The sequence below is a fragment of the Rhodanobacter thiooxydans genome (assembly GCF_021545845.1).
Lineage (GTDB): Bacteria > Pseudomonadota > Gammaproteobacteria > Xanthomonadales > Rhodanobacteraceae > Rhodanobacter.
Genome location: NZ_CP088924.1, coordinates 115344 through 172395 on the forward strand (window position 1 = coordinate 115344; position 57052 = coordinate 172395).

General features: G+C 65.1%; 52 protein-coding genes (2 of these 52 only partly in view). 19 read left to right on the top strand and 33 right to left on the bottom strand.

From position 1 onward, the window contains the following. The 3 genes from LRK53_RS18640 to LRK53_RS18650 all read left to right on the top strand — a co-directional run. Positions 1 to 896, top strand: the 3' portion of a protein-coding gene (locus tag LRK53_RS18640) for a Tn3 family transposase (RefSeq protein WP_015447883.1). It extends 2209 nt beyond the left edge of the window; the window shows 896 of its 3105 coding nt (coding positions 2210-3105); the start codon falls outside the window, past its left edge; it ends in the stop codon at positions 894 to 896. A 42-nt stretch (positions 897 to 938) separates the two neighbouring features. Then, positions 939 to 2063 carry an RHS repeat-associated core domain-containing protein gene (locus tag LRK53_RS18645; RefSeq protein WP_235642672.1) on the top strand — a complete coding sequence of 375 codons (1125 nt, stop codon included), beginning with the start codon at positions 939 to 941 and terminating at the stop codon, positions 2061 to 2063. A 746-nt stretch (positions 2064 to 2809) separates the two neighbouring features. Beyond that, on the top strand, positions 2810 to 3151 hold the full coding sequence (locus tag LRK53_RS18650) for a transposase (protein ID WP_425504557.1): 342 nt from the start codon (positions 2810 to 2812) through the stop codon (positions 3149 to 3151). 11 nt (positions 3152 to 3162) lie between these two features. Here LRK53_RS18650 and LRK53_RS18655 read toward each other — a convergent pair whose 3' ends face one another. Continuing rightward, positions 3163 to 3564 carry a type II toxin-antitoxin system MqsA family antitoxin gene (locus LRK53_RS18655; protein ID WP_235642674.1) on the bottom strand — a complete coding sequence of 134 codons (402 nt, stop codon included), beginning with the start codon at positions 3562 to 3564 and terminating at the stop codon, positions 3163 to 3165. Positions 3565 to 3566: 2 nt separating this feature from the next. Next, positions 3567 to 3863 (bottom strand): type II toxin-antitoxin system MqsR family toxin, encoded by a 297-nt coding sequence (locus LRK53_RS18660; RefSeq protein WP_235642675.1) that lies wholly within the window; start codon positions 3861 to 3863, stop codon positions 3567 to 3569. 268 nt (positions 3864 to 4131) lie between these two features. On the opposite strand from LRK53_RS18660, the gene LRK53_RS18665 reads away from it, so the two are divergent. The 3 genes from LRK53_RS18665 to LRK53_RS18675 are packed head-to-tail and all read left to right on the top strand — an operon-like array spanning position 4132 to position 6820. Then, positions 4132 to 4803, top strand: coding sequence for a LexA family protein (locus LRK53_RS18665; RefSeq protein WP_235642676.1), 672 nt, complete (start codon positions 4132 to 4134; stop codon positions 4801 to 4803). Positions 4804 to 4812: 9 nt separating this feature from the next. Then, positions 4813 to 5475 (top strand): translesion DNA synthesis-associated protein ImuA, encoded by a 663-nt coding sequence (gene imuA, locus LRK53_RS18670; RefSeq protein WP_235642677.1) that lies wholly within the window; start codon positions 4813 to 4815, stop codon positions 5473 to 5475. Then, positions 5435 to 6820, top strand: coding sequence for a Y-family DNA polymerase (locus LRK53_RS18675; protein ID WP_235642678.1), 1386 nt, complete (start codon positions 5435 to 5437; stop codon positions 6818 to 6820). Before imuA ends, LRK53_RS18675 begins: the two co-directional genes overlap by 41 nt. Before the next feature lie 16 nt (positions 6821 to 6836). Here LRK53_RS18675 and LRK53_RS18680 read toward each other — a convergent pair whose 3' ends face one another. Then, a complete protein-coding gene (locus LRK53_RS18680) occupies positions 6837 to 7568 on the bottom strand; it encodes a hypothetical protein (protein ID WP_235642679.1) in 732 nt (243 codons plus the stop codon). A gap of 188 nt (positions 7569 to 7756) precedes the next feature. On the opposite strand from LRK53_RS18680, the gene LRK53_RS18685 reads away from it, so the two are divergent. Next, entirely contained in the window at positions 7757 to 10822 is a 3066-nt protein-coding gene (locus tag LRK53_RS18685) for an error-prone DNA polymerase (protein WP_235642680.1), read from the top strand. A 54-nt stretch (positions 10823 to 10876) separates the two neighbouring features. On the opposite strand, the gene LRK53_RS18690 is transcribed toward LRK53_RS18685, so the two are convergent. Continuing rightward, a complete protein-coding gene (locus LRK53_RS18690; RefSeq protein WP_235642681.1) occupies positions 10877 to 11596 on the bottom strand; it encodes a competence protein CoiA in 720 nt (239 codons plus the stop codon). A gap of 84 nt (positions 11597 to 11680) precedes the next feature. Then, positions 11681 to 12445, bottom strand: a complete 765-nt coding sequence (locus LRK53_RS18695) for a hypothetical protein (RefSeq protein WP_235642682.1) — start codon at positions 12443 to 12445, stop codon at positions 11681 to 11683. 97 nt (positions 12446 to 12542) lie between these two features. Between LRK53_RS18695 and LRK53_RS18700 the strand changes: the two genes are divergently transcribed. Continuing rightward, the gene (locus tag LRK53_RS18700) at positions 12543 to 12977 is read left to right on the top strand and encodes an H-NS histone family protein (protein ID WP_235642683.1); all 435 of its coding nucleotides are present in this window, start codon (positions 12543 to 12545) and stop codon (positions 12975 to 12977) included. 147 nt (positions 12978 to 13124) lie between these two features. On the opposite strand, the gene LRK53_RS18705 is transcribed toward LRK53_RS18700, so the two are convergent. Then, on the bottom strand, positions 13125 to 14036 hold the full coding sequence (locus tag LRK53_RS18705; RefSeq protein WP_235642684.1) for a hypothetical protein: 912 nt from the start codon (positions 14034 to 14036) through the stop codon (positions 13125 to 13127). A 90-nt stretch (positions 14037 to 14126) separates the two neighbouring features. Beyond that, positions 14127 to 15845, bottom strand: a complete 1719-nt coding sequence (locus LRK53_RS18710) for a coiled-coil domain-containing protein (RefSeq protein ID WP_235642685.1) — start codon at positions 15843 to 15845, stop codon at positions 14127 to 14129. A gap of 247 nt (positions 15846 to 16092) precedes the next feature. Between LRK53_RS18710 and LRK53_RS18715 the strand changes: the two genes are divergently transcribed. The 5 genes from LRK53_RS18715 (at position 16093) to LRK53_RS18735 (ending at position 23882) form a co-directional block, all read left to right on the top strand. Beyond that, on the top strand, positions 16093 to 17097 hold the full coding sequence (locus LRK53_RS18715; protein ID WP_235642686.1) for a hypothetical protein: 1005 nt from the start codon (positions 16093 to 16095) through the stop codon (positions 17095 to 17097). Beyond that, positions 17084 to 17803 (top strand): RES domain-containing protein, encoded by a 720-nt coding sequence (locus LRK53_RS18720; protein ID WP_235642687.1) that lies wholly within the window; start codon positions 17084 to 17086, stop codon positions 17801 to 17803. Before LRK53_RS18715 ends, LRK53_RS18720 begins: the two co-directional genes overlap by 14 nt. Further along, a complete protein-coding gene (locus LRK53_RS18725) occupies positions 17800 to 18927 on the top strand; it encodes a tyrosine-type recombinase/integrase (protein ID WP_235642688.1) in 1128 nt (375 codons plus the stop codon). The genes LRK53_RS18720 and LRK53_RS18725 overlap by 4 nt, the downstream gene beginning before the upstream one ends. A 238-nt stretch (positions 18928 to 19165) precedes the next feature. Next, positions 19166 to 22723, top strand: a complete 3558-nt coding sequence (locus LRK53_RS18730; RefSeq protein ID WP_235642689.1) for a class I SAM-dependent DNA methyltransferase — start codon at positions 19166 to 19168, stop codon at positions 22721 to 22723. Positions 22724 to 22790: 67 nt separating this feature from the next. After that, positions 22791 to 23882, top strand: a complete 1092-nt coding sequence (locus LRK53_RS18735) for a hypothetical protein (protein ID WP_235642690.1) — start codon at positions 22791 to 22793, stop codon at positions 23880 to 23882. Positions 23883 to 23967: 85 nt separating this feature from the next. Here the strand turns inward: LRK53_RS18735 and LRK53_RS18740 are convergent, their stop codons facing one another. Continuing rightward, positions 23968 to 25470 carry a hypothetical protein gene (locus tag LRK53_RS18740; protein WP_235642691.1) on the bottom strand — a complete coding sequence of 501 codons (1503 nt, stop codon included), beginning with the start codon at positions 25468 to 25470 and terminating at the stop codon, positions 23968 to 23970. Between the two features lie 393 nt (positions 25471 to 25863). Between LRK53_RS18740 and LRK53_RS18745 the strand changes: the two genes are divergently transcribed. The 5 genes from LRK53_RS18745 to LRK53_RS18765 all read left to right on the top strand — a co-directional run bounded on the left by LRK53_RS18745 (position 25864) and on the right by LRK53_RS18765 (position 28519). After that, complete coding sequence (locus tag LRK53_RS18745; RefSeq protein WP_235642692.1) at positions 25864 to 26115, top strand: hypothetical protein; 252 nt, start codon at positions 25864 to 25866, stop codon at positions 26113 to 26115. Continuing rightward, positions 26096 to 26521, top strand: coding sequence for a hypothetical protein (locus tag LRK53_RS18750; protein ID WP_235642693.1), 426 nt, complete (start codon positions 26096 to 26098; stop codon positions 26519 to 26521). Before LRK53_RS18745 ends, LRK53_RS18750 begins: the two co-directional genes overlap by 20 nt. Positions 26522 to 26805: 284 nt before the next feature. Then, positions 26806 to 26991 carry a hypothetical protein gene (locus LRK53_RS18755; protein ID WP_235642694.1) on the top strand — a complete coding sequence of 62 codons (186 nt, stop codon included), beginning with the start codon at positions 26806 to 26808 and terminating at the stop codon, positions 26989 to 26991. Positions 26992 to 27050: 59 nt separating this feature from the next. Further along, positions 27051 to 27425: a protein-disulfide reductase DsbD N-terminal domain-containing protein gene (locus LRK53_RS18760; RefSeq protein ID WP_235642695.1), complete on the top strand. Its 375-nt coding sequence runs from the start codon at positions 27051 to 27053 to the stop codon at positions 27423 to 27425. Positions 27426 to 27496: 71 nt separating this feature from the next. After that, positions 27497 to 28519 carry a RelA/SpoT domain-containing protein gene (locus LRK53_RS18765; RefSeq protein ID WP_235642696.1) on the top strand — a complete coding sequence of 341 codons (1023 nt, stop codon included), beginning with the start codon at positions 27497 to 27499 and terminating at the stop codon, positions 28517 to 28519. Positions 28520 to 28566: 47 nt separating this feature from the next. Here LRK53_RS18765 and LRK53_RS18770 read toward each other — a convergent pair whose 3' ends face one another. From LRK53_RS18770 to LRK53_RS18855, 18 genes are all read right to left on the bottom strand, one after another. Further along, positions 28567 to 29124: a hypothetical protein gene (locus LRK53_RS18770; protein WP_235642697.1), complete on the bottom strand. Its 558-nt coding sequence runs from the start codon at positions 29122 to 29124 to the stop codon at positions 28567 to 28569. A gap of 92 nt (positions 29125 to 29216) precedes the next feature. Next, positions 29217 to 29675, bottom strand: coding sequence for a hypothetical protein (locus LRK53_RS18775; RefSeq protein WP_235642698.1), 459 nt, complete (start codon positions 29673 to 29675; stop codon positions 29217 to 29219). Further along, on the bottom strand, positions 29672 to 30466 hold the full coding sequence (locus LRK53_RS18780; protein WP_235642699.1) for a hypothetical protein: 795 nt from the start codon (positions 30464 to 30466) through the stop codon (positions 29672 to 29674). The genes LRK53_RS18775 and LRK53_RS18780 overlap by 4 nt, the downstream gene beginning before the upstream one ends. A 2-nt stretch (positions 30467 to 30468) precedes the next feature. Then, positions 30469 to 31866: a conjugal transfer protein TraN gene (gene traN / locus LRK53_RS18785; protein ID WP_235642700.1), complete on the bottom strand. Its 1398-nt coding sequence runs from the start codon at positions 31864 to 31866 to the stop codon at positions 30469 to 30471. A 15-nt stretch (positions 31867 to 31881) separates the two neighbouring features. Beyond that, positions 31882 to 35271 (bottom strand): hypothetical protein, encoded by a 3390-nt coding sequence (locus LRK53_RS18790; protein WP_235642701.1) that lies wholly within the window; start codon positions 35269 to 35271, stop codon positions 31882 to 31884. 66 nt (positions 35272 to 35337) lie between these two features. Further along, the gene (locus LRK53_RS18795) at positions 35338 to 36420 is read right to left on the bottom strand and encodes a TraU family protein (protein WP_235642702.1); all 1083 of its coding nucleotides are present in this window, start codon (positions 36418 to 36420) and stop codon (positions 35338 to 35340) included. Further along, entirely contained in the window at positions 36413 to 36616 is a 204-nt protein-coding gene (locus LRK53_RS18800) for a carbon storage regulator (protein ID WP_235642703.1), read from the bottom strand. The genes LRK53_RS18795 and LRK53_RS18800 overlap by 8 nt, the downstream gene beginning before the upstream one ends. Position 36617: 1 nt before the next feature. Next, positions 36618 to 37895 carry a TrbC family F-type conjugative pilus assembly protein gene (locus LRK53_RS18805; RefSeq protein ID WP_235642704.1) on the bottom strand — a complete coding sequence of 426 codons (1278 nt, stop codon included), beginning with the start codon at positions 37893 to 37895 and terminating at the stop codon, positions 36618 to 36620. Then, positions 37889 to 38413 (bottom strand): S26 family signal peptidase, encoded by a 525-nt coding sequence (locus LRK53_RS18810; RefSeq protein ID WP_235642705.1) that lies wholly within the window; start codon positions 38411 to 38413, stop codon positions 37889 to 37891. The genes LRK53_RS18805 and LRK53_RS18810 overlap by 7 nt, the downstream gene beginning before the upstream one ends. Beyond that, positions 38397 to 38780 (bottom strand): hypothetical protein, encoded by a 384-nt coding sequence (locus LRK53_RS18815; RefSeq protein ID WP_235642706.1) that lies wholly within the window; start codon positions 38778 to 38780, stop codon positions 38397 to 38399. Before LRK53_RS18815 ends, LRK53_RS18810 begins: the two co-directional genes overlap by 17 nt. Beyond that, on the bottom strand, positions 38777 to 41206 hold the full coding sequence (traC, locus tag LRK53_RS18820; protein ID WP_235642707.1) for a type IV secretion system protein TraC: 2430 nt from the start codon (positions 41204 to 41206) through the stop codon (positions 38777 to 38779). The genes LRK53_RS18815 and traC overlap by 4 nt, the downstream gene beginning before the upstream one ends. Before the next feature lie 68 nt (positions 41207 to 41274). After that, a complete protein-coding gene (traA, locus tag LRK53_RS18825; protein WP_235642708.1) occupies positions 41275 to 41652 on the bottom strand; it encodes a TraA family conjugative transfer protein in 378 nt (125 codons plus the stop codon). 15 nt (positions 41653 to 41667) lie between these two features. After that, the gene (locus LRK53_RS18830; RefSeq protein ID WP_235642709.1) at positions 41668 to 42423 is read right to left on the bottom strand and encodes a TraV family lipoprotein; all 756 of its coding nucleotides are present in this window, start codon (positions 42421 to 42423) and stop codon (positions 41668 to 41670) included. 85 nt (positions 42424 to 42508) lie between these two features. Continuing rightward, positions 42509 to 43795, bottom strand: a complete 1287-nt coding sequence (locus LRK53_RS18835) for a TraB/VirB10 family protein (protein WP_235642710.1) — start codon at positions 43793 to 43795, stop codon at positions 42509 to 42511. Between the two features lies 1 nt (position 43796). After that, on the bottom strand, positions 43797 to 44792 hold the full coding sequence (locus tag LRK53_RS18840) for a TraK domain-containing protein (RefSeq protein ID WP_235642711.1): 996 nt from the start codon (positions 44790 to 44792) through the stop codon (positions 43797 to 43799). 17 nt (positions 44793 to 44809) lie between these two features. Continuing rightward, positions 44810 to 45424: a TraE/TraK family type IV conjugative transfer system protein gene (locus tag LRK53_RS18845; RefSeq protein WP_235642712.1), complete on the bottom strand. Its 615-nt coding sequence runs from the start codon at positions 45422 to 45424 to the stop codon at positions 44810 to 44812. Beyond that, entirely contained in the window at positions 45421 to 45711 is a 291-nt protein-coding gene (traL, locus tag LRK53_RS18850) for a type IV conjugative transfer system protein TraL (RefSeq protein ID WP_235642713.1), read from the bottom strand. The genes LRK53_RS18845 and traL overlap by 4 nt, the downstream gene beginning before the upstream one ends. Before the next feature lie 156 nt (positions 45712 to 45867). After that, entirely contained in the window at positions 45868 to 46281 is a 414-nt protein-coding gene (locus LRK53_RS18855; protein WP_235642714.1) for a hypothetical protein, read from the bottom strand. A gap of 272 nt (positions 46282 to 46553) precedes the next feature. Between LRK53_RS18855 and LRK53_RS18860 the strand changes: the two genes are divergently transcribed. Beyond that, positions 46554 to 46820, top strand: coding sequence for a hypothetical protein (locus LRK53_RS18860; protein ID WP_235642715.1), 267 nt, complete (start codon positions 46554 to 46556; stop codon positions 46818 to 46820). Between the two features lie 70 nt (positions 46821 to 46890). Here the strand turns inward: LRK53_RS18860 and LRK53_RS18865 are convergent, their stop codons facing one another. From LRK53_RS18865 to LRK53_RS18895, 7 genes are all read right to left on the bottom strand, one after another. Continuing rightward, positions 46891 to 50397 (bottom strand): conjugal transfer protein TraG N-terminal domain-containing protein, encoded by a 3507-nt coding sequence (locus tag LRK53_RS18865; RefSeq protein ID WP_235642716.1) that lies wholly within the window; start codon positions 50395 to 50397, stop codon positions 46891 to 46893. 8 nt (positions 50398 to 50405) lie between these two features. After that, positions 50406 to 51884 (bottom strand): conjugal transfer protein TraH, encoded by a 1479-nt coding sequence (locus tag LRK53_RS18870; RefSeq protein ID WP_235642717.1) that lies wholly within the window; start codon positions 51882 to 51884, stop codon positions 50406 to 50408. A 3-nt stretch (positions 51885 to 51887) separates the two neighbouring features. After that, complete coding sequence (locus LRK53_RS18875) at positions 51888 to 52913, bottom strand: conjugal transfer protein TraF (RefSeq protein WP_235642718.1); 1026 nt, start codon at positions 52911 to 52913, stop codon at positions 51888 to 51890. Between the two features lie 57 nt (positions 52914 to 52970). Further along, entirely contained in the window at positions 52971 to 53747 is a 777-nt protein-coding gene (locus tag LRK53_RS18880) for a hypothetical protein (RefSeq protein WP_235642719.1), read from the bottom strand. Next, positions 53744 to 54373 (bottom strand): hypothetical protein, encoded by a 630-nt coding sequence (locus tag LRK53_RS18885; RefSeq protein WP_235642720.1) that lies wholly within the window; start codon positions 54371 to 54373, stop codon positions 53744 to 53746. The genes LRK53_RS18880 and LRK53_RS18885 overlap by 4 nt, the downstream gene beginning before the upstream one ends. A gap of 427 nt (positions 54374 to 54800) precedes the next feature. Beyond that, entirely contained in the window at positions 54801 to 56813 is a 2013-nt protein-coding gene (locus tag LRK53_RS18890; protein WP_235642721.1) for a hypothetical protein, read from the bottom strand. Positions 56814 to 56940: 127 nt separating this feature from the next. Then, positions 56941 to 57052, bottom strand: the 3' portion of a protein-coding gene (locus LRK53_RS18895) for a helix-turn-helix domain-containing protein (protein ID WP_235642722.1). It continues 1085 nt past the right edge of the window; only the last 112 of its 1197 coding nucleotides appear in the window; its start codon lies off the right edge, out of view — the gene reads right to left on this strand; the stop codon is at positions 56941 to 56943.

Here is a 57052-nt window from a genome sequence, read left to right on the forward strand (position 1 = left end):
GCGCGTACACGCTGGTGGCCAACCACGTACCGATCAACGCCCGTATCATCGGCACGCACGAGCACGAGAGTCACTACGTTTTCGACCTGCTGTACAACAACACGTCCGATATCAAGCCGGAACGACATTCGACCGATACGCACGGTACCAACCAAGTCAATTTCTGGATCTTGCGCACCTTCGGATATGGCTTCGCGCCGCGGTACCGCGATCTGCACAAGAAGATGCAAACTCTGGTCGCCTTCGAGCATCCCAGTCATTACGCCGACATGTTTATCAAGCCGGCACGCAAGGTCTACGACGAACTCATCGTGAAGGAGTGGCCCAACATCCAGCGCATCATGGCCTCACTGGCGCAGAAGGATGTGACTCAGGCCACCATCGTCCGCAAGTTGAGCAGCTACGCCCGCCAGAACCAGACCAAGAAGGCCCTGTGGGAACTCGACAACATCTGCCGCACGCTGTACATCCTCGACTTCATCGACGACGTGGATTTGCGGCAAAGCGTGCAAAAAGCGCTGAACCGAGGGGAGGCGTATCACCGGTTCCGCAAAGCGGTCGCCTACGTCAACGGCGGCAAGTTCCGAGTTCACACCGAAGCCGAACAGCAAATCTGGAACGAGTGCTCGCGCCTGATTGCCAATGCGATCATCTTCTACAACACGGCACTACTGTCTAAGGTATATGCACAGAAGGTGGCCGCTGGCGACCAGGAGGCTATCGCCATCTTACGAGGAATCTCCCCGGTAGCTTGGCAACATATCAACTTGTTTGGCACGTTCGAATTCAACGAAACTACCACCAAGGTCGACATTGATGCGCTTGCCGCCAGATACGCCGATCCAGACTACTGGAGCAAGGCCTTGAAGGAGATGCAAGAAGTGCCTCTCGGCTGATTTTACATTTTTGGGGGTTGGGCAAAATTAGCCCACCACCTGGTGACCACGGGCGCGTATCCGCGCGCCTACGACGCGGCCGGGAACACCACGGGCAGCGTGGTCGGCGGGGAGACGTTCGGGTTCGCGTACAACAACCGCGGCCGGCTGGGGCTGGCGCAGCGGAATGGTGTCACTGCGGGCACCTACGTCTATAACGTGCTCGGCGAGCGTGTGGCGAAGGATGCGGGGAGCGCGACCACGCAGTTTGCCTACGACGAAGCCAGCCAGCTCGCCAGCGAGGCCACAGACGGCGGCTTCCGCGACTACGTGCGGCTCGGTGATCTGCCAGTGGCGGTCGTGGACACACCGGCTGGCGCGGCACCGGCGGAGGTGCGCTACATCCACGCCGATGGGCTGGGCTCGACGCGCGTGGTCACCGACCAGACGACGGCGCCTGTGTGGCGGTGGGCGTACGCGCGCAATCCGTTCGGCGAGCAACGCCCGGGCGGCACCTTCGATTTCGCGCTCCAGTTCCCGGGCCACTACGCCGACGCCGAGACCGGGCTGAAATACAACGTGCAGCGTTACTACGAGGCAACGCTGGGGCGGTACGGGCGGCCGGATCCGCTGGGGCTGGCCGCGGGGCCGAGCGTGTATGGCTACGTCGGCAGCGACCCACTCGCCCTCATTGACCCGCTTGGCTTGGACTATATGGATACCCTGTGGGCGACGATCTACCGTGCGACGGGTGGTTGGTCTCCGCCGCAGCACACCGTAGATTTCTGGGCCGGACTTGGCGATGGTGCATCGCTGGGGATCACCAGGTTGATCCGAAAAGCCGCAGGCACGGACGAGATGGTAGACCGATGCTCGTCGGCGTACTCCGTCGGCTCGTGGTCGTCGTTCGCGCTTGGTGCGGGCCGTCTAGCTTATGCCGGCCTCGCAAAGGCTGGGTCGCGCTTAGCCTCTTCAGGCCTTCAGGCGAGCGCATTTCGATCCGGCCTTCGCCGAGCATTTGGCGGCGGCCACTCTTTCCGCCCGCCGAACCTCGCCAAATACGGTACAGACGAGGCGCTGAGGGCCGCCGCAGGCAGAACGAACACAATCGGCAACGCATGGGGCGCTGCCGCGAGTATCAGCGGCTACTACGGCGCCACGGCTACTTCCTGCGACTGCACTCCCTAACCTCACCGCGAGAGCACAACAATGCACACCTACCCATTGCGCAACGACTCTGGCCAAGTCGTCGCTTTTGAGATCGACAACATCTACGCCTCGCGGCGGACGATTTGCAAGCTCCTTCAGGCCGTCGACGGGGTAACCGACGTCGCTCTCGCTAGTGCGTTCGGTGGGAGCGATGACGTTCGCGTCCGCTTCGACTTCCATAACCGCCAATACGTTGTCGTCGAACCGTTTGGCGATAACAGCAGGTACTGGGTCGGCCCAGCGAACAACGATTCCCCCTCCGAATCCGTCGCGCCACTGGAACGCGCCTTTAGCGTTTACCGTCCACCAGCCGCCCGGAAGATAATCGGCGACCTCCTGACACTTCGTTTCTTGAGCCGATGGAGATAATCTGCGGATTCCGGTGACCACTGACCAGCATTCCGATGAAGCCTGAACATGCTGCTGCTACTGCCACTTGACGAAATCGACATTCCTAAGCGGCTCCGGGATGCACCGGAGCCTACGGCAGCCCAAGTCAGGCGCTATATCGCAGCACAGGGCGGCAGTGTTGGCAGAAAGCGCAAGTCTCTAATGGTGCCGATCACGGTGCGCCGCGAATCCACAGGCCGATACACTGTCGTGGCGGGCGCCTTCAGGGTAAGGCTCGCTCGTTTGGCTAAGTCGGAAACTATCGCAGCGACACTCTGCGGCCTAGACGAAAGTCCCCAACCCACTTTTCCTTACGAGGATGATGTATGGGGGCCATGACCGAAGCCGAATGGCAGAATCTCTACGAGAACTTCGAGACCACGCGCATTCTTGCTGCGGTGGATTCAGTTGACAGCCTTCGGGACGAGTTGAACGACCGCGATCACGGCGCGCCACCCGTGATCCGCGATGACCTGCTCAAGCTTCATCAGCTCGCGATGGCCGTAGTCAACAACGGCGCACGACGCCAGGCCGGTGAGTTCTTCGACCTTGCCGGCGCATTGGGCGATCAGGTCAACGGCATGATGGAGGCGTTGGAGCAGATTCGCGACACCTTGTCGGATCTCATGGGGCTGTATCCGGAAAGCCTGGATTACGCGGACGGAAGCGACGACTGATTCCGCGCCGGTCAGGCCGCCCTCACTTCATTCAACAGGTCAGGATGACGATCAAGCACCTTGAGCAACTTCACTAGCGCCAGCGGGGGCTTGGTCTTGCCGGTTTCGTACCGCGAGAACGCATTGACGCCACCGCCGAAGATCTCGGCCGCTTCGCGTTGGTCGAGTGCCAGCTTCTTTCGGACGCTGGCGATGAAACTGGGATCGACGATTGAGGCATTCACCTGTTTGTTGAAATCCAGCATCACCGCACTGGTTCGTACCGACTCGGCAACATCTAGGATCATTTCCCCGCAGATCGGGCAGAAGTCACCCGTGACGCTCGGAATGAGGGTCGATTCGCCCTTGTAGGTATAGGGCAGGTCGCGGGTGTCTCGCACCAGTTCCGCGCCTGCACACGATGGACATTTCATGGTCAAAGCTCCTTGAAGGACACGATGAGCACGTCATCGATGACCGTCAGTTTCAGGTAGACCTCGCCAGCGGACGTGCTGGGCCGGTACACGTCTTGCCACACCCGATGATCCGCATGCGTAGTCATGCTCTTGTAGAAATCCTTCGGGGTCAGCGAGGCAACCACGCTGACGATGCCGTCAAAGTCGAAGCCCAAGGCAGCACCGCCAGTCAGGGCCGAGAACGTAGATCGCACCTTGCCGTCGGCAATCAAGGTCTTCACGACGGCCAGCTGGCAATGAGGCGTGCGTTTCTCCATGCGGCAAGACTAACCTAATAGGTTTAATTTGGCAAGTAGGTTAATTGTGCTGGTGCGCGCCGTCGCCATACCGACGCGAACACATCAATCGGCTAGGCCATTACTCTCTGGACGTGGATCGGTACCAGAGTGCCATGGCTAAAGACATCAAATTTGCCTTGTAGCCTCAATGGCTTAGGGTCCGTTTTGCGAAAATTTCCGGAATCCCGGCCGAACCTCTACTGGCAGCACAGCATCCATTTGGCAGTCCTGAGCGGACGGAGTAGGCTTGAACGCAAGTTCAAGATATCCGCCCGCCATGCCCCCCGCGCGCCGCTCCATCCCATTCGCGATGTCCGCCCCGATGGTGGAGGAGGCGCTGCGCTCCTACTACCGCAGGAACGGGATCTTCCCGAGCCTGGGCGAGCTGCTCGAGACGCTGCGCAGCAAGGGAATTACCAGCAAGGGCACGCTGGCCTGGATCATCGACCGGCTCGCGGACGCCGGCGTGGTGACCCGAGGCCATGGTGGGCGCCTCAAGCCGGGCCACAACTTCGCAGGGTTCCCGGTCGGGCGGCCGGTACCCGCCGGCACGCCAGATACCGGCGACGCCGGCCCGCCCGAGCGCCTGTCGATCGACGCGTGGCTGGCCCCCAACCCGCACAAGACCGGCCTCGTGCCGATCAGCGGCCATTCCATGGTCGACGTGGGACTGCTGGACGGCGACACCGCCGTTTATGAGGCGCGAGAGGACGCGAAAGTCGGTGACATCGTGTACGCGCTGATCGATGGGGCAGAGACGCTCAAGCTGCTCGCGCGCGACGCGGCCGGTCGTTACCTCCTGCCGGCCAACAGCGATCCCCGGTACGGCCCCCAACGACCGAAGGAGTCGCTGCAGATCCTCGGCGTGGTGGTCGGCTCGTTCGGGCGCCGTCGAGGGCGCCGATCCGGGCTCGGGTGACGCGAGTCCATGTCAGCGGTCCTCCACATGCCTTCGGAAGGCGACTTCCGCGTCGCCGGCGTCCGCCGCGCCGGCGAGGTTGCCGCGCAGCCTCACGGCACCGTCCCCAGTGGCCACCCTGAGCTGGATGCTGTGCTGCCGGGCGGGGGCTGGCCACGCGGCGCGCTAGTAGAGCTGCAGCTGGCCAACGCCGGCGTCGGCGAGCTTCAGTTGCTCACCGGTGCGCTGGCATGGCGTGGCCACGGGGCGCGAGTCGCCTTCCTCGATCCACCGGCCGAGCCGGGCTTGGCCGCCCTGAGTGCCGCGGGCTTGACCCCGAGCGCGATCACCGTCGCCCGCACACGAGATGACCGTGACCGCCGATGGGCCGCCGAACAGATCCTGCGCAGCGGTGGTTTCACCGCGACGCTGCTGTGGTGGGGCGCGCCACTGGATGATCGCGTGGCGCGCCGACTCAGCCTGGCGATCGCGGCCAGCGGTGACCTGGCGTTTGTCTTTTGCCCGCCTTCGAGGGTGGCCAACGGCGTGCCTCTGCGGCTGTGCCTGCGCGCCGCGAGCACCGGCGCGCTGCAGGTCGACGTATTGAAGCGGCGCGGCCCACCAGTCGCCCCGGTGCGAATGGAGCGATCGAATGCTCTGGCTCGCCTGCCAATTTCCCTCGCTCGCCCTTGAGGTGCCGGCCGGGCCGGCCGACGTTGCCCGCGTTGCTGTCGACGGCACGGTTCGCCAAGCCTGTCCGCTGGCGACCGCCGCCGGCGTTCGACCCGGCATGCGCGTGACCACTGCCCGCGCGCTGGTCACGCCCCTCGACGTGCGCGTGACGGATGCCTCGCTGCGGAGCGGGGCGCTGGCAGACCTTGCGCCCCGGCTGGCCACGATCACGTCGCAGGTCGTCCTGGTGCCGGAAGGCGACACCCTCCTTGGCGAGGTCGGCGCCAGCCAGCGCATGCTCGGAGGCCTGGCCGGGGTGCGCCGCGCGGCGCGGGCGGCGTTTGCCGACACCGGCGTGACCTGGCGCGCGGCGATCGCGCCGACGCCGGCGGCGGCGGCCGTCCTGGCCATGCACCGCCCGGGAACCACCGTCGTCGGCATGCCCGATCTCCGGTCGGCTCTTTCAGACCTGCCTGCCACCGCTCTCCCATTGCCGGCGGCGGCGCACCAGCTGCTGCGCCGTATCGGCGTGCATGACGTGGGCGAGGTGCTGGCGCTGCCCCGCGCCGGCTTGGCGCGCCGCCTGGGAGTGCCGGCGGTGAGCATGCTCGAGCGCCTGCTCGGCGAGCGGCCCGATCCACGGGAGAGCTGGGTGCCACCGGCCCGGTTTGTACGCGAGGCCGAGTGGGATGACCCGCTGGCGAGCGTGGAGGCCCTCCAATTCCCCTTGCGCCGCCTGCTGGGTGACCTGGCGGCGTACGTGGCATGCCGCGGCGAACGTGCCACGGCCTGGTCGCTCGTGCTGCGCACGGACGATCGCCGCGAGGCGGTGCTCACCGTGGCCGCGGCCGCCGGTACCGCCGATCCCCACCAGCTTCAGGTGCTGACCGTCGAGCGCGCGGCCGGGACGCCATGGCCTGGGCCGGTGGTCGGCCTGCAACTGCGTCTGGAGGCGACCCGAGAAGCGCCAGGTCCAGCGATGCTCTTCGCGCAAGATGGCGACGAGCAACTGGTCGCGCTACTCGATCGCCTGCGCGCGCGCCTCGGCCATGACGCGGTCTACGGCCTTGCTCCGGTCGCTGATCCACGACCGGAGCGGACACAGCGCCGTGTCCTGATCGGCGACGATGGCGCTGCTGTCGTCTCGCCGCGGCGCCGGCCTGCCTGGCTGCTACCGTCGCCGCAGCCGTGGCGGTGCGATCCGGCGCGGCTGATCGCCGGGCCAGAGCGCATGGAATCGGGCTGGTGGGACGGCGCCGACAGCCGACGCGACTACTGGGTGGCGCGCGGCGACGCCGGCGCCACCTGGTGGGTTTACCAAGACCTGCGCACGAGCAACTGGTTCGTGCACGGTTGGTTCGGGTAGCCCTGTGGGCGCGGCGTCACTCCGGCTCACGCATTGGCGGGAAGAGCACCGTGTTCCGCACTGGCGAGTACTGCGCGCCCTGGCGCGCTGCCGTGGCGAGCTGCTGGGGCTGCCAGCCTTCGCCTACCAGGCGCCGGATGACGTCCGGCGTGAGGGGCACAGCATCCTCCTGACCGAACACCTGGGCGATGGTCTCCTCGGTTGGCTGCACCGGCAACAGAAACTCCCGCAGTGCATCGACCGGGTAGCCGGCAATCGCGCGGCGGCCGATGAGAGGATGATCAAGATCGACCTCGAAGAAGGCGCCGCGCAGCTCGTAGGTTCCCTCCCAGAGGATCTGCAGCTGGTCGGGAAGGTCGCGGATCAAGGGCGACTGCCGCTGGCCCTGCCACATGAGACAGCACGCCTGGCGCCCGATGGGATCCAGCAGCCAGGCGTCTCCCTGACCGGTCGAGAAAACCAGGAAGGGCTGGGTGGCGGACGTTTCCGGTCCGGTGCCGACGATAGCCGCCTCGCCGCGTGCCTCCAGGGAGAGGACGTGCTCGATGGTGGACTGGAGCGATCGCTCGTTCGCGACGCCTTCGGTCTCGCGCATGCAGAGCGTGACGTGATGCCAATGCTCATATCCCGCGGTGCGCGCAACGCGGTTCAACAGATCCGCATGCTTGCCGCCGCCGTTGCGCTGCAGGCGCTTAGCTTGCTTCTTGAGGGCTTCGACCTTCGCGGTCGTGGTGGGGATAAAACGCATGACGCTGACTCCTCGCTGGAGGCGAACGCCCGGTGCTCACTGCCAAGATTCGCCTGCAGAGGGGAATCAGGAATTAGAGGGTGGAAGCCATCCCGTAAGGGTCTGCCAACGGTGAGCAGCGGGCGCTGGCCGGCGCCAGATCAAATCCTAGCACGCGTCTGGACCGTTCGCGGGCGGCGGGCGTCGTGATGTACGCCGAACTCCACTGCCTCTCGAACCTGTCGTTCCTGCGCGGTGTGGCTAGCGCACGCGCGCTGTTCGAGCGCGCCGCGGCGCTCGGCTATGCGGCATTGGCAATCACCGACGAGTGCAGCCTGGCCGGGATCGTCCGGGGGCTTGAGGCCTCCCGGGCGACCGGCGTGCCGCTGATCGTCGGTACGGAGCTGGTACTGGAGGACGGCGCCCGTTTGGTGCTCCTCGCCGAGGACCGTGCGGGTTACGCAACCCTGTCTCGGCTGATCACCGTGGCACGGGCGCGCGCGGCAAAGGGGGCGTACCAGGCGCGCTGGAAGGATCTGGAGGGGGACCACCAAGGGCTGCTAGCGATCCTGTGCACGATCGACAGGCACGGGACCGTTCCGGCGGATGCCGAGGGCAGGGCGAAGCGGCTGGCCACGGTCCTGCCTCAGCGCGCGTGGATCGGCGTGGAGCTGCACCGCGGTGACCGGGACGCCGAGGCCATCATCGCCTGCGCGGCCGTGGGCGCCGCCGCCGGCCTGCCGTTGGTCGCCGCCGGCGACGTGCACATGGCCACACGCGGCCAGCGCGCTCTGCAGGACACCGTGACGGCGATCCGGCTGGGCATGCCCGTGGCCGCTGCCGCCGGCGAACTATTCCCCAACGGCGAGCGACACCTGCGCACGCCGGCCGAGCTGCAGGAGCTATACGCCCCCGAGCTGCTCGCTGAGACCCTGCGCATCGCGGCGCACTGCCATCTGGATCTGGGCACACTCGGCTACCGCCATCCAGTCGATGTGGTTCCGCTGGCGCAGGCGCCCGCCACGTGGCTGCGCCACCTGGTTGAAGAGGGCGCGGCGACGCGCTGGCCGGCCGGCACGCCACCTGCCCTCGGTGCGCAGATCGAGCGCGAGCTGGCCCTGATCACGGAGCTGGGCTACGAGGCATTCTTCCTCACCGTCCACGACATCGTCCGGTACGCGCGCTCCCGCGGCATTCTCTGCCAAGGACGCGGCTCGGCCGCCAACTCGGTGGTCTGCTACGCCCTGGGCATCACCGAGGTCGACCCCGAGCGCGGGCACTTGCTGTTCGAGCGCTTCCTCTCCCGAGAGCGCGCCGAGCCGCCGGACATCGACGTCGACTTCGAGCACGAGCGGCGCGAGGAGGTCATCCAGTACATCTACGGGCGATACGGTCGCGACCGCGCTGCCCTGGCAGCTGCCATCACCACCTACCGACCGCGCAGTGCCGTGCGCGATGTGGGCCGTGCCCTCGATCTCGATCCTGTCCTGGTCGACCGCGTGGCCCAGCTGCTCGGCCACTGGGGTGGCATGGAGGACGTGACCGCTCGCCTGGCTGAGTCCGGTATCGACACCGACACGCCCAGCATGCAGCGCTGGCTGACCCTCGCTGCCCAGCTGGTCGGCACGCCTCGCCACCTTTCCCAGCACGTGGGCGGCTTCGTCATAAGCGCTGCGCCGCTCACAGAGCTGGTCCCGGTCGAGCCGGCCACGATGCCCGGACGCACGGTGATCCAATGGGACAAGAGCGACCTGGAGACGATGGGGTTGCTCAAGGTGGACATCCTGGCGCTCGGCATGCTGTCGGTCCTTCGTCGCGCCTTCGAACACGTCGAGCGTCACCACGGCACCACCCTGTCGATCGCCACCATCCCAGCCGAAGACCCCGCGACCTACGCCATGCTCCGCCGCGCCGACACCGTTGGGGTGTTCCAGGTGGAAAGCCGGGCACAGATGGCGATGCTGCCGCGACTGCGGCCGACGTGCTTCTACGACCTAGTTGTCCAGACCGCGATCATTCGGCCCGGCCCGATCCAGGGCGGCATGGTTCACCCGTACCTGCGCCGCCGGCAAGGCCGGGAGGTGGCCAGCTACCCATCGGACGAGGTTCGCGGCGTGCTCGAGCGAACACTGGGCGTGCCGATCTTCCAGGAGCAAGTGATGCAGCTGGCCGTGGTCGCCGCGGGCTTTACTGCCGGCGAAGCCGACCAGCTGCGGCGATCGATGGGTGCGTGGGAGCGCCACGGCACCCTTGAACATTTCAGGGCGCGACTTCTGTCGGGCATGACCGGCCGAGGCTACGCCCCAGCCTTCGCAGATCAGGTCTTCGAGATGATTCGTGGCTTTGGTGCCTACGGATTCCCTGAATCGCACGCGGCCAGCTTCGCGCTGCTCGCGTACGCATCGGCCTACCTGAAGGCCCACTACCCAAGCGCCTTCCTCGCCGCGCTCCTCAACTCGCAGCCCATGGGGTTCTACACCACCGACCAGCTCGCACAGGACGCGCGTCGTCACGGGATCGAGATCCGTCCACCAGACGTCCGGGTGAGTGGCTGGGAGTCACACCTAGAGGGGGAAGGCGCGCGGGCACCGATACGCCTGGGTTTGCGCGAGATCTCCGGGCTACGAGCAGAGAGCGCCGCACGGCTGCTGCAGGCGCGCCGTGAGGCGCCCTTCAAGGATTTGTCCGACGTCGCGCGCCGGGCGGCACTGGACCAGCGAGACCTGCCACTGTTGGCCGATGCCGGAGCGCTCCAGAGCCTTGCAGGGCATCGCCACGTTGCCCGCTGGGTGGCAAGCGGCGTCGAAGCGACGCTCCCGCTGTTCGGCGGAACCGCTGAGGCAACCGTGGCGCTGCGCGCGCCGACCGCAGGTGAAGAGATGGCCGCTGACTACGCGTCGATGGGCCTCTCGACCGGGAGCCATCCGATGGCGCTGCTTCGGTCATCGCTGCTCGGCAGCTCGTATGCGACGCTCGCTGAGGCCGCGCGTGCAGGCCACCGCAAGCGGATCCGGGTAGCGGGCCTCATCGGCATGCGCCAGAGCCCGCCAGCAGCCGGCGGCGTCACGTTCCTGACGCTCGAGGACGAGACGGGCTGGCTCAACGTCGTGGTGTGGCGCGACGTCGCCGAGCAATGCCGGCAAGCACTCCGTTCGGCTGGGCCAGTTGTGGTCGACGGGCGCATCGAGCACGCGGACGGCGTCACCCACCTGATCGCGGCGAGGGTGTGGACGGCCGCGTTCGCCGCCGCTGCGTTGGGTGACACCGTGGCGTAGCGCGCCGGCTAGGACGTCGAGCCACGACTGGAGCAGTGGAGCGACTGCCGCCGACTAAGTCCCGCTGCCCACGCACCATCGACCGTTCGACCATCGAAAATCGCCGCATGCGAATGCAGACAGCACGTCTGGGAGAGAGGTCCGCAACTGCGGGCCGACAACCATCGGCGTGCCCTGGAGCTCAAGGCAGGCAACGGGAAGCCCGGCAATCCACACCGCCTGATCCTCCGGCCAGCGCTTCTGCCCGGCAAACTCCTCGCGCATCCGGTGTTTGGCCATGGCCTTGCTGAGGGTCAAATACCGCGGCTTCATCAGTAGCCACAAACAGGGTAGGCCGGCGTCCGCGTACCGCCTCTGCCTCTCTACATAGTCCCTGAGGTGCTGGTAGCTGCGCTGCAGCTCGACGACGAAAGGCCCGCCGCCTGACTCCACCCACAGGTCCGCCCGCCAACGCGGTGCACCGGGTGCGCTGGCCCGCTCAAGGGCGACTTGGTACCCGAGCGCCCGGGCGGCGTCGCGCACCGCCTGTTTGCCTGCCAGATGCCACTGGCTCTCCGGCGAGGTTTGGCACGCGCCGGCCAGGTGAGCGAAGAAGGGGAATCCGTTGGGGCTGGTCTTTGGCACTGCCGGGGCGCGACAGCACGGCATCTCCAGTTCACCCACGCGGTAGGTAACCTGCAATGCGCGCCAGGCGACGGGATCGAGCGCGGACCCATCGAGCACGTCGTCGGTCCCCGCTCGATACGCAATATCCCAGCCATGGGGGTGATTCATCGCTTGCTCCTGAAGCGCTCGCACGGGCGACCGCAGAATTGCGTCAGCCTGGCCCCGGCAGATTCCAGCATTGCGTCCTGCACCTCAACCAGAACTTTCATCTGCCTCGGGTGGCGACCAGCGGCGACCTTTCCGCATGTCATCGAATGACGCGATGGTTTCCGGAGACGGCACTGTCGGGTCAGTTAGTTCTCTGAGCGCATCAGCTAGATCCCTTCTGCTGAGAGTCGCGATAATCGCCGGACCCTGTGTCAGCTCGTAGTTCAGCGATCCCGTCCACCGATCCATCATGGCGTGGGAGCGGACAAAGGACTTCGCGTTTCCGGGCTCCTGATATTTCGCCAATTGCACCCGCACCCACTCCAGCAAATGAAAGGAGACGTGCGTGCGCAAGAGATCGTCTCGGATGCGTTGCGCCATGTCGGGCTCCGCGCGCACTCGTTTCAGCTGCCGGCTCACCATCAAGCTGCCGTGGTCCCACGGTGGCTTCGATTCCAGATGGTTGATCTTGTGCTCAAGGCCGCCGCTGTCGACCAGCTTGATCGCCATTTTGGCCCGCTCTCGCCATGACCGAAGGAGTTCATAGGCGGCGAAGATCCACATCTCCGTTTGCGCCCCCAGAAAGATCGCCTCAAACGGGTCACGCGGAGTGTCCTCATCGAATCGGCTGCGGAGGAATCGGCTCTCCAGCTCCATAAGGAACTTGTCTACGGCAGCAAGATTGAATGCCTGGCTGGACATGGCCAGGTCATCGCTCAGCAAGGCCAGCCCGCGCAGAGCCGCCACCAGCTCGTGAGGCTCAATCTCCGAGTGCGAGCGTGGGATGCCGTCTTCGTCGATATCGGACATAAGGTTCTCAGGCAACGTTCCAGCGAATCGGCTACGTTAATAGCGGCGGCGCTGATGCGCACGGCCATTTCACGATCCAGACCAAAAGGAATAATTGATGGCTATCGATCTTGCCGGACTCTCACCCGCTGAATTGGCGAAGCTGATATCCCAAGCCAACGCCCAAATGGCGACCGCGCGTGCGAACGAGATTGCAAAAGCAAAGGGAAAGATCGAGGCCATCCTTACCGGTGCTGGTTTGAGCATCGACGACGTGTTCCCTCGTCGAGGCAAGGCCGGCGGGAAGCCGGGTAAGAGGGCCGGCTCCGGCGTGCCGAAGTATCGGAACCCGCGGAACAAAGAGCAGACCTGGTCAGGCATGGGCAAGCGGCCCCGTTGGCTGGCCGACGCACTGGCGGATGGCGCGAAGCTGGAGTCGTTTGCGATCGCCGATAAGCCTGTCTCCCCCTTGTCTGGCACGAGGGGTGCGGGCCAAGGCCGGAAGCCAGCGAGCAAGAAGGCGGCGGCTGGCAGGAAGGCGGCGCGGAAGTAGACCACAAGACCCTGAATGCGGTCCGTGCGCACCATCGAGGTCCACGGGCTGGCGGCAAATGGGCGGACGATGAGTCAGAAGTCGAGCAGGAGTAGGCACGGCAGCCGCCGCGCCACTGACGTTGTGAGGCGCAAGCGCGCGGCAGTCTCACCCCAGTCGCTTCAAAGGACTGACCTCTACGAGTGCGTCGGACGCGCCTGGGAAGTGCTCCAGAGGCAATACGGTCGCCCATGCGGGAGTGGGGGCCTGCCCTTTCCGCACCAGCAGCATCGGATTGAACAGTGGCGCGTGGACGCAGACGACATCCATAACTTGGCGAGCCGCGGCATCAAGCGTCCGGTGCCTCTCCTCAGAGAGGCGTTGCTGCTCCAGATGCCAGTATCCATTCTGGCCGAGCTGACTCAAGCTATCTTCGGCCTCCGTGCGAATCTGCTGGTGCGCGAGCTGCAACGGCGTGCAGAGGCGCTCCAAGATCGTCTTGCAGTGGATCGCGTGTGTCTCGGCAGCTTCGCGGCACAGCGTCGCCTTCTCATCGGTGGACAGGACGACTTCGGCCAGCAGCGCGGCGGTGATGGCCTGCAGCGTGCGTAGCAGGCCCGCGTCTTCGATATGTCCCTGCCAATCATCTGGGCGCCGCCAGCCGACCGTCCTGTGGTTCGGCCACAACCTCGCGTCCAAGTCCGTTAGCTGGTCCTGCCACACACGTTCCAGCCGATCCCTTAGGGCGATGACGCGGTCGCGCTGGTGGGCGATCGCCTTGTCACTCGCGCTGCCAGCCACGTGGCGAAAGACCTCCCGCAAAGTGGCCTCGGCTGCTGCCAGCTCGTTGTTGTTTGAGCGGTGCCGGTAGTTATCGAGGGCCTCGGCCATGGTGCGCGCGACCGTCGCGTGGAACAGCGACCAGTCCACCGGTGGAGACACGAATACCGGCGGCAACGGCCAGCCGGCATCCCGGGTGAGCACGTGAGCGCCGGAGCGAAACCGCCCGGTCGCGTCCCTCGCACGTTCGCAGGTGCCGTGGAACGAAGCGGTGACTGTGTTGCCGTTAGGCAGGCGCACGACCTCCGTGATGGTCGCCTGTCGGCGCGGGTATGAGGGGTTGGTGGAGTGGGGCATGGGGTGTGGGCCAATGAGTGGGCGAGTTGCCGGTCAGCGGGGCTTGCGGACGTCGGATGGGGCCAGGCGCGCAAGGAGCTGGTCGAGCCGATCGCGTTCGCGCATGACGGCCTGGTGGTTGGCGGTGGCGGTGAGCAGCTCGGCCTGAAGGGTGGAGGCGCGCGCCTCGCTCGCTTCCAGCTGGGTGCGCAGTTGCGTCACGGCCTGCTGATGCTCGCGGCGCCGCTCGGCCGCGGACGCTTCTGCCGCGGCGAGGCGTTCGGTGAGCTGGACGCTCCGGGCGTTGGCGTCAGCCACGGCCCGCTCGGCGGTGGCCAACGCGGCGCGCAGGTCGCCGTGCGCTTGCTCGGCCGTCCGCAGTTGGCTCTGCAACGCCTCGGCCGTTTGGCGGGCGCTGGCCAACTCGGCCGTCCGTTGCTCCAGCTGGGCTGCGGCCTGCTCCGCGGCGGCCGCGCTCGCGCGCTGTTGCCGCTCGAGCTCCGTCTGCGCGCGATCGCGCGCCTGGCTCGCCTCGGCGAGCTCGGCTTCCGAGGCGTCGCTGCGCTGCCGCGCGTCGGCCAGCCGGATCTGCAGGCCGTCCCGCTCGGCACGCAGGCTGACCAGTTCCTGGGCCTGGCCGCGCTCCACGTCGGTGAGGGACTCGATCCGCGTGCGGGCCGCCGCCAGTTCGGTATCGAGGCGCTCGAGCAGTTGCTGGCGCTCGGCGGCCGCGCGGCTGTCACGCTCGCGTTCGGCGGCGAGCGCGGCCTGCGCCTCGGCCAGCGCCTCGCGCTCGGTGGCCAAGGCGGCCCGTTCCGGGGCGAGGCTCTCCTCAGCGAGCGACTTGGCGGCCGACTTCAGCGTGCTCCACACCTCGCGGAGCACCGGATCGGCCTCGTCGTCGGCCGGGCGGCGGGGGGCGAGCCGGTGCATGGCGTCGGCCAGCTTCGGATACACCGAGTTCGGCGAGCCGCGGTTGTCGGTGGCCGCGTGCACCAGTTCCAGATTCACCAGCAGGCCGTGCGCCAGGGCGGTGCGCACGATGACGTCGATGTCCTCCTGCGTCACGGCGCGAGGCTGGGGGCCGCGGTGGTCCTGGTAGGCCGCCCGCACCGCGGCGATCGCGTCCTCCTTGGCCTGCCGCACGGCCGGATCGACATACCCCTCGCGCGGCCGGCCGCGGACGGCTTCCCCCAGGGCGTCGAGGTCGTCGGGGTCGACCTTGGGGTACAGCAGCCAGCCGATGTCCAGCTCCGCATCGGCCAACAAGAGGTGGCCACCCCGCCCAAAGAACAGCGACGGCGTCGCGAGGGCGGGTTCGTTGAGGAACGCCCCGGGCCGCACCTCGCCCAGGCGAATGTGGAAGACCACCCGTTCGGCCGGCGCGCCGCGGCGGGCCGGCAGATAGGTCAGCGCGGCGATGTTGATCACGAATGCGCCGGCATCGCCCTCGAGGGCGAAGGCGCGCCACTGGGGATCCTTCGCCGGGTCGTCGGGCGCGGTCCGCTTGGCGTAGGTGCGCGGCAAAGGTCCGGGAGCCATGGGCTGCTGATTGGCCGCGCGCAGGTGGCGAACCGCGAGCGAATGGCCGTGGCCATCCGACGCGCGGCAGCGGCCGGTCGCGATCAAGGCTTCCAGCGCGGCTTGCAGCTGGTCGGCATCGCCGGCGATCGGCTGCTCGCACGTCGCGTCGCGGCCGTCGAGCACGGTGCGGACGGCGTCGGCCCAGGTCGGCGGCGCGGCGGGTGCGGCGGGGGGTGTGGATCGGGCCATGGGGCGGCGCTCCTGCGCAACGAAAGTGCGCGCCGGCGGCACGCGTTGGCCAGAGTATCCGCGCTTTTCCTCGCCAATTCAAGGCGACGCGCAGGACTACATATACTCATATACCTCCGCGAATCTCGGGCCGGCAAAGATGTCTGATAATTTCAGTTATTGGATTACGGCACTTGATAAGAAGGATAAGGCGCGCCATGCTGCCCGCCAGTCGGTGCACGCGCCGACGATCTCAGAGGAACCACCCATGAGCGCCACCAGCATCGCTGTGATGGATGTGCCCGCGGCCGACGGCGAGGTGAGCTACCGCGCCCTGACGCTGAACGCATTCAAGCGCGAAACGCGCGAGACGCCGCGGGGATCCCGCGCGCCGCGACTGCGGGTGTACTTCGCAACCGGTGACCGCAGCACCCATCTCTCCAGCTCGGCTATTCGGACGCTCGACCATGTGGCGTTGAAGCTGTCTTCGACCAACTTCGCCGCTCGGATCGAACGCGCGCTGACGCCACGCCCAACCCATGCCTGGCCAGGAGTGCGTTACTACCAGCTGGAGAACGAATCCCAGATCCGTGAGATCGACGCCGGAGACGTGGCCAGTCGCGTGATCGAATGGGGCATTCGAGCGCGCTCCCCCCGTCGCGACGCGGTGCCTGGCGTGATCTTCGCCGTGGAGAATTCAGATCCTCACCTGCCGATTCGAACCCTCTGGGAGGAGTTCCACCGGACGCTCGTCCTGTCCCTCGGGCCGGCCGAGGTGCGCACGGAGGCCCACGCCGGCCAAGTGGTCGTGACACCCCCGACAGCTTCCCCGGCGCAGGCGGCCGACGCCCTGCGCCAAACACTGCTTGCGCAAGGCTGGCCGACCTCAGTCGAAGTCGGACGCGCGAACGGCAGCCAGTCTGCGAACAAGGCGCAATGGGCCAAAGACAAGCGTGACGCGGGTGAGTTGCTGGGGGTCTGGTCCGCGAGCGAGCGCGCCTACCGTCATCCGGCCTTCCAGTTCACCGCCGAGGGTCTCCTGCTCCCGAAAGTCAGAGAGCTGCTCGCGGCGCTGGCCAGCAACCCCGACTTCACCGCCGCGAACGATCCCGGTGGTTGGCGCAAGGCGTTCTGGTTGCACGGGGCCACGCTGGCGCTGGCCGGCGCAGAGGGAGCGGCGCGGGTGCCCGCCGAGGTCTTTCCTGACGATCCCGACGCGGTGATCGCCGCGGCGCGCAAGGATGCGGAGGGCGACCCCAATGCCGCCTGGTGAAATCGATCTGCTCGACGCCATCGTCTTCGATCCGATGCAGCCCGGACTCTATTACCGGGTGCACCCGCAGCAAATCGGCGGCGCTGCGGTCGATCCCTTGGCACCCAACCCCTTCTCGCAGGCGCGCCTGGCGCTGACGCCGGCCGTGTCTCTTGGCCGCCAGCGCATAGGCATGTTCTACGCCGCCGATACGCCGGCGGGGGCCTTGTTCGAGGCGCTGTTCCGGAATGCCACCGTCTACCCGGGCCGGCAGCTCTACCTCAGCCGGAGTCGGCTGGAGGGCTACAGTCTGTCGGTCGTGCACCTGGTGAAGTCCATCGATCTGTTGCCGCTGGGCTTGCCCGCCCGCAAGCTCATCGTGGTGGACCCCGAGCGCACCAAGCGCTGGCTCCACCTGATGTCCACGCCAGAGCACAGCGAGACGCACGCGGCCGCCGGTGCGGTGGCGGCGCAGCTGGCGGCGGCGGGACAACTTCATGCCGGCTGGTCCTGGCCGTCGCTGCAGTTTCCATCCTCCACCGTGTACCTGCTCTATGACCCCCCGCTCGATCGGGCTGCTTGGGTGCTTCAGGAGACCATTGCGCTGGACACGCCGGCCGGTGAAGCGTTCATCACGGACGCCTTGGCCAGTGCCGGTTACGCGTGGCTGGCCGATCCGATCGGCGCGGCCTACGGTCCGGGGCCAGCCGACGCCGGAGCGCTATGAGCAACGATCTCCTGGTCGTCGACAGCATCGACGGGTTGATCGGCGCTCCCGGCGTGGCTGAGGTCGCGGTGCGGGCCGCGGCTGCGCCCACCAGCGCCAAGGAGGTCCGTGCACGACTGGTGCGCTGGGAAGCCCGTTTCGTGGGCGGCCACCCCAAGGCGACGGTGCGCGCTGTGCGCGCCGACTGGGGACAGTACGTCAGCTGGTGCCAGGGGCTACGCCGATCTCCCCTGCCCGCGTCGGTCCTTCAACTGGAGGAGTTCGTCCGTAGCGCCATCGTGCTGGGGCGCAAGCGCTCCACCGTGCAGCGCTACGTGTATACGATCAACCTCGTGCACAAGGCCGCTGGTCTGCCCTCTCCTGCCGCGCATGCCGATTGGCCAGAGACCTGGAAGATGCTGCTGAAGCACCTCAAGGCACGCGGCGGCCTCATCACCAAGCAGGCCGGCGCCCTGGAGTACACCGACGTCCAGACCATCCTCGCCACCTTGGGCGAGTCACCGCGCGATCTGCGCGACGCGGCGATGCTGGCGCTGGCGTCAGATACGCTGGTGCGCGAGTCCGAGCTGGTGGCCGTGCGCGTCGAGCACTTCGAGCACAACCGGACCAAGGGCGTCTGGACGCTCCTGGTGCCCTTCTCCAAGAGCAACCAGGACGGCCGTGGGGATTATCGGTTCGTCGACGGACCCACCATGGACGGCGTGCGGCGCTGGCTCGACGTGGCCGGTATCACGTCCGGGTTCGTGTTTCTGCCGATCGGCGGGCGACCGAAGTCGCCCCCGCCCGAGGACGAAAACACTCTGGAGCTCGCGGGGCAGAACGATGTGGACTTACGCGAGGCCACACGGTCCGCTGATGAAATCCAGCCGCTGGGCGCGGAGCAGGTGGCGCGTATCTTCCGGCGCCGCGCGCGCGCCGCGGGGCTCGAACATGCGCCGACCGTGTCCGGGCATTCGACACGAATCGGCACAGCCAACGACCTCATCAATGCCGGCAAGACCACGGCGCAGATCCAGCACGCGGGAGGCTGGCGCAGCGCGGAGATGGTGAACCTCTATACGCGTAGGTCCCAGGCAGGGGTCAACGCTGTGGCGGAGCTGCGTGGAAGCTGCAAGCCGAAGTAGGTGCTTTCGACCACTCGGCCAAGATCCGCCGGGAGGCAAGGCTGATCCGGGCAGTGCGGACAAGGGCTGGCAGCTGAGATAGTCGACTCGTTCAGCCAGCCCACGTGGACAGCGAGCACTCGCCCAACATTGAGCGACCCATCAGTTGCTCGTCCCACGCACCTTGATCGTGCGCGGGGGGCCGCCACTTGGCCTGCCATCCTTTAGGCTTGTCCGATGTGACCACAGGGACGTAGCGATGCCGCCGATCCAACAAGACGCCAGCGAGGCGTTCATCGCAAAGTGGCGCGGTGTCACGGCTTCCGAGCTGTCCACCGCACAGAGCTTCGCGATGGACCTGTGCCATCTCCTTGGGGTGGAGCCTCCGCACCCAGACCCCGACCAGCAGTACATGTTCGAGCGGCCAGTCACGTTCGCCCATGGCGATGGCAGCAGCTCGGCCGGACGCATCGATCTCTATAGGCGCAGCTGCTTCGTCCTGGAGGCCAAGAAGCTTAAAGCGCCGACACACACCAAGGGCTTCGACGACGCGATGCTGCGCGCGCGCAGCCAGGCTGAACAGTACGCCCGGGCATTGCCCGCCGCCGAGGGGCGGCCGCCGTTCCTGATTGTCGTTGACGTGGGCAACCGGATCGAGCTCTACGCCGAGTTCTCGCGCTCGGGCGGCACTTACACGCCCTTTCCCGATCCTCGCAGCCACCGCATCGCCCTCGAGGACTTGGCCCGAGACACCGTCCGGGAGCGGCTGCGCAAGGTCTGGACCGATCCCCTCTCGCTTGACCCCAGCCGCGAATCAGCGCGAGTCACCCGCGAGATAGCCGGCCGTCTGGCCGCGTTGGCCCGGAGCCTGGAAGCCGCTGGCCACCCGGCGGAGAGCGTGGCGCAGTTCCTCATGCGCTGTCTGTTCACCATGTTCGCCGAGGACGTCAGGCTCCTGCCCGAGGACAGCTTCCGGATCCTTCTGCAGACCCACGCCGAACAGCCCGAGACGGCGATGCGCATGCTCTCCAGACTGTGGCAGGACATGGATGGCGGTGGCTTCTCCGCTGCCATCGCCACCGACGTGCTGCGATTCAACGGCAAGCTGTTCAAGCAGCCCGACACGCTGCCCCTCACCCGGGAGCAGATCGCGCTCCTGATCGAGGCGGCCAAGGCCAAGTGGGAACACGTGGAGCCGGCCATCTTCGGCACCCTGCTGGAGCGTGCACTGGACCCCAGCGAGCGGCACAAGCTCGGTGCGCACTACACACCCCGCGCCCACGTGGAGCGCCTGGTGCTGCCCGCGGTCATTGAACCGCTGCGCGACGAATGGGGCGACGCCCACGCCGCGGCACTCACCCTGGCCACCGAAGGCAAGTCGGACGATGCCGTGCACGTTCTCCGCCAGTTCCACCATCGGCTATGCACCGTACGAGTGCTCGACCCTGCGTGCGGCAGTGGCAACTTCCTCTATGTGACGCTAGAACACCTCAAGCGGCTGGAAGGCGAAGTGCTCAATGCGCTCGACGAGCTGGGCTACCGCCAGACCGGCCTGGCCTTGAGTGGTGAGCGCGCCGACGCTATGGGCGGAGAAACCGTTGACCCACACCAGCTCCTCGGGGTCGAACTGAATCCGCGCGCGGCGGCCATTGCCGAGGTGGTGCTATGGATCGGCTATCTCCAGTGGCACTTCCGCACCCGCGGCGACGTGAACCCGCCGCAGCCGGTCATCCGCGACTTCCGCAACATCGAGAACCGCGACGCCGTGCTCGCCTATGACGCGGTGGAGTTGGTGACCGGGGAGCACGGTGTGCCCGTCACCCGTTGGGACGGCAAGACCATGAAGCGCTCTGCAGTGACTGGCGAGCCCGTACCCGACGAGACATCTCGCGTGCCGCTTGAGCGCTACGTGAATCCCCGCAAGGCTGCGTGGCCCGAGGCAGATTTCCTGGTGGGAAACCCCCCGTTCATCGGTACAAAGCGCATGAAGTCCGTGTTGGGCGATGGTTATGTCGAAGCGCTGCGCGCCACGTGGTCGGACGTGCCCGAGTCGGCCGATTTCGTCATGTACTGGTGGCACATCGCGGCGCTGAACACTACAGCCGGAAAGGTGAAGCGGTTCGGTCTGATCACGACCAATTCCATTAGCCAGACGTTCAATCGCCGCGTGATGGAGGGGCCCCTCACCGATCCCAAGCGCCCTATCTCCCTAACCTTTGCTATACCGGATCACCCGTGGGTGGACGCCTCCGACGGCGCCGCGGTGCGCATTGCGATGACGGTCGGTATGCCGGGGCGCGGAATTGGGCAGTTGGCACGCGTCATCGAGGAGCGGGAAACCGAAACCGACGATCGGGAGGTCATCCTTGAGACCAGTCAAGGTTTGATCCATGCCGATCTGCGGGTTGGAGCGGATGTGGGGTCAGCCAGACCGCTAATGGCCAATGAGCGCATCGCAGGCATGGGCGTTGCCCTGCACGGGTCCGGCTTCATCCTGACGCCGGAGGATGCCGAACGCTTGCGGGTCCATGGCCCCGGAATCATCAAGCCGTACATCGGCGGCAGGGATCTGTTGCAACGGCCTCGAGAGCGCTATCTCATCGATTTTTTCGGGCTTACCCAGGTCGAGGCACGCGCAGCCAATCCCGCTGCGTTCCAGCACGTCATCGACTACGTGAAGCCCGAGCGGGATCACAACAACCGAACGGCGCTTCGAGAGCTGTGGTGGCGCTTCGGATGGGAGCGCCCTGTCCTTCGGCGATCGATGACTGGCCTAAGTCGGTATATCGGAACCACCGAGACCTCGAAGCATCGCGTCTTTCAATTCATAGACGGCTGCGTTCTGGCGGATCACAAGATCCTTTGCATCGCATGCGATGACGCTGCGATCCTCGGAGTTCTCTCTTCGATAATCCATAGCACTTGGTCTGACACCGTCGGCGGGCGCTTAGGCGTCGGTAACGACCCCGTTTACAACAAGACCCGATGTTTCGATCCCTTCCCATTTCCCGAGTTTGATCAGAACGACAAGCTCGCCGGCTCGATCGCGATGGCGCGGGTCGACCGAGACGGTCAAGCTGGCCCCAGAGAGGCTCTCGCCACCTGTCCATCCGAGCGACTGCGTGAACTGGGCGAACAGCTCGATGCTCACCGCAAGCGTCAGCAGGCCACCCACCCCGACCTGACTCTCACCGCCATGTACAACGTGCTGGAAAAGCTCCGCGGCGGTGAGTCACTGACGGGCAAAGAGCGGGTGATTCACGAGCAAGGATTGGTGTCGCTGCTTCGCCATCTGCATGATGAGATAGACGAGGCGGTGCTGGATGCATACGGCTGGGCCGACCTGCTGCACCTATTGCGGGTGGCCCATGGCAACGATGTACCAGCGGCGAATACGAGTCGCGAAGACGCCCAGCGTGCGTTCGACGAAGTGCTGCTGGAGCGGCTTGTGGCACTCAATTCCAATCGTGCCGCCGAGGAGGCACGCGGTCAGGTGATGTGGCTGCGCCCCGCGTTCCAGAATCCCTCCGCCGAGGTCGCTCCCGATCAACGCGATTTCCAGGGCGACTCGTTGGACGACGACGCCCCTGCAGCGGTCATCGGCAGAAAGCCGGAGCCCTGGCCCAAGGACGCCGTCGCCCAAGTGCGAGCTGTCGCAGATACCTTGGCCGCCACCCCGGTGCCGCTGGACGTTGATGAAATCGCTGCCCGATTCACCGCCCGTGGCCCGTGGAAAAAGCGCTTGCCTCAGCTGCTCCATATGCTGGTCGCGCTCGGCCGTGCCAGAGTCAACAACGGCAAGTATTCGACCCTGTAGCCTACCAGCATCGCCCACCATGCCACTCAACGCCCTGTCGAGGCCGAACACTACTTTGCAGCCAGCCATGACACAGATCACGTCTTACCTAAGGTCTTTTGCCGGCCTCGATGAAGCGATCGCCGCGTGCCCGCACTCCACCACCCACGAAGACCTGGTGTGCGTGATTCATAGAGGAGCTTCACTCCGCTCAGCCCGCCTTGCAACGAGCCGCGGCGACAAGTGGCTCCTGCGGCGGAAAGTCTTCGCCGCCGACGGCACGCTCGTTGCCAACGATCACCAGGCGTGGCTGGCGCAGGAGGTCGAGCGGGACGACGGGAACGTTGCCGACACGTGCGCGCGCCTTGACGCAGCGGGGTATCGCCTTGGGCTCTGCCGGATCACGACGCTCTACGTCGTAGCCGCCGGCGACTCAGGGGCGGCCGCCGACTTCCTGCAGGTGGAGGTAGATCTCGAGGAAGAGATCATCGATCGTGAGATCCAGCCCGGCCAAGGATGGAGCACGCCACTCACACTTGACGCGCTTGTGCACGAGGCGGAGCAGGGCCCTGCCCTTTCCGACCCCGAGCGTCGAGTAGTTCGTGGGCCGACCTATCGCCTGCGGCGCGTGGTTGATGTCGGCGCCTGGCTTGGAGCGGCGGACGCACTGGAGGACGTGCGCCGCGAAGCCGTTCGCGACCGGCGCTATCGCGTCACCACCGCTGCCAACCCCGCAGGGGTCGTTCGGACGCAGGACGAGCTCGACCTCGGGTGGGACCGGTACCCGACCAAGCACCGACGCTTCTTCCAGGACTGGGCCCGGTCCAGCGCCGGCCAACACCGGCTGTGCGACCACTGGGTGCTCGACTTGAAGGACTGGACCGACCCGCGCACCGGCCACCGGTCCATGGAAATGATTCCCGTGTGGGCGTTCAACCGGCCCCTCGCCAGGGTGAATGCAGCCAAGGGGAGCGAGTACGAGTTCTACGGTGCGTTGGAAAAGCTCGATCGCCGCGTCGGCGTGCCTTTCGCGTGGTTCTTCTACATGGTGCACGGCAACCGGGTCGACGCCGACGCCGGCGACCGTGTCATCCGCGCAGCTGAAGCCGGGACCATCGTGATCCCTGAGCGCGACTATCGCGTCCTGAAGGACTGGCAGGCGGCGCCGTACGCCTTCTGATCGCGACTGGCCACATTTCCGCCCGCCGATAGGAGCAGGCCACCCGGGGCACGAGCCCCGGGCACCAGATCGCCACTTCAACCGGTCACGACGCGCGCCTAGCTGCTTTACGCTGCGCAAAGAACTGCCCAAGATAGCGATTACGCGGGTCTGCCTTCTTTGCGCTAGCCATCGTGACCGCGCCGCTATCAAGCAAAGCTGACAACTCGTCAGCCCAACGAATTGCGCGGTGGGAGCGCAAGAACTCCTCAAGGCCTTCCCATCCGTCCCCCGCGGGAACGGTAGCATCTCCACGGATGAAGAGATCAGCCGCCGAAGCCGTTCCCTTCTTACCTTCGACCTCAAGGACACCGAGCACCGCGACAATCCGCTCCAGGGCCTCTCTCTCTTGGCGTCCACTCCGAGCCGCCAAGGTCAAAGCGATCTCGACCACGTCGTGGCCATAGGTGGCGCCCATGAACAGCACGTCGTTGAACTCCAGCCACGTGTCGCCGGCGATGTAGTGGGCTTCGACCAGCATGCGTCGGTAGCCTTGTGCATACGCACTTTCGATCGACGGCAAGAACGGCAGCTGCTTGATCGGTTCAGGCACCATCCAATCCTTCGCCGGTGTTCCGCGGTGTCGCGACATGATCCTGGCCGCCGGCCCCGCATGATCCGTCAGTGCCAGCGCGGCGGCCAGCTGCTCGTAGCCTGTGTGGTCCGTGACGTTCGAAGACCCGAACAGCACCATGCCATGCGAACGCCCCGCAAGCTCCCTCCGCAGGGGTTCCAGCGCCGCACGCGGAATCGCATCGATGTCGGACGGCGCCTTGACCAGCATCGGCTTCGAATAACCGTGCGAGAAGGGACGCCGATCCTCCATCTGCCCGTCGTCGGTTATGACGCCTCGGAGAGCGGTGTGCGTGTCAGACCCTAGCGAACGGGCCATCAGGTCCAGGTCTTCACAGACCCGATCAGGCGTGGGCGTGTCGACGAGAACGGCGACGCGATGATCTGAATTGAGAGCATGCAGGCATGCCATCTCCACGCGCTGGGCCGCGTCCTTCCACGCCGACTGGTCCAAGGCGACGGGGCCCACGACCAGTAACGTTCCGCTCGGAAGTCGATCAATCCCCTGCGACCACAACCCGTATTCACCCAGGTCGATGCTGCTCGCTGACCCGTTTGCGGCGCGCTCCGCGTAAATGAGCCCGCCGTCCGTAGCCTCCTCGTAGCGCGCCAGCAAGGCATCAATAGCCGTGGAGGATGTCGTTACATAGACGCCGGGAAAGGGGCCGCTGGGCCACACCTGCAGCGCGCCCCGCGGCGAAATGCCCTCCACCTGGGACAGCAGTTCCAACCACTCCCTCGCATCGATCTCGAGCGAGAACTTTCTCTCGACGCGATGAGCAAGGCGCGCGATGGACCCGATATCCAGTTCGCAGCCTGCAACACGTGAGGGAAATGCCATCACTTCAGGCCAGTTGCGCAGGCCTGGCAGCGCGGCGATCAAGTCGAGCGCTTGGCTATGGCCAATCACGCATGACGACTGCTTCAGGTGCTCGCGCACGCAAGCCGCCAACAGCTTTAACTGTGAGATATCCATTGTTTCTACTCCAGGGCGTAACGTCCGGTGCACGCATTGCGGACCGCCCATGGAAACAATGGTTTCAGGGTAGGTCTGCGGTCTTTCCGTCTTCGTCTTGCCCGGGAGGGCGCGTGCGGCAGGCGACGGCAGCCACCGCCGAATATACTCCGGCCGACCAGGGTGGCAAGCCACGCCGCCGTCTGGCGCCTCGCCGGCAAAGGCCAAAACCAACCTGCGCAAAGACGTCGCCTCGCATCGTTCGGCGACGGGAAACCACGCCCGGTGAGGACGGCGATCTGCGAGTTCGGCGCCTTCGCACGTGGGCACAATGGCTGCTCGTAACCGCTGAGGTGCACCATGCAATCGTCATCACCGGTCCCTACCGGCAAAACGCGCTCGCCACGGGATCGGATGCTCATCGCCTTCCTGGTTCTCACCACCGCGCTCGACATTGCCCAGATCGGCGCGCTCGTTGTGGGAGTCCTGCTGTTGTTAGACCTCCTGCGAGGGGCACTGAACGGCATCACACCGCCTACGGCCGATCTCATGCTGTTCGGGGTTGCCGCCGCGGCAGGCGTCCTCTTTAACGGCATCGGTCATGCCCTCGAGGGCTGGCACGACAAAGCGGTGCTAGATTTCGCGGATGACGTACACACGCACTGAACTGGAAGCGCAACTTGCGGCCTTGGAGCAGTTGGCAGTGAAGCTGCTCACCGAGCACGAAGACCCCGCGGAATTCTGGCCAGCATTCGCCGCAGAGGCAGATGACTTCGTCTCGCGCGTCGGACCAGCTGACTGGGACTGGGCGGACGAGCGCTTGGCAGACATTCTGCGCCGTCACGGCGCGCCTGTGCGGGGTGCCTCAAGGGCTACCCTGCAGCAATACCTCGATCAGCTTGATGCGGCGATGCCGCACATGGTCCGCGGGTCGCCGACCTATGAGTTGTTCGCTGAGGCGTATCTTCCCCGAGAAATCTACATCTTGGACGAGGCTGGTGAGCTGAACCAGGAATGGGCCCGTGAGCGCTTGCGCGAGATGCTGCTCAAGCATGGCGCGGTGTTTGACTGATGTGCTACTCGACGCAGGTTTGGGCGGCACATACCTGGTTCGCGCACGTGCATGGAGGCCGCGAGCTAGAGGCGGCGATCGAGGGCGACCTCGTCGCACAGCGAGCGCCTGGCCAAGGCCGAGGCTGCGCTCGCTAGCCCAAGCCTGCCAAGAATGTCGCAACCGCGACCGATCGGGGCAGCGATAGCACCGGCGAAGAATCCACGCCCGCCAAACGCTGCGTTTCGGCGAACGGAATGGACCTTGGGTGTCTACCTTGTCCGCACCCACACCGGAGCGTCCCCATGTTGCCCACTATCGAATCCATTCTCGCCGACCCCTCCGCATCCGACTGGCTCAAAGCCAGCCTGACGGCCGCGCTTCCTCGCGATCCGGTCGATGCTGCCAATGACGCGTGCATGCTCAAGCACCTGCTCGAACAACGCTGCGATGCGGTGCTGCAAAACACCTATCGCTCCGAGGCGCACTGATGCGCTCGTGTTTCCTAGCGCTGGTGCTCCTTGCCCCGCTTAGCGCGGCAGCCGAGGGCGTGCTCGACGCGCGGGAAGCATTCCGTCTGATAGACGCATCACGCACCGAAGCCGGCCTGGTGATCACCTGGGATGTCGCGCCTGGTTACGCCCTATATCGCGACAGGATTCGCGTGGCCACGCCGACCCCAGGCGCTCTTGCAGGCGTACCGTTCCTCCCCGCCGGCACTATGGCCGCTGACGGCCTCGGCGGCTCGGCCGAGGAGTATCTCGAGCCCTTCACCATGTTGATTCCTGTCACCGACGCGGCCTATGGCCACGTCTCAGTGCGCCTCCAGGGCTGCCACATGCGCGAGCCGCTTGTGTGCTTTCCGCCCTTCTCGGTCGACGTTCCCGTGGAGGGACTGCCCGGGGGCTTCTCCCCCCGCCGCTGACCCGCCGCTACGGGCCTTCGCCCGCCGGCTCAAACCCCCGTGGCACAATTCCTGGCCACATGGGAGGCGGTATGGTCGCGAAAGGATTTCCAGGCGGGTCGAGGTCGCGCGTCAATCGCGCCGGCGATCGCGTTCGCGCACGCGCCGCCACGCCCGAGGACTACGACGTCATCAACGAGTGGCGCGCCGCCCATCGGTACGTGATCAACACGTTCCAGGCGGCGCTGCGCCAACGAGCGAAGGCCGCCGGTGCCGGTGTTCATGTCGGCCAGCGACTGAAGCGCGCCAGCACCATCTACGACAAGCTGACTCGCCAACCCGATATGAATCTCGGACGCATGGACGACGTCGCCGGCGTTCGGCTGATCTTCCCGGACGTGGATGCGCTGGCCGACTTCCGTGAGCGCTTCCACCGGGCGCATTTCAAGCACCAGCGGCGCAACCGCGACGACCAGTACGACTACATCGCGCGGCCCAAGGCAAATGGCTACCGGGGCGTCCACGACATCTACACGTACCAGGTCAACTCCAAGCACTCCGAGCGCGCGGCCGGACTCTTCATCGAGGTGCAATATCGGACCTTGGCGCAGCACGCCTGGGCGACGGCCAATGAGGTGATCGGCTACATCACCGACAGCGAGCCAAAGTTCGACCGGGGCGACAAGCGCATCGGCTATTTCATGTCGCTGTGTAGCGAGATCCTGGCGCGCGGCGTCGAGCAGCTGCCCGGACCGTTACATGACATGCCGGCCGAGGTGCTTCTACGCGAATACTCAAGGGTCGATCAGGAGCTCGGTCTGATGCAGAGATTGAGGTCTTTGCACGTCGCCAAGCTCGACATCCCGCGGCGAGCGCACTACCTCCTGATTTTCGACCGGGAGGGCAAGCTGGAAGTGAGAGAGTACGCCAAGAACAAGCGTGCTCTGGCCGCGCTATTCCACATCGAGTCCGAACGACCCGAGGCAAACGTCGTGATGGTTGGTGCATCAAGTCCTGAGGAGGTGCAGTTCGCCTTCCGCAACTACTTCTCCAACACCGTCGACTTCCTTGGTCTCATCGACCAGGGCTTGCGGAACATCGTGGCCAGCGCCTGAGCGGCCACCGCGGTCACGCGGCGACTGCCCACCTCGGCACGAGGGAATCAGAGGTTCTTTGCCGCGCCCGACAGCTTCGACTTCAGCCTCGCGTCGACCCAGTCCGAATTGATCAACGTCACGCCTGCGAACGAACTTCCCTCGTCGTGAGGCGCCGCCACCAGCCACCAGTGGTCGCCGGTCCAGGTGACGTCCGCACTCGAGGCCATGGCCGGCCGGTGAGCTGCGTCGTCCGGGGAACCGAACTTGGTGATCATCGCGCTGACGATCAGGTTGAACTTGTCCCCCTCAAGTGCCTTCGCGCCAATGGCCACCGCGTGATCGCTCTCCAGGATGATCTGGAGGATGCCCGACTCGGATCCGCCGTAGCCCGTCCCGTTGACCTGGCAAAGCACCTGCCCGCCCTTCGCCTCGCATGCCGCGGTGGGAAACCGGGCCGACACCTGCGCCTGGCTGTCCCCTAGTTTCAGCCCCCGGATGTCCGGGATCGCCCTGACCGGTGCCGGAGCCGCCGCGACCGGGACCGCCGCGCTGTCTTGGTGATCGGCTGCCTTGCCGCAGCCCGCGAGGACGATGGCCAGTGCCAGGGTCAATTCTTTGCGCATTCTCGATGTCTTCCATCTCTGAGGGCTGCGAAGTCTGCCATAGCGCGGTGCCCGTGACGGGCGCCGTAACGCGCGCCAGTGCGCTGATCGGGTTAGCGCCGTCGACGCCAGCGGCGTCCGGCACGGACACCGGCGTCGCCGACCAGTGACGCCGCTACCGCGTCCGCCTCGGTCAGCCGCTTACTGAGACCGAGCCAGCCTATCCACACCACGCCACTGAGGGCCGCGGCGAGGGCAACTTCATCGAATCCGCGATCGGCCGCGATCAGTGCAGCAGCGCCGCCGCACAGCAGCACGCCGACCGAGGCGAGCAGGTGGCCGCGAACCACCCTGCCCCAAGCGCGGGCGAGAAGGAAGCGGCGGACATACGCCGGTGCGTCCAGGACGGCCTGGCTCACCATTAATCGCCCGAAGGCGATCGTGACCAGCCCGAAGAGCCGCCCGACCAGCGGCGGCACTACGATGACGCGCTCACCCACCCACGGCGCCCAGCGAGTCGGACGACGCGATCGCAGGTCGTCGAAGTCACGCTGCCAGAGCGCGTGGGTCATTGGCCCTGCACCAGCTGCGGCCGCGTCGAAGCGGCCCGCCACAGATCCTTCGTGGATTGGACGGAGCCGTGGTTCATCCGCATCACCGCCTGATCGGCGAAGACAACTTCCGGTCGCGAGCCAAACACGTAACCCTGGCCGAACCATGTGGTGCCGCTGCGCTGCCAGATCAGTCCATCGGGACCGGCGCTGAAGGCGTCCCGACCGGTCAGCCACGTCATGCGCCCATCCACCATCAGCGCGACAGCACGGTCGGTGTAGCGGCCGTTCGTGCGCTCCGCCCACGCTGCCTCGAGCACGCGCTCCATCGCCTCGACGTGCGTGAGCTGGTAAACCATCAGGATGCGCTCGGCCACGTCCGTAGGGGACAGCGGTCGACCGTTGAGGTAGATCACTCCATCGCGCTTGTCCGCGTCGGCCGCACCGGAGACCTGGCCGAATCGTGCGAAGAGGTCGCGCATCAGGTGGGCGCTAAACAGCGCGCAGGCCTCGAGCATCGCCAGATATTCCGGTTTCTGCCAATTCAGCCCGTCGCCAAACGACGGCGGCGCGAACGGATCGAGCACCATGCTCATGCAGCGCAGGATGAAAGCCCGGCGATCGCGATCGAGTGAGTCGGTCGGCGTCGCGCCGGAGGCGGCGAAGGCGCGGCGGAGGCCGCTGACCAGGCCATCATTGAGCGCCTTGTCGGCGCAAAGGGCCTGGCGCAGCCGCTGACCGGCCTCCGGCGGCAGGTCCTCGGCAAGATTTTCATAGAACAGCGGCATGGCCGCGGCGGACATCAGGGTCACGATCAGTTCTCCGGGAGAAGTTCGACGTCATCCGTCGTATAGGGGGTCACTACCGCGCCGCCGGTGGGCTGGCTGAGCGACACGCGGAACACGCGCTTGTCGGTGCCAGTGAAAGCGTTGGTGCGGATGGTGACCGTCTTGCTCGTCACATCACCTTGGCTCCAGTACACGGTCTGGTCCACGCCGCTGTAGTCCCGTCCATCGAGCGCCGTACCGGGCTGTGTGGACACGACCACGGACACCATGCCGCTGCCGCCGTTGCGCGTGATGGAGATCGCCAGCGGGCGCCCGCCGGTGACGCTGTAGAAGCCGGTGGCGAAGGTGATTTCGCCCGGCCCCGTGGGGGCGTCGGAGGTCTGCGTGGGGACGGTCTTGGAGACGTCCGCCTCGATCGCTTCCGTGGACCCCTGGTAGTCCATGTCGTCCAGACGGCTTTGCGTGCGGTCGCTCACCGGGACGCGATCGGGGTTGCCGTAGTTGTTGCCCGAGCCGGTGTAAAGATCCTCGGCAGCATTCGGGTCCATCACGTCGTCTGGCAGGAAGCCGCCCATCTGCATTCGCCCGATGATCTCGTTGAGGTCGTCCTCGTCGCTGATGTTGAGACTCATCATCTGAGCCATCGGAATGCCCGCGCAGTTCGGGTGCTTGGCCGAACCCATGTCACCCACGCCTTGCTGGAGAAGCTCCTCGCGCATCATGCGGCTCATAGGGGAGTTGAAGCAGCAGTAGATCTCCTTCTTGACCAAGCACGTCCCGAGAACTTTGCTCTGGCATCGTGACCCCAGGTAATGGCACGTGCCGGCATTGCGCTGCACCGCCGTCTCGAAGTCCGAGTCGTCGCAGTACCACTGGAGGTTCGGCTTCACCCGGGTGTTCTGGTCCTTCATGAAAGCCGCGTTCACGTCCGCCATGCTCCCGCTCTGGTCACCGGACACGTCGCCGCCGCCGCCGAGCAGGTTCTCGAAGCTCGAGGTGAATGACTGCGACAGATCCCAATGGTCGGCGCCGCCGTCCATCTGTGACCACGCACCCTGCACGTGGTCCACGAGCTTGCTCGCGTCGACGGCGGACGCCTGCTTCTGCGTCTTGCGGTAGGCGTCCCACCAGCTCTTGTTCGCATCGGGGACCGGCTTCTTGCAGCACTTGAGCAGTCCGCCAAGCATGTTCTTGCAGTCCAGCCGCTTGCCCGCCATGAAGGTGAGCTTGTTCAGATCCAGGTTCAGCGACTCCACGCCGCCAATGTCGTCCGGCGACCTCACTTCCTTCTGCGTCTGCCACTGGATCGCCTGCTGCTCGGTCCATCCTTCCGGGATCGCCGGCGGGTTTGACTGGGCATACGCGACCGCGGTCACGGCTAGGCCACACAGGACGCCAGCGAGCGCCTTCATCGTCTTCTTCATTGATCTACCCGCCTCCTACGGGTTTGCCCACGCGGGCACCAGCGCGTTCGTCGTCTGGGTGTTAGTTGATTGAGTGGCGGCGGCGCCGGCCGGCTCGCCGGTGTACTCCCAGTCGGTCATGACCGCGTTGGCCTTCGCCTGAGTGGCCAGCGACTTGTTCCGGGAGTAGGACTCTTCATCCCGTTTGTCCGGCGAGGTGCACGAGCCGTCTAGGCAGGCCTGGTTGCCTGAGCACGTGGTCACCTCGGAAACGGTGTGGTCCGTGACCGGCACGCCCTTCGTGCATGCGTACTGGTTGGTCTCCACGTAGCAGAAGCCGTTGGAGCCGCGGCCGCCGTCGGCGCAATCTGTCGACTTGAGCTTGCAGGTGGGATCCTTCTCGAGGTCTTCGCAGGAATCCGGCGAATCGGCGTCCTTCGGCGGCGCCTCCACGCAATGGCGCGTGCCGTCATCGTCATCCCAGCAGACCGTGCCCTCGGTCTGCGTGATGCCCTGGCAGTCGTAGTGGAGCGTTGCCACCATGCACGTGCCGCCGTCGCCGTCGAACAGCGGCGGCTCCTGCTGCACAACCTCGGCCGGGATCACGCCGCTGGCGACGGTAATCGGCGCGCGGGTGTCACACGTCCAGTAGACGCGGCAGAACGCATCGCTCTGCATGTCGCACTTGCCATCGTCCTTGATCTCGAAGCCATAAACCGGATACCCGTCCATGTCCCACGTCAGCGTGACCTTAGGCTGCCCAGGGGGCTCATCGGCCCAGGAGTCGCGCGTCGTCTCGAAGACGGCGATCCAGCCATTGGCGTAGGTCGGCGGCTGGACCAGCTTCACGGTGACGCCGGTGATCGGCAGGGAGACCACCCATTTGAAGTTGTAGAGCTCGCGCGTGATAGGAAGCACTTGGTCGGCGATCGACACCGAGGTGCGCTTGCCTCCAGTCCCCGCGCACACCTGGTCATACTCGGCGTTGAGGCAGCTCTCGGCTTCGCCCGGGTACAGGTCGCCACGCCCGCCGGCAATCAGGTCGCTATACGTCAGGGGGATGCCGTCGTCCGTGGTGCCCGGCACTTTCTTGGTGCACCTCCAGACCATCTTGCAGCTGGGGCTCTCCGGCGATGCGTTGCAGTCACCCGCGTCTACGGTGCCGGTCGCGATCTTCTGCTCGCTCAGGACGTCCCAGGTCATGTGGATGTGGGGCTTCGCGGGGGTTGCAGCGCCGTTACCGGTGTACTGGCGCGTGACCTTGAAGGACGCCGTCCAGCCGTTCTGCAGCGTTGGCGCCGACACGAGGCCAACGGCCAAGTTCGTGTCCGGGTTGGTCACGTACCACTTGAACGCTGAGATATCCGTCGTGCCCGCCGGCAGCAGGTCGCCGATCCCGATGCTGGTGCCAATCGACGACGATCCGTTGCACACGCGGTTCAACTCACCCACCACGCACGTGTTCGGCGCGCCGGGGAACAGAGGTGCCTTCGTCGCGGCCAGAGTGGTGGACACCGCCAGACCGTTGATCGTCGTCGGGGCGTTCTGCGTGCACGTCCACTTCGTCGGACACGCGGCGCTGCCCGTATCAGCACAGTTGCCGGTGTCGCCCACGCCGACGTCCGTGGTGGACGTCGTCACGCTCCACGTCATCACGATGTGGGGCTTCTGCGGCACGTAGGAGAAGTTCGTGCGGCTGACCTTGAACCCGGCCACCCAGCCATTGGCCTGCGTCGGCGTCTGGGTAAGGGTCACCGTGACGCCGGGCTGCGGATTGGTCACGGTCCACTGGAAGTTCGTCACCCGAACGGCGCTGATCTCGCCCGCGGCGGCCACCGGAATGACGAAATTCGCGAACGTGGTGAAGAGGTCAGGATCCGCGGCACGACGCAGCAGCGAGCCATAAGTCGCGCCCGTGGGAACCTTGTCACCGATCGAGATGGACGAGCCTAAAGCAGCTGTGCCGCCGCACGTGCGGTTCAAGTTTGCGACCACGCACGTCGATGGCGCGCCGGGGTACAGCGGTGCCTTGCTCTGAGCCAGGGCGGCGGTCACCGTCTTGCCGTTTACCGTGTATGGCGCGCCTGCCACGCAGGACCACTTGGTCGGACACTGAGAGCTACCGGGATCACCGCAGTTGCCGCTGTCCCCGACGGTCGCCGTCTCCGATCCGACGTTGTAAAAGACGCTAAAGCTGTAACCGTTGTTGTACTGCGTGAGGAATTTCTGAGTCCAAGACACCACAGACCCGTGCAGGGCAATATTTGTAATCGAAACGCCGGGGTCGTGACTGAGTATGTATCGGTTAAACACTGTACCGCGTGGAACGGGATTTGGATTGGTAATCGAGTTGTATACAGACAGATCGACCGACTGGTTCGTAACTTGGCCAACCGGCGCGGGAGCGCCGAAACCCGACATATGGCTGATCACTAAATAGAACGTCGACGCTTCCGATACCGAGCCCGTGACGCCGATTGTGCGGGTACACGAGAGCCCACCCATTTCCGTGCTGATCGGCAAGTCGCCCTGCGCCGTCCCCGTCGAGGTCGCGCTCGTTGACCCAGCCGTCATCACCCGTCGACACGACAAACCCCCGGTCTCAGTCGTGATATTGAGGTCGCCGTCGCGGGTCTGGTGCAGGGTGTCGCGGTAGTAGTGCGCGGTGGTCTTGCGCGTGCAGACCTGGCCGGTCGTGCCATGCTCCACTAGCAGCTCAGCTGTCTTGGTGCCGGGCTGGCGCGGGATCGACACGGTGCCGACACGGGTGCGCTTGCAGATATCGCCCTGCTCCATGGGCGTCAGGATCTTCTCGCACGTCTTGTAGTCGGTGATGTAGCCCTCGGTCTCCACCGGCGTGACGACGGTGGTGTCCTTGCAGTCGGAGAACGCCTCACCGAGCACGTTGCCGTTCTGTGCATCAGACAGGGTATCCAACGATCCAGTCAGGGTGCCGTCGTTGGCCACCTGTTCTTTCGTGACGGACTTATTGGTGGCCGATGCATCCACCGTGCTGGACGCCTGCTGCAGGACGCTGGTGCCGTTGGCCGACACAGCCTCCTGCTCGTCGTAGGTCTTCTTCAGCTGCAGCAGGTCATCGTGCGTATTGGCGTCCTCGAGCTTCTTGACGTAGTCCTTGTCGGCCGTGGTCGACCCAGGCACCAGCCGATTCATGTCGATCTGGGTGCCGTTGATGTTGGCCACGCCCGTGCCCGCCTCGCCGCCCTCCTGGAAGCCGACGTTCGGCTTGGCCGAAAGCAGCGCGTCCCCGTCCGAGCTACCGCTTTGGGTCGCAGTCGTCGTCGCTTGGGTCGTAAGAGGCGCGACGGTCGGCGTCGTGTCCTGCGCGGACGCGACACCACCCCCGAAGCAAACGAGGGCAGCGGACAGCGCCACGGCGATGAGTCGGGCCGGTGGAATACGCACGGTCGATAATCCTTTCTTCTGTTCCGCGATAATCAGCTTGCTGTGCTTTCAATAACCCCTATGGGATCAGTAGAAAGTCATGCAGCATTCTGTGTATTCCCACGACATAATGACGAAGTCTTCGCCTTTCACCGGAATGTTTCGCCACTCGCCCCATTCAAACGTGCTCGCGCCCAGCCAGTGATTACTTTTCTTTTCGGGCATCGGGTAAAACTGCTGGAGCTTGTATTGCTGCTTGGGAATAAGAACGTCGATTTTGTTCTTGCACACCGCGCTGTTGCCGTAGCTCTTCCGCGCAAGGGTGCGACGATGGAGCGCCGCGATCGCGCGGAACGTCAAAAGCGACGTGGTGCGCGGCGGACTGTCGTCATCGATCACATTGCCGCTGAATGGGTAGGCGTGCCCCCAGGTTCCGGCACACCAGTACAGCAGCCGGATCGGCTTGCTGACCGTCGCCGCCACCGCATCCGCCGCGCACGCGGCGATCGCGATCGGGTTGGCGAAGAGCTTCGACTCGGGCGCGGTGTAGAACGACAGCTCGTCGTCGTTCCACGTCGGATCGATCTCGCTCAGGTACATGATGTCCATGTCGTACCCGCCCTTGCCCGTACAGACCGAGCCGATGAGCGAATCGAGCAGGATGTTCACCGGGTACGCCCACCAGTGCCAGTTGTAGTAACTCCCTTCCGACTCGTGGTGGCCCTGGCCACCGGGTTCATAGCCGCCCCACCGCGCCAGGCCACTGACGCCGAGCTTGGTCTTCTTCTTGATCAGCGCCTTGCCAAAGACGGGGCTGCACCAGGGCTGACGGACCATTTCGAACAGGTGCCGCGGCTGCCAGTAGCCCAGCGTGATACCCGGCGACGGGATGCCGAACGTCCGACCCGGGCACAGGCAGAACGGCGCCGCAGTGTCGTCGGGCGTCTGGCCGCCACCGATGGGAATGCCCATGATCTTGATCGGGAAAAAGCACTTCCAGCACACGTTGCGGATCATGGCGCCAGAAAAGAACTTCGAATCCGGGCAGGTCGCTGAGGTTCCGGTGACGTCGCTGGCGTCATCGGCGGAGGCCGTAGTCACGCCGCCCAGCAGAAGAGCGATGCCGAGCATGAAGTGCCACAGACGGGGGCGCGCGATCGCCTTACGCATCTGCGCCCGCCTCCATCGGCTCGTCCATCAGCTCGTCGCGAATGATCGTGACGTGGGGTGCCGCCTGGAAGCGCAGACTGCACTGGCCTCCCTTCACGAACACAACGCGCACGTGCAGCTGCTCGTTGGATCCGTCGCCTCTGGGTATATCGATGGTCACGCCCTGACCCCGCCTGCGCGTCAATAGCAGCGCCATCTCACTTCCCTCCCTGGTGCACGGGCACCTCAGTCACAACGAATCGAGTCTTGGTCGCCGTCACCGTGCTGGGGATCCGCTCCAGGTGGAACGCATCGCGCACTGCGCTGTTGAGCATGTAGACCGGGTGGCTCATAGCAATCTCCATGTCCACGTAGCCGTCCGCACCCTTGTCGCGATCGATGCTGGTGGTGATCAGCTTGACCTTGGCGCCGGCGGCGTCCGCGAGCGCCTTGCGGGCGAACGCCACCTGCGCCGGGTCCGTCGCGTCGTAGATCACCAACGTCTGGTGAAAGCCGATGGACTCCAGCGGATTGAACGTATCCCCAGCTCGTGCGATCACCTTCCCGTCCGGCGTCACGATGTCCTTGGGCACAACCACCGTCGGGTCGATCTCCCGCACGCGGCGCATGGTGGCCAATGGCAGCTCGGTGAACGGCGCCTGCTTCCAGTAATTCTCGGCGGCCTTCGTCTTCCAGGTCTCCCAGTCGAAGTCGCGCGCCTTCTGCTCGAAGGCCTCCAGGAGGTCGATCTCGGCCACCGGGTAGGTCTGGCCGCGCGCGCCCAGATCGCCCTTCGCGCCACCTCGAATTTGCTCATCGATCCACGACGGATCCAGCACGCCGCGGACGCTGGCAACGACTTTCCCGCTGGCGTCGAGCTTCTCCAGCGTCGGCACTGACGTCACCTTGTGATCGGTGAAGACGGTCGGGTCCACCTCGACGTTCGGGATCGGCTCGCCCTTCGATGCCTCCTCCTTGACGTAGGCGCCCAGCACCGCCTGCAGCTGCGACACCGTTTGACCTTCCAGCGGGCCGCGCAGCACCAAGACCATGTCGGCACGGCCCGCCGCATAGGTCATTGCCTCGCGCAAGCCGCCCTCCCCCATCGCCTGGGAGACGTAGAGGCGGTAGGTACGCACCTCCGTGGGGCGCGCAGCGACCTGCTGCCCCGAGGAGTCCACTGGCGACGGCAGGTTCATCGTCCGAGCTGCGTCAGCCAGCACCTTGCGCATGTCGGCCGGCGAGCTGTCGACGATCGACTGCAGCGCCCCGCCATTCGTCGCCTTCTGCGCCTTGACGGCGGCGTCGGCGGATTCCTGCCAGCCGGACCCAGCATAGGTCTCCGGGCGGTCCACCGCGTCCGCCGCGCGCTGGAGCGCCGCGCGGTCACTGGCGTTGACCGACGCGGCTGCCGCCGGCGCCGTCTGCGCTCCGGCCACCGCCGCGTGCACGGCGAGCGCGAGGGCCGCAACTGAGATCCACCGCAACGTCACCATAGCGGGCGGGCCTTAGCGATGACCTGGGCCGTGGGAATGAGGCCCCAGTAACGGCCGTCCCACGAGCGGGATTCGGTACCCAGCATCAACACCTGCCCAGCGGGCACGGTGTAGTCCTTCGCGACATCCGACATGCCAACCTTTCCTTTTTCCATGACTGAGGGGTTGAGCGGCCCCCAGTAGCGTCCGTTGATCGAGATCCCCTTGCTGTCCACGTGGACCTGGTCACCGGCGATGGCCGCCGCGTACTTGATGACCTGTGCGCCCTCGGGCATGAGCGGGATGTGGCGTGCGCGATAGGCGTAGATCCGACCGGCCTCGACAACCTCCGGCCGCTTCTGTCCGACGGCGTAGACCTTCCACGGCAGGCAGCGCGTCGCCTGTGGATCGAATCCAATGTGGACGAAGGCACCTACGCCCTGGATGAGTGCGATCCAGGCGATCGCCACCAGGCACGAGAGATTGATCGCCTTGGCGCGGCTCCAGCGGGGCTGGGTGGGCTTACTTTGAGCCGACATCGGCACCTCCCGTCCGGCCCGTCTCTTGCGGAAGCCGTGCCTCGTACTCGGCTGGGAACGCGTACACGTAGGAGGTATCGAGAACGATGTAGCCGGCCGAGCGCAGCCGTCGTGCCGCGTCCTGCACCCGCGCCACCGAAGCGCGCAGGTCTTGATCGGTGCTTCCCGGGTGCAGCCCGGCCTGCACCTGGGCCTGGATATCCATCACTGCAATCCGCGGGCGCTCGGCAAGCTCGCCGGCGAGGCCGGTGACGCCGGCGAGCCGCAAGGCAACTGCGGCGACCACGACGGGCCAACCGAGTACCACCGCCCAGCGCGTAGCGCTCCACGACCCGCCGACGGGGGTCTGGCTTGTTGGGATATTCATGCTGCGGTCCTCCGGCCTTCTCCGCCGCCCTTGCGGTCGCGGATCACCGCCCAGATCGCCTCTTCCAGCGTCATGCCCGCCTGCTGGTAGCTCGCGATGGCTGCCTTGTCCTTCGCGTGTGACGAGAACATCAGGGTGTTGAACGGCGACTCGACCAGTCGGCCGATGCCGGTGCCAAACGGCCCGAGAATGAGGATCTCGGAGTATTCGCCCTGGACCGTGTGCACGGTCTCGAGCAAGCTGTACTCCACCTCCGAGAGGGACAGCCGTCCGTTCTTTTTCGCGAGCGAGATCGAGTCGCGTTCCTGCGCAAGGAGTAACTTATGCGCTGAGTTTTCGACGATCGCCGCCGAACCCTCGTTCTGATAGAAGTCGTTCACCGACTGGGTGCAGATGCCCGCCGCGGCGCCGAACTTACGCAGCTGGCGGTACCAGCTGATGATGAAGTCTTTGGTCTCGCCCGTCGCGATCAGGTTGAACGCCTCGTCGATCAGCAGCACCTTCGGCATTTCGACCGGCAGGTTGTCCATGCCCTGCTGAATCTGATACATCAGCTGCAGCAGCACGACGCGCTGCAGGTGCTGACGGCCAGTCAGCTGCTGGAGCTCCAACACGACCAGGCGGTTGTCGAGGTTCACGTTCGACGGGCCGTTGAAGTAGCGCCCGTACTGGCCCTTGGACGTGAAGGGAAAGAGCTGGTGGCCAACGTCCTGCAGGCGCGTGTCCGGCTCAGCCAGCAACGCCGCCTCAAGGTGGTCGATCATCAGCTCGTGTTTGTAGATCGCCCACTGTTCCGTCAGGACGCGCTGGACGCCGGGGCTCTGGTACTCGTCAAAGCCGCCCTTCGGCGCGGCCATGATCTGCAGAATGCCGAGCAGGATCTCCACCTCGTCCTCGAACACCTTCACGATCGAGAACGGGTTGATGCAGATGTCCGAATCCGGCTCGAACTCGATGTACTGGCCGCCACGGTCCAGACAGGTCTTCTTGTAGGAGAAGCCCTTATCGATGATCCACGCGCGCCCGCCGACACTCATGAAGTTGCTGACGACGGCATTGGCCAAGAAGCTCTTGCCGGAGCCTGACTTCGCCGCGATGACGAAGTTGTTGTTCGAGTCGGTGTCGTAAGGGGACCACGGCATCAACTGGCCGTCGCGACTGATCAGCGTCAGCAGCGGCTGACGTGTGCCGCGCCAACTCCCGATCACTGGAAGCATCGGCACGATGTGCCGCGTCGCGTAGGTCCGGTACCGCGTCAGGAACTTCTGCACGCTGGCCTCGGCTGCAAAAGGCAGCAACTGGGAGAAGAGAGGCTGGAGTGCATACCGATCCGGCAGCGCCTGGAAGCCCAGCGTCCGCAACATCGCTTGCACGTCGCCAGCGGCCTGGATGGCCAGATCGTTCGTGCGGCTGAAGACGGCGGCGCCGAGGTAGGCGTAAACGATACGGTCGCCGCTGTCGAACGCCTCGACCATCAATCGAAGGCTCTCCGCCCGTCGGCCGTACTCGGGAACGAACCGAGCAAGCGGGCCGCTGGCGTTCTTAGTTGCCCACCCGAAATCGTTGGTCAGCGCGCTGCGGCGCGACTCATGATCCGGGTAGAGAATGTTCACGGTGTAGAGCACCGGATCGCGCATGGCCTTGGTGCCACGCATGATGTCGCCCATGTAGTACTGGGCCATGCCCGGGAAGAGCGAGTCGGGATAGCGCTTCACGCTCATCACGCGAACGTGGGCGTGCTCGCCCAGCTTGATCGCGTCAGCGCTGTAGTCGATCGCGGTGTCCGGATCGAGCAGCTGGTTACACAGCAGCACGTCGTCTTCGCACTCAGCAACGGCGGTCCGACGCCAGATCGCCTCGGGACTGTGATTCAACAGCGACTCCATGAAGCGCACATACAGGCGGTCGGTGAGGCGACGGAACGGCAGGCGCACCGCCTTGAGCGCGGCCTCGAAGTTCTGACGCAGCTCGCGCAGCTTCTGCAGCTGGGCATCGCTCATCGGACCGGTGCCGTTGGGCAGCGAGACGCAGATCACGACCTGCAGCTGACGCAGGCGCGCGCCGGCAACCTGACCAGCCGGCTCGAGCGTCAGCTCGCGCAGGTAACGCACGCGCTCGGACGACATCATCTTGAGCGTGGGTTCCTGCTCGTGTTTACGCAGCTCGTTGAAGTCCCAGATCGTGGACTCAATGTCCGGCGACGCGTAATGCATGATCTGCAGTAGCGCGCCGGTCGGGAATGGAACGTTGAGGAGGGTATTGAGGGCCTCCATGGTCGACGTATCGATGCCGGACAAGGGCGGCGAGATCGCGCCGAACCCGATGCGATCGGGCGAAATAACGAACAAGCCCTCGTCGACATCGAAAGCGTGGACGACACCAAATTGGCGAATCAGCGCCTCCTGGCGCTCAGCGTAACTAGACACGTGCCCTCCAATCCTGCGGGAATCGTTGAAAGGGGCCGGCCCCGAGCGGGCCGGCCCTTGCCTTCGCGTCAGATCGCGAAGCTGAAGACGGCGTCGATGATCTTCGGCGCGTAAGCGAGTACCGCAGCGAAGCCGATGCCGATGGCCAGGGCCATCAGAGACTGCTTGACGATGCCGATGCCCATGCCGACGCCGAAGGCGGCGACGGCGATCACCTTGCCGAGAGTGCCTTCCAGCCAGTTGCGGATCTTGTCGTAGATGTCCTGGAACTCCGCGCCATCCGTGCCGGCAAATGCGGTGGCACTGACGAGGCAGAGCAGCAGGATCAGCAAGCCGTACTCCGAGACGAACAACGTCGCGCGGTCGCCGTACGTCAGCTTCTTCAGCGGCTCCTGCGCCGCGTTGTTGGAGTCGGCCTTGGCCGGGCTAAGAGTCATTGCGTGCATATCGGGAATCCCTGGTTATTCGCCACCGTGTGATCCCGTGCGGTGTGCCGTCGGAGTGGCTTTACCAACGCCAGCCGATGCGTCCTGCGCCGCTTCCTTACCGGGGGTTCCAAGAAGACGGAACAGACCGGAGTCGTCGGCCACGCGCTGCGCGACCGACCACTTCCGAGGCTCAATCTCCGTGAAAATGAATCCACTCATGTGCAGGTCACCCGCGTCGTCCTCCCAAGGACGCAGGTAGATCCGCATGATCTTTGCCGCCTGACGAAACGCGTCGGGCGAACCATCAGCGCCAAGCGCCGGCACGCCGGGGCGCGGCCGGGCGGCTGCAGGTTGCCGCGCCAATGTCGGCGTTGGCGTTGTCGCAACACGCGCGGTCCCAGGTGCCACCACCGCCAGCGTGGCCCCGTCCAGCGCTAGCGCTGCCGGCGGCACTTTGGCGTGACCTCGGCGAACCGTGGCAGGCGCGCGGTGTTCCGCAGCGCCGACCGCCCCACCATGTACCGGCTCGGCGATGACGGAGGCCTGCGCCGGCTCAGCTCCCGCAACTTTTCCCGCGGACAGACCCTCGCGCGATAGCTTGGCCGCCTCCTTCGGATCGATGCCCTTGATCTCGTCGGCGTGGTTCGTCGCCTCGTAGACGTCCATGGGGCTCATGCAGGTGACGCCCGTCGGATTCGGGCAGGCGAACTTGGTGCCGCCGGTGGCGGCGCACCCCGAGAGCAGGCCAAGAGTGAGTGCAGCTAATGAGAGGTTGCGAAAAGCGGACATGCGTGTCTCCTTGACGTCGCCATGATGGGCGAGTTCTACCGGCGCGAATCAGGAAAAGAGGCGGGTTACGAGGGCGCGTTTCGCGCTACTTCACGACGCCCATTTGGGCGCCTTTGACCAGCATGAAAGTGACCTTCTGGCCAGCGTCGACCTCGACCACGGGAAACATCTGGTCGGCCATGTCGAGGTAGTACTTCGCAATGCGATCGAACGCGGACCCGACGCCGCCACCAACGCCCTGCTGCAGTGCCTGGCCGTAGTCCTGTTGCTCCGCGCCGAAGTTCAGCCGGTAGTTGCTGCCGCTGAAGGCCTGGGCAATGCTCTGCATCACACCAGCCGCGGCGGCCTTCGCGATGATCTGGCCCTGTTTGCTGACCAGCCGGCCGCGAATACCCGCCTTGCCGTCGGGGCCAATCGCGACCATCTCCACCGGCACATCGATGACGCGCTTATCGCGGCGAATGCACGAGATGTTGGTCGAGCGCAGGTATGCCCGCTCACTCGCGAGGTCACCGTGTCCTGACGCGACAACAAAGCACTCGCGTACGTCCGCGCGATACCTATTCGGCAGGACCGCGGACGCCTTCACACGAAAGAGCATCGGCAACGGATCCTTCATGGCCTGCCGGCCAGTGGGTGCGTCCATACCCGTGATGCTCACCACCTGCATCATCGAGCCTGACGGCAGATACATGGTCGGCACGCTGGTGTCAGGGGCAGATGCCGGCTTGTCGTCGCCGCGCGACGCCGCGGTCCCGGGTACCGACGGAACGGCAGGACGCGTGGACATGCCGCTCGGAGCATCCGACGCGGCGTCTGCCGGCACCGAAACGCCGATCTCGCGGATGCCGCCGCTGGCAGCGCCTGTCGGGCGCAAAGGCTGCGCGGGACTCGAGCCTGCCATCGGAGCCAGGTCGCCGGTGCTCGGAGCGACCGGTGCCGCAGATGCTGCCGGAGTTGCCGCAGGGACGCCGCCCTGCTGCATCGCCTGAATCTGGCGACGGAGCTCCGCAAGCTCCTCCTGCGTCCGTTGCGCGCTCTCACGCTCGGCACTGTTCTCTCGGTGGTGTCGCTGGGCCTCCTGTTGCTCACGGAGCTTGTCGACGGACTGAGCAAGCTGCTTTTGGTCGCGCGCCTGCTCGGCCAGACCCGTAGCCAGACCCGTAACGCCGAGGTCACGCGCCGCGCCTGCGGGCATCAGCTCGTTCGCCATCCGCGTCTTGACGGCACCTGGCGCCGACGCCCTGGGGGACGGCGATCCGAAAATGAAGGTGCCCAGCAGCATCAGCATGGCAACGCCGACGCCCCAAACCACGTACTGCTTATGGGTCGCACTGAGTGCCTCCCATCGCTTCCTGGGATTGAGCTCCATATCAGCGCCCCTCCTTGACCAGCACCGGACGCGACTCTCCGCCGACGTCCTCCACCGGCGCCCGAATGGCGACGTAAAGCTCGGTCGCCTCACCGGGCATGAGCCTGACGCGCGGCCACGCGGCGGCGGCGATCACGTCGTCACCGCGGCATCCAGCCTCCACCACGTCCACGGGCACCGGCTGCAGGTTGGTTACGCGGGACACCACGACCAGCATGTTGAACCCGGTCATGAGCTGGCGAGCCTCGACCTTCAGACCCGGCATATCGCATCGCGCGCGTGCGACCGAATCGGCATCTGGCCGGCCGAACGAATAGCCGTCCGGTACCTTTCCGACCGCCAGCGTCCGAAAGAGATCCTTGACGGTTTCGGTGAATGGCTGATCCGTCTCCCACCCGCGCGCTGTCGCCCGATCACCTGGGCGCGTGATCACCGCTTCCTCAGTGGCGTGTGGGTAATAGCCGGGCACCCGCAAATCCACGCTCACCGGCGGAATGTCCGCGGGCACCATGGAGACCACGACCGCGAAGGCCGGATCCGGTTTGTCATAGAGGATTACCGACACAGGCTCAGTCGAGTCCGTCTTTACGTAAACCACCCCAGAAGGATCAACGCTGATATCAGCCGAACTGGAGGTGGTGATGGCGGGGGTCTTGAAGGGCACCACCAGACGGTTGATCTGGGACCGTGAAATCCCGAACACGGTCGTCACGCCTGGCTTGACCGTGAGAGTCGGCGGTGGCGCGTGTACCGACGGCGAGTGCGACTGCGGGACGCTCCGCTGGACGGTTCTCGGTGCCGGACCGGTGAGACCCGCGACAGCCTGCTGCTCCTGGGCGGTGAGGTTCGGGCGCTGCGCCGGCGCATCCTGTGGCACCCCGACCGTCGTAGCCGGTGGGTTGAGCGGCTGAACGGGAAGGCCCGGCGTCACCTGGGCAGCTGCGATGGACGAAACGGCGATCGCGCCGACGGCCACGATAGTCTTGATGCAGGACATGGGCATCCTTGCTCTCCTCATTGTTTCTTGTCACGAGCGGCGAGTGCCGCGGCGCGCTTCTGGCGTTCCTCGAGCGGGCGCCACGGCCCCTCGTAGACGTCCAGGTTCGTCATCACGACGTGGTAGTTGCGAACGCGAATGCCGAACTCGAACGTCTGCACAAAGCGACGCTCGTTTTGTCGAAGGCCGCGGATCGTGTACTCGCCGGTCACGACAACGGTGTCGTCGGCCAGAGTGAACACATCCGTAGGGCTGAATTGGATCGTGACCTGCTCTTCCTTCACTTCCTTCGCCTGGGTGGCGATCAGCTGGCGCACGTGCGCGCTGATGGAGGTCGACAGGTTTCGAGCGAGCTTCTTGTCGACGAAGTCGGCGGTCCGCGGCGTCACGTTGCCGAGCTGGTCGGCGAAGTACATCGCCCAGGACTCCTTCACGGCATCGCTGGCGTCGTCGACCATGACGGTGCCCTTCTCGGTCAGGCCCGGCGGGATCTCCACGATGATCGGGTCCTTATTCAGGACGAAGATGGAGAGGAGCAGCGTCGTCGCAGCGAGGAGGATCATCACGAACCGACCAAAGCGGTTCTCCAGACGGGTTGCATCCCACGAGGCCAGGTACTTGGAGCGCTTCATGCGGGGAAGATCCTCCGCACAAATGGGTTGACCACGGAGCGGACCTTGGCGCCCGTGGAGGCCATCCCGTACCACCAGAACATGTGTTTGATATAGCCGTCCGAACGCGACTCTTTGTACCGGTTGAAGTAGTAACTCAGAGCGATGCCAATGATGATCGAGAGCATCAGCATGTTGAGGAAGATGCCGAGACCGACGATCAGTAGAAACGGGATGGCCTGGTCGACCGTCCACAGCAGAAAGCGCTGAGGTGCATCGACGTGGCGCGGAAGCGAAACACGTTCCATGGGGGAGGCTCCAAGCGTTGGAGCGCACAAGGTAGAGCGACACCCTTCATTCGGACCCTCGAAACAGAGCCTCCTGCACCCCTTGTTTCGGTCGAGGGCTTCACCCAAAAAAAAGCCGAATCCAGAAGGATTCGGCTTGATCGGTCGGGTGAAGACCTACACCGATGCGCGATCGGCGTGGGCAATCTCCCAGGCTTGCAGAGGCACCTCCTCTCGGAGGATCTCCGGCGGTAGGTCCACCGACACCTCCTTGGCGGGCTGCGCCTTGGCGGGCTCGGGTTCCGGAGCAACCGGAAAGCCTTCCGGCATGCCCAGCTTCAGAAACAGCTCCTTGCTCGAGAGCGGGAACTCGGTCATGGCGAAACCATCGGCCATGCCCAGTTTGGCGAATAGCGCGCGGCTGGACATCGGCTCCCAGCCTTCCGCAATCACATCCAGGATGGCGGTATTGCTGGTTTCGGGCAGCGGGGGTGGTGCAGCCTTGGAGCGGCGGAACGTCCCCTTCTTGCTGACGTAGAGGCCGAGGACAGCGAAGCTGATAAGGGTGAACAGATCGGACATAGGAACCATGTCAACTCTCCTGACGAAGATGATGAAAATGGTTCTTCCGCCATTTGGCGGGAAGAACCGCCAAATGGCGCGCACAAGGCAACGTGCGCTGATCGTGTGGCCTGTTTCGAGGAACAGGTGCGGCCGTTAAGTGGGCCTCGGCACTGAGCATCCCAAGGATGCGATACTGCAGGTCAGGCTACGGGGCTCCACTTCGCCTGTCAATTTGCAATCGACTTTTGGTTTCGCGATCTGCACGTACACTCCAAGCGTGCTTACAACACGGCCAAGCCATGAACATCTTCGACATCGCTACGGCACTGGGAGTCCTCGCCCTGGGGTACTTCGGCCTTCGGGCAATCCGGCGCGCCGTATTGCTGCGGAAGCATCGGGTTCCCGCGCTGCCGAAACGTGTGCTGCCCCCTCCCCTGCCCCAGGCCGCGCAGGCGACTCAGAATGCCAATAACGACGGTCTGGACCTCCTCGAGCTGGCGCGTATTCGGCAGTATGAGGCGCTCGGCGTTTCCGAGCAGTTCCGTCGCCCCGGGCATTGGCGCTAAGTAGCGCATACCAGCGCGTAGACCCAAGGAGCCCCGGTTCGCCACTAGGACGAGCCGGGGCCTCCACGGGTCACATGGGATTGGTGAGACCGTTGGGGTTGAGGCCCGCACGCGAGACCGCCGGTCCCAGATCACCGACACCGCCACCGATGTTCGCGTTGTTCGCCACACCTGCGTACTTCTGGAAGTAGAGCTTCTCGTTGTCAGACAGGCGACCGTACGCATCGTCGTACGCCTTCGCCATCGCCGGCGTGGCGCCGTGCTCGGAGTAGATGGTGTCAGCGACGGCCCGAGCTGTGATCAGATCGCTGCTCTGGTACGGACCATCGGATGCTTGCAGGGACGCCAGGCGCTCCTGGAAAGCTCCGTCGATTTGCGCGCCCCTCTCCGGGTCAGTGGCGGCAGCCAGCATGGTCGACTCGGTCGTCCCGTGGAAGGCCGTTAAGGATCCGCCGTATTCGGCCAGCTTGGTGAGTCCATAGGTCGCCGGGCCGCCGCCGCTGGCAGTCAGAACCGCGCCCATGTAGGCGGTGGAGCTCTCGTTGTACCCCTTCAAACCTTCCTCCACCTTCGATGCCGGTGCGCCACCTTCGGCCATGCGGGCGGCGGCAAGCGACGCGCCGATACTGAGCGGGGAATTGTTCTTCACGGCCTGCGCGACGGCGTTATAGCCTGACTTGAGCGAGCGGGAGAACCCGCCAGTGTCGTTCTCAAGTGCTCGCTCTGTGTTGGCCTCCCGTACGACTCGGCCTGCGTCGCGCTGGTCCTGAAGGTGATCATCGTGGTACCCATCCACCTGCTTCGTCAGCTCAGATCCGGACGGGTTCGCGCGGAACTCATCCAGGGCCGCCTTGCTGCCGAGCAGCCCATCGGCGTCGCTCATGCCTGACCGCTGAGCGACGTCAGCCTGAGCGCCGCCTGTGTCGCCGGCGAGGAACGGGGTCGCCCTACTGCGAATCTCGCCCTCGGTGACGCCCGAGCCCGGATTGGCGCGATTGACCGCGGCCGTAGCCTGGCCGGCTCTGACCCCACTGGCCAAGCCTTCGTTCGCGCGTGCGTCACCGGTCGCGGCGCTCATCACGCCACCGCCGAACGCACCGCCTGCGTATTGCAGCGACTGCATGAGCGCGAGCTGGCGAGCCCCTTCTGTGCCGGGCCTCAGGACGCCTTGATCGGGCAGGTCGGTGCCCTTCAATGCCAGCTGCGCCGCCTGGATCTTCCGCTCTTCCGCGTCGCTCGATCGCCACGGCGCGTTATCCACCATGTGCTGTGCATCGCGCATGGCGTCGGCACCCGCCAGCTCCTGTGCTTTGGCGATAACCTCGGCGCCGCGGTTGCTCTGCTTGATCCCGTGCGCGGCCTCCAAGCTGCCGAGCGACTGCCCCAAGGTAAACGACCCTCGGCTGGACACGGCCGTCTGGTAGGCCTCCTGCTTCTGCTCCATGTCGCTGCGCGCAGCCTGAAAGGCGGATGAGCCCATAACCGACTGGGTCGCCGTCGACCCATTGCTGGCCATCTGGTTGACCGAGTCGGTCGAGGCCTTGGCCAGTGTTGCGCTGAACGAACCTCCTCGACTGACTTCGTCCTTAACCGACTCAAGCAGCGAACGAGCGTCTTTCTCGGAGAAGCTCGAACTCCCGCTGGCACCGGCGCCCACGTTCAAACCCAACCCCTTGGCCGCAGAAAGACCTGCCTCGACACCACCGCTGGCAGAGACCGCCATCACCGCAGCCCAGGCAGCCTCTTGGTTTGCACCGATGGTCATGCCCTGGCCCTTGATGAAGTCGGCCGCCTCCTTCTGGCTCTGCGTGGCGGTGGAGGAGATAGCCGAGCCACCGGAGACGTTGACACCCTCGTTGTTGGCGATACCCGCCTGCAACGCCTTGCCGTTTTGCGCAGTCATCGTGCGCGACGCCGACTGTAGGGCGCTGCTAGTGGAGCTGACCGCAGCCTCGCTCACCTCGCTGCCGCTGAAGGTCGGCTGGATACCGCCGGCGCCAGTCACGTGGGTGCCGGCGGTCTGGCTGTGCGTCTGCATCGACTTCATTTCCATCACCGGCGCCTCCTTGGCGACGTCGGGGGTGGTCAGCTTCTCGTTGCTGAACTCTGCGCCCTGCAGTCGGCCCGAGAGCGAAGTGGCAGCGACGGCGCCGCCGAAAATCAGCATCATGGTGATGGCCGGCGTAGCGGCAGCGATCGTCGAGCCGGTGGCAATCCAGTTCACGATCTGGTGCTGAAGGTTGGCTGCGCCAGCCAGGCTCGTCATCGATAGCGGTGTCGCACCGGGCGGCACCTGCGACATCGCCGCGACGGAATGCTCGACCATGGTCATCTGGAACAGGTTCACCACGGCCAGCACCGGCTGCCACAGCGCCACCCAGATCGTCAGGATCATGTACTGACCCATCTTGCGGATGCCCCAGGGACCGAGGCCGACCATCAGTGCCATGAACGGCGCCATGGCGTAGATCATCGATTCGAAGAACGCCGCCGTTGGACGCATGACCTGGCGGAACATGCTCTCATCCGCCCCCCATTGCGTGGCGCGCTGTTCGGTGCCTTGGTTGATCATCACCTGGGACATGACGTCGAGGCCGGACGGGTCGCTGCCCTTGCGCAGGGCCATCGTCCAGATTGCGTTAACCGCAGACGCCGCCATGTAATCGGCCGCCTTGTCACCAGAGATCCCGATGTCGGCGAAGGCGTCCATCATCTGGGTGTCGGCGGGGACACCGGGCGCGAGACGCTTCATCCGCGGCGCGGCTGCGTTGGCAAACGAGGCAAACAGCGCATTGCCATGTGCGTCAGCCGCGAGGGCCGTCATCGCGCTGGCGCAGTCCTTGCCGCCGATCGTGCCGTCCGCGTTCTGCCACTTGGTGGTCACGTACATGTTGTTGTAGCCAATACCACCGCCGCTGGTACTGCCCATCTGAAAGGGATCAGATGCCTGGAAGGCACGCGGTAAATCGATGAGCCCATTGTCGGCACCGACCAGGGTGCAGTTGGCCACGTAGTCGGTGACATTGCGCTTGAATCGCGAGACGACATCGTTCGCGCCGGCGCCAGCAAACTCCGGCAGCTCCCAATTTCGCACGGCGTTGATCCATTCCAGGCTCCGCCCAAAGCCGCTCACGCCGTTCTCGTCCGTCGCCCCGCCGGGCAAGCCGTAGCCCTGGCTCATCTTCTCGGAGAGGGTGAGTCCAACCTTTGAAATGAGGCTGCCGGCGACAGCGAGGCCAAATGGTACGTTGTCCACCGCGTACGCAGCGTTCTGGACCGAGCCCGGCGCCCCACCCAGATCCTCGATTACCACGTTGGTCTTTGCCCCGAAGAAGACGGCAAAAAGCATGAAGGACATCAGAAGCGATCCAATCTCGAGCTTCTGTCCATTTGCGACCAGGTGCTGGAAGGCGATCATCAGCAGCCCCAGCATCATGCCCAGCGCGCCGAGCGCCAGGAATAGTCCACTGTTGGACATCGCAGCGACGCCATCCAACACGCGCTTCATGAACAGGCCGTCGCCGACGGAGTAGATCGTCCAGGTGCCGCCGACATTGTGAAAGAGGGGAATGAGCATGACTGTCCTTAGTTCAACGAGCCGATCGGGCGCTGAATCGGGTCGCGCTTCTCGACCACCGAGTTCAGGTTGACGAAGTAGTCGAAGACGGCGCTCCGACCCTGAGCCTTGCGGTAGTACTCGGACAGCTGATCCCGGTTACGGTCCATGGCCTCGCCGATCAGCTTGCGTACCTCCGACGTGTCGGCACCGTCGCGGCGTGACAGGGCGGTCAGCGCGGCATCGATGTTCACAAACACGATGTTGCGGACCAGCTCGGCGGCAATGAGGTCGTCAAACTGCTGGACATAGAGCTTGGCCGCCGCCGGCGACTTCTTGGCGAGATTCACCGCCATCTGGCTGTATGCGCCGCCACCGGTCATGAAGGCCTGCTCCATCGCGGTGGGCGCGCGATCGCCGCGAGCAATCGCGTCGATCATGCCGCCGCTGCTGTCGGCGCCCGTCCCGAGAAACACCTCGCGGATGCGCTGGCGCATGCCGACGAAATTCGGGTAGTCCTTGACCACGACCTCATTGCAGCCCTTCGGCTCATACGCGTTCTGGCCCGCGCAGGTCATCCGCTTCACGGCTCGATTGCCCTGTGACCCCTCGACCAGCTCTTCAAGCGTGAGCGTGGGCTGGAGCGTGCGCTGCACGAGGCGGCCATCCTGATCTTTCGTCTCGGTGCCGGTTTTGGATACGAGACAGTCAGGGCCGGAGCTCCCCGGCTGCTTGGGCATACACACGATGATCGTGCCCGTAAGGGACATGATGTCCTCAAGCAGTTCGTGGGAGGTGTCACCGAACCACAGCCCGGTGTTCTGGGCGGCCATGGACTGCCAGACGATGTTGCCGGACACGATCTGGTCGTAGATCTGCGGCGACTTCCTGAGCACGTCCAACAGCGGCGTTGAGCTGCCGCCCTGGTTCTTGGCCGCCTGTCGGTCGTCGGCCCAACCCATCGTGTCGCGGATGCCAGCGCCCGACTTGTCGATCGCGCTGGCGATCGAGTTGTCGCCCCCCGCCTGGATCAGTGCCTGGCCAACCTCGCAGCTGTTGATGTTGCTGGAGGTAAGGGAGTTCATGGTGTCCTGCATGGTCGCCATCATCTTTTCGCAGGAGGGGCACATGCTGGCCAGCGCCAGCTTGAAGGCGTAGCCGACAGCCGCCGACGCAATGGACCGCAGCGCCTGAACCACCTGTTGCTTGGAGATGAAGCTGAAGCTGCCCATGAAGGCATCGATGCCTCCACACCCGACCGAGACGCTGGGCGCGTTCATCGACAGGAGCTGGACGTTCATCATCCGGTTCTTGGCAACGAAAGAGCCGCCGGTGATCACGCCGCGGCGAGCACCCATGACCACCTTGGGGTCAGTGGTGTTGGTCATCGAGTCGAAGATGTTCTTCGACTGCTTGGCTACGCCGATGTCCTGGGCCGCAACGGGCGGCAAGCTCCCTCCGGCGAACGTCAGGAGCGACAAGAGGAGGATCAGGTGAAGTCTGCGCATCGGTTATTCCTTGTCCGTCCACGGCGTTGAGTTGGTGGTGGCAGCCTCATTGATCGCCCGCAGGTCCCCGGCCGCCTCTGTGGCGCCGTGCGTCCCGGCAGCCCGTAGCGCCTCTAACACCTGGGCCGGATCATTGGGATCGGTGATCGTCGCCGGGTCGAACGTCGTCGTGAGAAAGCGCTGCGGCGTGCCGCGCATTGCGCTTTGGTAGTCGGCCTCGTCGATCCAGTTCTGCTCCCGCGCGATCTCCACGATGCGGCGCTGCAGGTCCGGCAGCGACCTCAAACCGACAGCGAGGCTGGCCACCTTCTGCGTGCCCGGATGGACCAGGAATATCGTGGGCGTGCTGGTGACGTTGAGGTAGGCCCCCTGCCCCGCATCCGGAACCCAATCTCCAAAGCTCCCATCCTGCATCGGCTGGTGATCGAGGCTGATTGGCAGGATCGATATGCCCGTGTCCCGCTGGAGGAAACCGAGCAGCGGGTTCTCTCTGTGGCAGTACGGACAGTCGCTTCGGAAGAAGTACCAGAGAGACGTCTGGCTCGCGATCTTCTTCAAGACCGCCTGCATGCTGGCCTCGCGTTGGTCGCCCATTTCGCGCAACGCGAAGGTCGAGGTCGGGTTGCTGATCGTTTCGTCCAGTGATGGATTCGCTGTCATGGTGCGGATGTAGGCGTTCGCGAACACCTCCGACTTATCCATGGCGAGCTTCTGCACGTAGGCGTACAGCTCCATTTTCGCCTTGTCGGTCGGGTCGTCGATCGCCTCTTCGCGGATCCGGTCGATGTTCGCGGCGATCCAGGCAGCGGACCCCACCTTGGGTGGCTTCGGGGCGGCGGCGGAGGCCGAACCCGTCGGCTTCTTCGGAGGCGGCTTCGGCGGCTCAGGTTTCGGATCGTGGTAGAAAAACCACCCGCGCTCAGGCGGCGCGGAAGTGCTCGGCGCACTGCGTGGGGCATCCTGGGCTGATGCCGGGCTCAGGCCAGCAAGGGCCAGGAGAACCAAGAGGACAGTGGAATGTGCGCGCATTCCCGCATGCTAGGGGGGCGCACGCGGGCACGAAGCGGGAAACGGGCCTGTCTGGACCTATCCTTTCCCGGACGTCCTTATCGGCGGATTGGGCAGGGCGGGCAGTGCCGCACGCAACCGCTGCCGCCGCTCGTGAAGGTCGGCCGTTAGCGTTGGGATGACCGTTTTGGTCGACGTGCGCACGCGCGCCCCGACCACAACGGCTTCCGTTCCACCGGTGCGAACAATCTCGGTAGACGACGCAGCGATGCGGCAGAGGGGACAAGACCGGTCCGACTCATTGATACGAGAACCGGCCGCGCTCTCGCCACCGGCGGGCACGACATGGCGGGTATGGCACGCGGTACACGTGACCAGGGCAAGCGTGCCGTCCTGCAGGTGGATGGCGGCTTCGACCATCCGCTCCCAATCCAGGTCGCGTTGCGACGGAAGACAGGCGCAAAGGGAACGAATGGCGTCCAGCACGTGGACGGATAGCAATCTGGGCGCCGGGTTAAGCGCGAGCTGCCGCTCGATCATCACAAGGAACGCCGACGTCTGCTGCTGGCTGAACGCGGTCCTGAAGATGTCATCGAGACTCGTCTTGCGCCGACCCGTTTTCGCATTCCCGACGGCCTTTGCAATCCGGGTGGCGTTGCTCAGCGGCAAGCCGGTCAATTCGGCGACCAGGCTCGCGCGAATGCCGAGCACCGCCAGATCTTCAGCCTGCTGCACGTAGTTGGCGGGATGGTAGCCCGCAAGCGACTTCGCTTGGAGCACCGTGAGCATGATTGCTGGGTCGGCCATCGACTTGGCGACCAGGCGTCGTGAACGCAGCGGGCGGCTGTTACTCATCGTTGAAGCACCGGCGAAGACGGGGGCACGTGGCAGATCGCGGCCATGCCGGCGACGGCGAGGCGGCGAGGTTCTGTAGCGCCCTGCCCTTCCAGGCCGACGGCGAGCTCAAACGCCGGTGATTCCTTCAGACGCATCGCAATAGGATAACGCGAAAGCGCGCGAATCTCCGGGAGGCGCAGGCGCCCCAGTCGGACAACCAGCGCCCTGTCCGTAAACCCAAAGACAGAAGCCGCGGCCATCGGATAGCGCTCCGCCTCGTAACGCACCAGCGTCCAGAATTGCTGCTGTAGGAACTCCAGCTCCCGGGCATAGGCGGGGTTATCCGCGAAGTACGGGTGAACGTTGGCGACCGTGGTCACCGGTGACTTCCCCGCCTCAATCGACGCGATCGCGTCTGCAACGTCGCCCTCATCCGCACGAAACGGGCAACCGAACTCGGCGAGGAGCCTTCGGATGGCTGACTGGTCGAGGCGCTCAAGAACGTAGAGCAGTCGAGCATTGCTTAGGCGGCAAACGCTTTGGGTAGCTTCCGGCGCGACGCTGGTAAGGCGGCGGACGAATGCCATCGCGCTCTCGCCATAGCTGACGAGGTCCTGAAAAAAAACCGAGTCCGTTTTGCTCATAGTTCCCTGATCGCTCGATGTAAGCAGCATGCTTTGGGGCCGGCTCAGAGTCGGCGTCCTCAGGCAGGAAGCTAGCACCACCGCGCAGGCTCCCCAAGCGTGGTCGCGGACGTATCTGCATGCGCGCGGCGGAGGAAACCCTTGCCAACGAGGCGAGCCGATTGCCCAGTGGGAGACGGCCGCATCTGGGCATGGCGCGCATTAAGCCATCCGTGACCGCACCTAGATCGGCCGGCGGCGCAGAAACTTCAGTCGACGGTTTGCCGGGTCCGTTGGCGCGCCCTGTCAATCGCACACGGGAGCTGCCGTTGACTGCGGGCGTTCGGTGGAGCGCACCTCACTTCGGCGATCCATACGGTGTGGTCGCCTGCCATGATGCCTTAGGTATGTCCGTCATGAGTGCCAGTCGGCTTTTGCGACGACGGCGTCATATGCCCAGTGCCTCCATTGCGTTATGTGGCCACCAAAGCTCATCACGCACTCGGCTCATCGACAGGTAGATCGCACGCACTTTGCGGTCCTGGTTGCCGACGTATGGGCCGCTCGAATCGGTGGTGAAGCAGCACGGCGACATGAACACCACGCTCGATTCGATATTTCTCGTGTGTTCTAGGAGCCCAAGCGTGACGCGGTCTTGTCCACCCTGCTTCGCGACGGCGTTTGCCTCCGCGATGGATTTCGCGAGCTGCGAGGCCTCTTCAAACCCGAAGCCCTGCGCGAACAGCCGGCGCACCTTATCCTGGCCGACTGCTGCAAGGTGCTCCTCGAGTGCGTCGCGGGTCGTGATCCCAGCCAGCTCACGCCGCCGCGGTCTGTCACCAAACTTCCAGAGCGCCAGCGCGTCAGTGAGGACTTTTTGCAGCGCGCCGAAGGATGGCTCGAGCATCGCGAAGGGCTTCCCGCTATCGCGCAAACGCATCGCGTCTGCGAACAACTGCCAGATCGACCCGTATACCCTCAAACCCGCATCCCGCACTTCGTCTCGGTTGGCGTAGGGGCGCACTCTGGTCTCGTGCTCTTTCGTGCCGCGAATGTCGTCGTCGACTAACGACTCACTATGTTTGCGGAGTACCGCCTGGATGGCAGGTATTGCTTGCTCCCCAGTGCGCACCGACTGCGCCATCGTGGCGCGTTTCATACGCTCGGTGCTGTGCTGAGCGCCTTCAAGACGCTGATAGGGGTCGCCCATCATCAACATGCCCCCCGAGTACTCGCCAAGCAACTGCTGCCACGGCGCGGAGAGATCGTGCCCCTCGTCGATCACGAGGTAGCCCATCGGAGGGATCTTGGCCCCGCGCAACGCAAGCCACTTTGCCAAGTGATACTCCCAGATCGCGAAGGGTCGGGGCGCGTTTGCTTGAGTCGGCTCGAACATCGCGGACCACAGGCGCTCGGCTAGAGCGGCCAGCACCGGAAGATCAGCGGCGGCGTATCCCTTGGTCACGAACAGGCTGGGGCTGATTGCCTGGTCCGGTCTCCACGCGAATGACTTAATGGCCCGAATCAGGTCGCCCATCACGACAGCCGGTGGCTTTCCCCCTACACCGCCGCGATCGATACCGATTTCGTCAGCCTGTTGGGCCAACGACAGATGACCTGGTCCGATTCGTGGAGGTACGTAGCGCGAACCGAGCTGGCCTCGAAATTGATCAGCAGCCATCCGCGTGGCGATCTGACCGAGCGTCACGCTCACCACGTCCCGTAGACCGGTCCGCACCTTAAATGCTTCGCGGTCATCGGCTCGGAGCAACACGTGCGTCAAGCCCCCAAGTGACTCGTGGAGCGTCGTGAGAAGGTGGGTTTTGCCGGTGCCGGCGTAGCCCTGCAGATCAATGTGCTCTTCCGGCGACGCGGCCACGATGGTGAAAATGCGAGCTTGGTCGCTTGTGGATCGGACACGAACAGTCGTTCTCGCCGGGGCCCGGGCGTCGTCCGCGTCGGTCAGGCCGCTGCTGAGGTTAAAACGCGCCGCTACATCTAGCCCTACCCTGTCCGCGTGGAACGCGAAGGGGGTGACAGTGGTTCGGCATCGCTCCTGGAAAATGGGATGGAAGCGGCCACTGGGCCCGCGCCAAAATGCCTGCTCCATGGCCTCATCACTGGCCAGGATCAGTCCGGCTTCGAGGAGCTGCTCGGCGAGGTTGTCGATCAGGGGCTGACCGTGGTTTCGCCGCATCTCACGAAGCGCGTCGCCCGTCTCTGCTTCGGGCTGCTCTAGGAATAGAGCCTCCGCCTCGCTAAGCGCCTGGCAAACCTGCGTGACTGATGCGACGCCACGTCCGTGGAACATCAGCAGGGTGATCAGCGCGGCTCGCTCGATCGGGAGATCTGGCAGCGCTGCCTCCTCGAGGAACGCGCGAGTGACCCGTTCCGTGACAGGGAGGTAGACCGCGATGCGCTCGGCGTTCGCTGCTTGGCGCTGCTGTGGGCTTGAGTTCATGGGTTTGCTCTTGCTCCTGGAAATAATCACCCAACCAACCACGACCGCTGCCCTACCCTGGCCTCTCGCGCACGCGCACGCGAGGTGTTGGTTCTTGAAGATAAGGGTTCGTTTTGAGAACCCTGTTTTAGTGCACAATGGGGTGTGCATGGCCCTCCCGATGTGCCGTCGCCCCCAAGAGGCTGCGCAACGTGATGCCAGACCATTCGGATCGGTCGCTCGACCAGCCTCGCGGCTCA

What these genes read in the sequence shown, in the direction of transcription:
- LRK53_RS18840 (WP_235642711.1), bottom strand. Translation starts at nt 44,792, where the DNA reads ATGTCCTGCATCAAGACTATCGTGGCCGTCGGCGCGATCGCCGTTTCG.
- LRK53_RS18770 (WP_235642697.1), bottom strand. Translation starts at nt 29,124, where the DNA reads ATGCGCAAAGAATTGACCCTGGCACTGGCCATCGTCCTCGCGGGCTGC.
- LRK53_RS18830 (WP_235642709.1), bottom strand. Translation starts at nt 42,423, where the DNA reads ATGTCCGCTTTTCGCAACCTCTCATTAGCTGCACTCACTCTTGGCCTG.
- LRK53_RS18875 (WP_235642718.1), bottom strand. Translation starts at nt 52,913, where the DNA reads ATGCGCGCACATTCCACTGTCCTCTTGGTTCTCCTGGCCCTTGCTGGC.
- LRK53_RS18860 (WP_235642715.1), top strand. Translation starts at nt 46,554, where the DNA reads ATGAACATCTTCGACATCGCTACGGCACTGGGAGTCCTCGCCCTGGGG.
- traA (WP_235642708.1), bottom strand. Translation starts at nt 41,652, where the DNA reads ATGCACGCAATGACTCTTAGCCCGGCCAAGGCCGACTCCAACAACGCG.
- LRK53_RS18800 (WP_235642703.1), bottom strand. Translation starts at nt 36,616, where the DNA reads ATGGCGCTGCTATTGACGCGCAGGCGGGGTCAGGGCGTGACCATCGAT.
- LRK53_RS18865 (WP_235642716.1), bottom strand. Translation starts at nt 50,397, where the DNA reads ATGCTCATTCCCCTCTTTCACAATGTCGGCGGCACCTGGACGATCTAC.
- LRK53_RS18735 (WP_235642690.1), top strand. Translation starts at nt 22,791, where the DNA reads ATGACACAGATCACGTCTTACCTAAGGTCTTTTGCCGGCCTCGATGAA.
- LRK53_RS18815 (WP_235642706.1), bottom strand. Translation starts at nt 38,780, where the DNA reads ATGAATATCCCAACAAGCCAGACCCCCGTCGGCGGGTCGTGGAGCGCT.
- LRK53_RS18750 (WP_235642693.1), top strand. Translation starts at nt 26,096, where the DNA reads ATGACGTACACACGCACTGAACTGGAAGCGCAACTTGCGGCCTTGGAG.
- LRK53_RS18845 (WP_235642712.1), bottom strand. Translation starts at nt 45,424, where the DNA reads ATGAAGCGCTCCAAGTACCTGGCCTCGTGGGATGCAACCCGTCTGGAG.
- LRK53_RS18795 (WP_235642702.1), bottom strand. Translation starts at nt 36,420, where the DNA reads ATGCGTAAGGCGATCGCGCGCCCCCGTCTGTGGCACTTCATGCTCGGC.
- LRK53_RS18740 (WP_235642691.1), bottom strand. Translation starts at nt 25,470, where the DNA reads ATGGATATCTCACAGTTAAAGCTGTTGGCGGCTTGCGTGCGCGAGCAC.
- LRK53_RS18805 (WP_235642704.1), bottom strand. Translation starts at nt 37,895, where the DNA reads ATGGTGACGTTGCGGTGGATCTCAGTTGCGGCCCTCGCGCTCGCCGTG.
- LRK53_RS18755 (WP_235642694.1), top strand. Translation starts at nt 26,806, where the DNA reads ATGTTGCCCACTATCGAATCCATTCTCGCCGACCCCTCCGCATCCGAC.
- LRK53_RS18715 (WP_235642686.1), top strand. Translation starts at nt 16,093, where the DNA reads ATGAGCGCCACCAGCATCGCTGTGATGGATGTGCCCGCGGCCGACGGC.
- LRK53_RS18690 (WP_235642681.1), bottom strand. Translation starts at nt 11,596, where the DNA reads ATGAATCACCCCCATGGCTGGGATATTGCGTATCGAGCGGGGACCGAC.
- LRK53_RS18660 (WP_235642675.1), bottom strand. Translation starts at nt 3,863, where the DNA reads ATGGAGAAACGCACGCCTCATTGCCAGCTGGCCGTCGTGAAGACCTTG.
- LRK53_RS18810 (WP_235642705.1), bottom strand. Translation starts at nt 38,413, where the DNA reads ATGTCGGCTCAAAGTAAGCCCACCCAGCCCCGCTGGAGCCGCGCCAAG.
- LRK53_RS18745 (WP_235642692.1), top strand. Translation starts at nt 25,864, where the DNA reads ATGCTCATCGCCTTCCTGGTTCTCACCACCGCGCTCGACATTGCCCAG.
- LRK53_RS18675 (WP_235642678.1), top strand. Translation starts at nt 5,435, where the DNA reads ATGCTCTGGCTCGCCTGCCAATTTCCCTCGCTCGCCCTTGAGGTGCCG.
- LRK53_RS18680 (WP_235642679.1), bottom strand. Translation starts at nt 7,568, where the DNA reads ATGCGTTTTATCCCCACCACGACCGCGAAGGTCGAAGCCCTCAAGAAG.
- LRK53_RS18650 (WP_425504557.1), top strand. Translation starts at nt 2,810, where the DNA reads ATGACCGAAGCCGAATGGCAGAATCTCTACGAGAACTTCGAGACCACG.
- imuA (WP_235642677.1), top strand. Translation starts at nt 4,813, where the DNA reads ATGTCAGCGGTCCTCCACATGCCTTCGGAAGGCGACTTCCGCGTCGCC.
- LRK53_RS18870 (WP_235642717.1), bottom strand. Translation starts at nt 51,884, where the DNA reads ATGCGCAGACTTCACCTGATCCTCCTCTTGTCGCTCCTGACGTTCGCC.
- traN (WP_235642700.1), bottom strand. Translation starts at nt 31,866, where the DNA reads ATGAAGAAGACGATGAAGGCGCTCGCTGGCGTCCTGTGTGGCCTAGCC.
- LRK53_RS18655 (WP_235642674.1), bottom strand. Translation starts at nt 3,564, where the DNA reads ATGAAATGTCCATCGTGTGCAGGCGCGGAACTGGTGCGAGACACCCGC.
- LRK53_RS18720 (WP_235642687.1), top strand. Translation starts at nt 17,084, where the DNA reads ATGCCGCCTGGTGAAATCGATCTGCTCGACGCCATCGTCTTCGATCCG.
- LRK53_RS18695 (WP_235642682.1), bottom strand. Translation starts at nt 12,445, where the DNA reads ATGTCCGATATCGACGAAGACGGCATCCCACGCTCGCACTCGGAGATT.
- LRK53_RS18730 (WP_235642689.1), top strand. Translation starts at nt 19,166, where the DNA reads ATGCCGCCGATCCAACAAGACGCCAGCGAGGCGTTCATCGCAAAGTGG.
- LRK53_RS18855 (WP_235642714.1), bottom strand. Translation starts at nt 46,281, where the DNA reads ATGGTTCCTATGTCCGATCTGTTCACCCTTATCAGCTTCGCTGTCCTC.
- LRK53_RS18725 (WP_235642688.1), top strand. Translation starts at nt 17,800, where the DNA reads ATGAGCAACGATCTCCTGGTCGTCGACAGCATCGACGGGTTGATCGGC.
- LRK53_RS18685 (WP_235642680.1), top strand. Translation starts at nt 7,757, where the DNA reads ATGTACGCCGAACTCCACTGCCTCTCGAACCTGTCGTTCCTGCGCGGT.
- LRK53_RS18775 (WP_235642698.1), bottom strand. Translation starts at nt 29,675, where the DNA reads ATGACCCACGCGCTCTGGCAGCGTGACTTCGACGACCTGCGATCGCGT.
- LRK53_RS18835 (WP_235642710.1), bottom strand. Translation starts at nt 43,795, where the DNA reads ATGGAGCTCAATCCCAGGAAGCGATGGGAGGCACTCAGTGCGACCCAT.
- LRK53_RS18765 (WP_235642696.1), top strand. Translation starts at nt 27,497, where the DNA reads ATGGTCGCGAAAGGATTTCCAGGCGGGTCGAGGTCGCGCGTCAATCGC.
- LRK53_RS18880 (WP_235642719.1), bottom strand. Translation starts at nt 53,747, where the DNA reads ATGAGTAACAGCCGCCCGCTGCGTTCACGACGCCTGGTCGCCAAGTCG.
- LRK53_RS18885 (WP_235642720.1), bottom strand. Translation starts at nt 54,373, where the DNA reads ATGAGCAAAACGGACTCGGTTTTTTTTCAGGACCTCGTCAGCTATGGC.
- LRK53_RS18890 (WP_235642721.1), bottom strand. Translation starts at nt 56,813, where the DNA reads ATGAACTCAAGCCCACAGCAGCGCCAAGCAGCGAACGCCGAGCGCATC.
- LRK53_RS18710 (WP_235642685.1), bottom strand. Translation starts at nt 15,845, where the DNA reads ATGGCCCGATCCACACCCCCCGCCGCACCCGCCGCGCCGCCGACCTGG.
- LRK53_RS18700 (WP_235642683.1), top strand. Translation starts at nt 12,543, where the DNA reads ATGGCTATCGATCTTGCCGGACTCTCACCCGCTGAATTGGCGAAGCTG.
- traL (WP_235642713.1), bottom strand. Translation starts at nt 45,711, where the DNA reads ATGGAACGTGTTTCGCTTCCGCGCCACGTCGATGCACCTCAGCGCTTT.